The 56,871-nt window shown below is 59.1% G+C and carries 49 protein-coding genes (1 of these 49 only partly in view); 10 read left to right on the top strand and 39 right to left on the bottom strand.

All coding sequences use genetic code 11. The features are described 5' to 3' along the window. The 5 genes from dnaX to ACM6IK_RS27305 all read left to right on the top strand — a co-directional run. On the top strand, positions 1-915 hold the end of the coding sequence (dnaX, locus tag ACM6IK_RS27325) for a DNA polymerase III subunit gamma/tau (protein WP_414876782.1). The gene continues 1,179 nt to the left of window position 1, outside the view; 915 of the gene's 2,094 nt are visible here — the last part of the coding sequence; its start codon lies off the left edge, out of view; it ends in the stop codon at positions 913-915. A gap of 67 nt (positions 916-982) precedes the next feature. After that, positions 983-1,321, top strand: a complete 339-nt coding sequence (locus ACM6IK_RS27320; RefSeq protein ID WP_007971455.1) for a YbaB/EbfC family nucleoid-associated protein — start codon at positions 983-985, stop codon at positions 1,319-1,321. Between the two features lie 268 nt (positions 1,322-1,589). Then, complete coding sequence (locus tag ACM6IK_RS27315; RefSeq protein WP_414876781.1) at positions 1,590-2,624, top strand: NADP-dependent oxidoreductase; 1,035 nt, start codon at positions 1,590-1,592, stop codon at positions 2,622-2,624. A 79-nt stretch (positions 2,625-2,703) separates the two neighbouring features. Then, positions 2,704-3,306 carry a recombination mediator RecR gene (recR, locus tag ACM6IK_RS27310; protein WP_007995809.1) on the top strand — a complete coding sequence of 201 codons (603 nt, stop codon included), beginning with the start codon at positions 2,704-2,706 and terminating at the stop codon, positions 3,304-3,306. 181 nt (positions 3,307-3,487) lie between these two features. Further along, positions 3,488-4,636, top strand: coding sequence for an acyl-CoA dehydrogenase family protein (locus ACM6IK_RS27305; RefSeq protein ID WP_414876780.1), 1,149 nt, complete (start codon positions 3,488-3,490; stop codon positions 4,634-4,636). A 147-nt stretch (positions 4,637-4,783) separates the two neighbouring features. On the opposite strand, the gene ACM6IK_RS27300 is transcribed toward ACM6IK_RS27305, so the two are convergent. The 18 genes from ACM6IK_RS27300 to ccoN (ACM6IK_RS27215) form a co-directional block, all read right to left on the bottom strand. Then, positions 4,784-5,332, bottom strand: a complete 549-nt coding sequence (locus ACM6IK_RS27300) for an adenine phosphoribosyltransferase (protein WP_108218883.1) — start codon at positions 5,330-5,332, stop codon at positions 4,784-4,786. 80 nt (positions 5,333-5,412) lie between these two features. After that, positions 5,413-6,147 (bottom strand): fumarate/nitrate reduction transcriptional regulator Fnr, encoded by a 735-nt coding sequence (fnr, locus tag ACM6IK_RS27295; RefSeq protein ID WP_414876779.1) that lies wholly within the window; start codon positions 6,145-6,147, stop codon positions 5,413-5,415. Positions 6,148-6,237: 90 nt separating this feature from the next. Then, entirely contained in the window at positions 6,238-7,620 is a 1,383-nt protein-coding gene (hemN, locus tag ACM6IK_RS27290; RefSeq protein ID WP_414876897.1) for an oxygen-independent coproporphyrinogen III oxidase, read from the bottom strand. A 216-nt stretch (positions 7,621-7,836) separates the two neighbouring features. Next, positions 7,837-8,520, bottom strand: a complete 684-nt coding sequence (locus tag ACM6IK_RS27285; RefSeq protein ID WP_414876778.1) for a sulfite exporter TauE/SafE family protein — start codon at positions 8,518-8,520, stop codon at positions 7,837-7,839. Further along, entirely contained in the window at positions 8,513-8,731 is a 219-nt protein-coding gene (gene ccoS / locus ACM6IK_RS27280; protein WP_414876777.1) for a cbb3-type cytochrome oxidase assembly protein CcoS, read from the bottom strand. The genes ACM6IK_RS27285 and ccoS overlap by 8 nt, the downstream gene beginning before the upstream one ends. Positions 8,732-8,753: 22 nt before the next feature. Beyond that, on the bottom strand, positions 8,754-11,207 hold the full coding sequence (locus ACM6IK_RS27275) for a heavy metal translocating P-type ATPase (RefSeq protein WP_414876776.1): 2,454 nt from the start codon (positions 11,205-11,207) through the stop codon (positions 8,754-8,756). 155 nt (positions 11,208-11,362) lie between these two features. Further along, positions 11,363-11,902, bottom strand: a complete 540-nt coding sequence (locus ACM6IK_RS27270; protein ID WP_414876775.1) for a FixH family protein — start codon at positions 11,900-11,902, stop codon at positions 11,363-11,365. An 11-nt stretch (positions 11,903-11,913) separates the two neighbouring features. Continuing rightward, positions 11,914-13,329 carry a cytochrome c oxidase accessory protein CcoG gene (gene ccoG / locus ACM6IK_RS27265; protein WP_414876774.1) on the bottom strand — a complete coding sequence of 472 codons (1,416 nt, stop codon included), beginning with the start codon at positions 13,327-13,329 and terminating at the stop codon, positions 11,914-11,916. Between the two features lie 205 nt (positions 13,330-13,534). Next, complete coding sequence (locus ACM6IK_RS27260) at positions 13,535-13,945, bottom strand: type II toxin-antitoxin system VapC family toxin (RefSeq protein ID WP_218431396.1); 411 nt, start codon at positions 13,943-13,945, stop codon at positions 13,535-13,537. Then, positions 13,945-14,199: a type II toxin-antitoxin system Phd/YefM family antitoxin gene (locus ACM6IK_RS27255; RefSeq protein WP_414876896.1), complete on the bottom strand. Its 255-nt coding sequence runs from the start codon at positions 14,197-14,199 to the stop codon at positions 13,945-13,947. The genes ACM6IK_RS27260 and ACM6IK_RS27255 overlap by 1 nt, the downstream gene beginning before the upstream one ends. 178 nt (positions 14,200-14,377) lie before the next feature. Further along, entirely contained in the window at positions 14,378-15,355 is a 978-nt protein-coding gene (gene ccoP / locus ACM6IK_RS27250; protein WP_414876773.1) for a cytochrome-c oxidase, cbb3-type subunit III, read from the bottom strand. Then, positions 15,352-15,537, bottom strand: a complete 186-nt coding sequence (locus tag ACM6IK_RS27245; RefSeq protein WP_003175465.1) for a CcoQ/FixQ family Cbb3-type cytochrome c oxidase assembly chaperone — start codon at positions 15,535-15,537, stop codon at positions 15,352-15,354. The genes ccoP (ACM6IK_RS27250) and ACM6IK_RS27245 overlap by 4 nt, the downstream gene beginning before the upstream one ends. A 5-nt stretch (positions 15,538-15,542) precedes the next feature. Beyond that, the gene (ccoO, locus tag ACM6IK_RS27240; protein WP_018925301.1) at positions 15,543-16,151 is read right to left on the bottom strand and encodes a cytochrome-c oxidase, cbb3-type subunit II; all 609 of its coding nucleotides are present in this window, start codon (positions 16,149-16,151) and stop codon (positions 15,543-15,545) included. Continuing rightward, positions 16,151-17,593, bottom strand: a complete 1,443-nt coding sequence (gene ccoN, locus ACM6IK_RS27235) for a cytochrome-c oxidase, cbb3-type subunit I (protein WP_218431397.1) — start codon at positions 17,591-17,593, stop codon at positions 16,151-16,153. Before ccoN (ACM6IK_RS27235) ends, ccoO (ACM6IK_RS27240) begins: the two co-directional genes overlap by 1 nt. A 482-nt stretch (positions 17,594-18,075) precedes the next feature. Then, on the bottom strand, positions 18,076-19,029 hold the full coding sequence (gene ccoP, locus ACM6IK_RS27230) for a cytochrome-c oxidase, cbb3-type subunit III (RefSeq protein WP_414876772.1): 954 nt from the start codon (positions 19,027-19,029) through the stop codon (positions 18,076-18,078). Then, the gene (locus tag ACM6IK_RS27225) at positions 19,026-19,220 is read right to left on the bottom strand and encodes a cbb3-type cytochrome oxidase subunit 3 (protein ID WP_414876771.1); all 195 of its coding nucleotides are present in this window, start codon (positions 19,218-19,220) and stop codon (positions 19,026-19,028) included. The genes ccoP (ACM6IK_RS27230) and ACM6IK_RS27225 overlap by 4 nt, the downstream gene beginning before the upstream one ends. Positions 19,221-19,223: 3 nt before the next feature. Then, positions 19,224-19,832: a cytochrome-c oxidase, cbb3-type subunit II gene (gene ccoO / locus ACM6IK_RS27220; protein ID WP_008020035.1), complete on the bottom strand. Its 609-nt coding sequence runs from the start codon at positions 19,830-19,832 to the stop codon at positions 19,224-19,226. A gap of 10 nt (positions 19,833-19,842) precedes the next feature. Continuing rightward, complete coding sequence (gene ccoN, locus ACM6IK_RS27215) at positions 19,843-21,267, bottom strand: cytochrome-c oxidase, cbb3-type subunit I (RefSeq protein WP_414876770.1); 1,425 nt, start codon at positions 21,265-21,267, stop codon at positions 19,843-19,845. Positions 21,268-21,363: 96 nt separating this feature from the next. On the opposite strand from ccoN (ACM6IK_RS27215), the gene ACM6IK_RS27210 reads away from it, so the two are divergent. Beyond that, positions 21,364-22,041 (top strand): alpha/beta family hydrolase, encoded by a 678-nt coding sequence (locus ACM6IK_RS27210; protein ID WP_414876769.1) that lies wholly within the window; start codon positions 21,364-21,366, stop codon positions 22,039-22,041. A 101-nt stretch (positions 22,042-22,142) separates the two neighbouring features. Here the strand turns inward: ACM6IK_RS27210 and ACM6IK_RS27205 are convergent, their stop codons facing one another. Beyond that, entirely contained in the window at positions 22,143-23,708 is a 1,566-nt protein-coding gene (locus ACM6IK_RS27205; protein ID WP_414876768.1) for a methyl-accepting chemotaxis protein, read from the bottom strand. 321 nt (positions 23,709-24,029) lie between these two features. Here ACM6IK_RS27205 and ACM6IK_RS27200 point away from each other — a divergent pair, with 321 nt between their 5' ends. Together ACM6IK_RS27200 and ACM6IK_RS27195 are read left to right on the top strand one after the other, a co-directional pair. After that, on the top strand, positions 24,030-31,592 hold the full coding sequence (locus tag ACM6IK_RS27200; protein ID WP_414876767.1) for an SDR family NAD(P)-dependent oxidoreductase: 7,563 nt from the start codon (positions 24,030-24,032) through the stop codon (positions 31,590-31,592). Between the two features lie 8 nt (positions 31,593-31,600). Further along, positions 31,601-32,950, top strand: coding sequence for an aminotransferase class I/II-fold pyridoxal phosphate-dependent enzyme (locus tag ACM6IK_RS27195; protein ID WP_414876766.1), 1,350 nt, complete (start codon positions 31,601-31,603; stop codon positions 32,948-32,950). Positions 32,951-32,963: 13 nt separating this feature from the next. On the opposite strand, the gene ACM6IK_RS27190 is transcribed toward ACM6IK_RS27195, so the two are convergent. From ACM6IK_RS27190 to ACM6IK_RS27160, 7 genes are all read right to left on the bottom strand, one after another. Continuing rightward, entirely contained in the window at positions 32,964-33,422 is a 459-nt protein-coding gene (locus ACM6IK_RS27190; RefSeq protein ID WP_414876765.1) for an REP-associated tyrosine transposase, read from the bottom strand. Positions 33,423-33,660: 238 nt separating this feature from the next. Beyond that, the gene (locus ACM6IK_RS27185; RefSeq protein ID WP_414876764.1) at positions 33,661-35,088 is read right to left on the bottom strand and encodes a capsule biosynthesis protein; all 1,428 of its coding nucleotides are present in this window, start codon (positions 35,086-35,088) and stop codon (positions 33,661-33,663) included. An 11-nt stretch (positions 35,089-35,099) separates the two neighbouring features. Next, complete coding sequence (locus ACM6IK_RS27180; protein ID WP_414876763.1) at positions 35,100-35,711, bottom strand: GNAT family N-acetyltransferase; 612 nt, start codon at positions 35,709-35,711, stop codon at positions 35,100-35,102. After that, a complete protein-coding gene (locus ACM6IK_RS27175; protein ID WP_414876762.1) occupies positions 35,704-37,149 on the bottom strand; it encodes an LTA synthase family protein in 1,446 nt (481 codons plus the stop codon). The genes ACM6IK_RS27180 and ACM6IK_RS27175 overlap by 8 nt, the downstream gene beginning before the upstream one ends. Positions 37,150-37,213: 64 nt before the next feature. Next, positions 37,214-37,990: an SDR family NAD(P)-dependent oxidoreductase gene (locus tag ACM6IK_RS27170; RefSeq protein WP_108219156.1), complete on the bottom strand. Its 777-nt coding sequence runs from the start codon at positions 37,988-37,990 to the stop codon at positions 37,214-37,216. Continuing rightward, positions 37,987-39,309: a capsule biosynthesis protein gene (locus ACM6IK_RS27165; protein WP_414876761.1), complete on the bottom strand. Its 1,323-nt coding sequence runs from the start codon at positions 39,307-39,309 to the stop codon at positions 37,987-37,989. Before ACM6IK_RS27165 ends, ACM6IK_RS27170 begins: the two co-directional genes overlap by 4 nt. Then, complete coding sequence (locus ACM6IK_RS27160) at positions 39,246-41,279, bottom strand: capsular polysaccharide biosynthesis protein (protein ID WP_414876760.1); 2,034 nt, start codon at positions 41,277-41,279, stop codon at positions 39,246-39,248. The genes ACM6IK_RS27165 and ACM6IK_RS27160 overlap by 64 nt, the downstream gene beginning before the upstream one ends. A 425-nt stretch (positions 41,280-41,704) precedes the next feature. Here ACM6IK_RS27160 and ACM6IK_RS27155 point away from each other — a divergent pair, with 425 nt between their 5' ends. Next, a complete protein-coding gene (locus ACM6IK_RS27155; RefSeq protein WP_414876759.1) occupies positions 41,705-42,640 on the top strand; it encodes a KpsF/GutQ family sugar-phosphate isomerase in 936 nt (311 codons plus the stop codon). A gap of 210 nt (positions 42,641-42,850) precedes the next feature. Here ACM6IK_RS27155 and ACM6IK_RS27150 read toward each other — a convergent pair whose 3' ends face one another. The 12 genes from ACM6IK_RS27150 to ACM6IK_RS27095 all read right to left on the bottom strand — a co-directional run bounded on the left by ACM6IK_RS27150 (position 42,851) and on the right by ACM6IK_RS27095 (position 54,698). Then, positions 42,851-44,338: a hypothetical protein gene (locus tag ACM6IK_RS27150; RefSeq protein WP_414876758.1), complete on the bottom strand. Its 1,488-nt coding sequence runs from the start codon at positions 44,336-44,338 to the stop codon at positions 42,851-42,853. Between the two features lie 113 nt (positions 44,339-44,451). Continuing rightward, positions 44,452-46,071 (bottom strand): capsular biosynthesis protein CpsB, encoded by a 1,620-nt coding sequence (locus ACM6IK_RS27145; protein ID WP_414876757.1) that lies wholly within the window; start codon positions 46,069-46,071, stop codon positions 44,452-44,454. After that, a complete protein-coding gene (locus ACM6IK_RS27140; protein ID WP_414876756.1) occupies positions 46,068-47,048 on the bottom strand; it encodes a glycosyltransferase family 4 protein in 981 nt (326 codons plus the stop codon). Before ACM6IK_RS27140 ends, ACM6IK_RS27145 begins: the two co-directional genes overlap by 4 nt. Before the next feature lie 21 nt (positions 47,049-47,069). Continuing rightward, entirely contained in the window at positions 47,070-48,146 is a 1,077-nt protein-coding gene (locus ACM6IK_RS27135; RefSeq protein WP_414876895.1) for a polysaccharide biosynthesis/export family protein, read from the bottom strand. 40 nt (positions 48,147-48,186) lie between these two features. Further along, positions 48,187-49,293 (bottom strand): ABC transporter permease, encoded by a 1,107-nt coding sequence (locus ACM6IK_RS27130; RefSeq protein WP_414876755.1) that lies wholly within the window; start codon positions 49,291-49,293, stop codon positions 48,187-48,189. A 47-nt stretch (positions 49,294-49,340) separates the two neighbouring features. After that, positions 49,341-49,994, bottom strand: coding sequence for an ABC transporter ATP-binding protein (locus ACM6IK_RS27125; protein ID WP_414876754.1), 654 nt, complete (start codon positions 49,992-49,994; stop codon positions 49,341-49,343). 13 nt (positions 49,995-50,007) lie between these two features. Next, positions 50,008-50,802, bottom strand: a complete 795-nt coding sequence (locus ACM6IK_RS27120) for an ABC transporter permease (protein ID WP_414876753.1) — start codon at positions 50,800-50,802, stop codon at positions 50,008-50,010. A 377-nt stretch (positions 50,803-51,179) separates the two neighbouring features. Further along, positions 51,180-51,971, bottom strand: coding sequence for a CPBP family intramembrane glutamic endopeptidase (locus ACM6IK_RS27115; RefSeq protein WP_414876752.1), 792 nt, complete (start codon positions 51,969-51,971; stop codon positions 51,180-51,182). Positions 51,972-52,126: 155 nt separating this feature from the next. Then, positions 52,127-53,452, bottom strand: a complete 1,326-nt coding sequence (yegQ, locus tag ACM6IK_RS27110) for a tRNA 5-hydroxyuridine modification protein YegQ (RefSeq protein WP_414876751.1) — start codon at positions 53,450-53,452, stop codon at positions 52,127-52,129. Between the two features lie 147 nt (positions 53,453-53,599). After that, positions 53,600-53,791, bottom strand: coding sequence for a hypothetical protein (locus ACM6IK_RS27105; protein WP_414876750.1), 192 nt, complete (start codon positions 53,789-53,791; stop codon positions 53,600-53,602). A 115-nt stretch (positions 53,792-53,906) separates the two neighbouring features. Then, positions 53,907-54,101: a hypothetical protein gene (locus ACM6IK_RS27100; protein ID WP_008052996.1), complete on the bottom strand. Its 195-nt coding sequence runs from the start codon at positions 54,099-54,101 to the stop codon at positions 53,907-53,909. Positions 54,102-54,335: 234 nt separating this feature from the next. Continuing rightward, positions 54,336-54,698, bottom strand: a complete 363-nt coding sequence (locus ACM6IK_RS27095) for a hypothetical protein (RefSeq protein ID WP_414876749.1) — start codon at positions 54,696-54,698, stop codon at positions 54,336-54,338. A gap of 246 nt (positions 54,699-54,944) precedes the next feature. Here ACM6IK_RS27095 and ACM6IK_RS27090 point away from each other — a divergent pair, with 246 nt between their 5' ends. After that, positions 54,945-55,763, top strand: coding sequence for a shikimate 5-dehydrogenase (locus ACM6IK_RS27090; protein ID WP_414876748.1), 819 nt, complete (start codon positions 54,945-54,947; stop codon positions 55,761-55,763). Between the two features lie 161 nt (positions 55,764-55,924). On the opposite strand, the gene ACM6IK_RS27085 is transcribed toward ACM6IK_RS27090, so the two are convergent. Then, entirely contained in the window at positions 55,925-56,569 is a 645-nt protein-coding gene (locus tag ACM6IK_RS27085) for a YceH family protein (protein ID WP_414876747.1), read from the bottom strand. Positions 56,570-56,871: the final 302 nt, after the last annotated feature.

The raw sequence follows: 56,871 nt of genomic DNA, 5'->3' as shown, positions 1-56,871 counted from the left end.
GCGCCGGTAGTCGCTGCGGCCGTTGCACCGATAGCGGCGGCGCCAGTGGCGACGCCAGCGCCTGCACCGGAACCGGAACCGGTTGCGCCGGTCGTTGTGCCGGAACCTGCGCCTGCGCCTGCGCCTGTGGTTGAAGCGGTCGTGCTCGAAGAAGTTGTCGACCTGCCGTGGAATGACCCGGTCGAACCCGCGCCCGTTCAGCAAGCGGCGGTGGAGCCTGTACTGGAAACCGTCAGCGATCAACCCGAATTACCGCCGATGCCGATGTCGACACCGGACAGCGTGGTGCCGGACGCCCCGGAGTGGGCCGCCGCGCCGATCCCGGAACCTTCGGTGGCCGACGTCGATGCCGCGACGCCGGGCATGGACCTGGATGACGAGCCGCCGCTGGACGAGGATTACATCGAGCCGGACATGGATTCGGCCTACAGTTACCTCGACGAGCTGGCCAGCGAGCATGCCGCCGACCCGGCTCCTGAGCCCGAGCCTGAGCCCGCGGCAATGCCGGCCACCGGTCTGGCCCTGCAATGGCTGGAACTGTTCCCGAAATTGCCGATCTCCGGCATGACTGGCAGTATCGCCGCCAACTGCACGCTGATCGCGGTGGATGGCGACAATTGGCTGATGCACCTGGCCCCGGCCCACAGTGCCTTGTTCAACGCCACTCAGCAGCGTCGCCTGAACGATGCGCTGAACCAGTATCATCAGCGCACACTGACCCTGAGCATCGAGCTGATCAAGCCCGAACAGGAAACCCCGGCACAAGCGGCTTCGCGCCGCCGCGCCAACCGTCAGCGCGAGGCGGAGGAATCGATCCACGGTGATCCGTTCATCCAGCAAATGATGCAGCAGTTCGGTGCGGTGGTCCGTAACGATACTATTGAACCTGTCGACGCCCTGGTCGCTCAGGGCTAATAACTGAAGGCGCTCGGCCGCTTGGGCCAGGCGCTGTTTTGATCCAAGTACTTTTGAGGTGATTACCATGATGAAAGGTGGCATGGCCGGCCTGATGAAGCAGGCGCAGCAGATGCAGGAAAAAATGGCCAAGATGCAGGAAGAGCTGGCCAACGCCGAAGTCACCGGTAAGGCCGGTGGCGATATGGTCACCGTGGTGATGACCGGTCGTCATGACGTCAAGAGCGTGACCATCGACCCAAGCCTGGTTGAAGGCATGAGCGAAGACGACAAGGAAATGCTGGAAGCCGTCATCGCCTCCGCGGTCAACGATGCCGTGCGCAAGATCGAAGCCAACAGCCAGGACAAGATGGGCAGCATGACTGCCGGCATGCAACTGCCGCCGGGCATGAAACTGCCATTCTGATTCGCCTTCAGACGGCAGATGAGTTACAAAAATGCCAGGCATAGCGCCTGGCATTTTTGTTTCTGGCATTGGAAATGTGGTGTTTGAAATGCCGTCATCGCGAGCAAGCTCGCTCCCACAGGATTCGCGGCGCTCGCAAAACCTGTGGGAGCGAGCTTGCTCGCGATGAAGTCACCTCCGGTGCAACTGAAAACACATCGAACGCCATACCGCCACAAAGGTCTGCTCCCTATATCACCGAGCCCCATCGATCACAGGAGACGCTGCCATGTCCGACCCCATGACCCTCAATCAACGCATTGTCCTGGCTTCACGCCCGATAGGCGCGCCAACGCCGGAAAACTTTCGCATGGAGCGGGTGGCGCTGCCGGACCTGACCGACGGTCAGGTGCTGCTCAAGACCGTTTTTCTGTCGCTGGATCCCTACATGCGCGGACGCATGAGTGACGCACCGTCCTACGCCGCACCGGTGGAAATCGGCGAAGTCATGACGGGCGGCGCTGTCAGCCGGGTCGAGCGCTCGCTCAATCCGAAGTTTCAGGAAGGTGATCTGGTGGTCGGTGCCACCGGTTGGCAAAGCCACAGCATCAATGACGGGCGCAGCATCATCCCGGTGCCGTCGGGGTTGCCAAGTGCGTCGATGGCCCTTGGGGTGCTGGGGATGCCGGGCATGACCGCGTACATGGGCCTGATGGACATCGGCCAGCCCAAGGCCGGAGAAACCCTGGTGGTTGCAGCGGCGTCCGGGGCGGTGGGGTCGGTGGTCGGCCAGGTGGCGAAGATCAAGGGCTTGCGCGTGGTCGGTGTGGCGGGTGGCGCGAAAAAGTGCCGTTATGTCGTTGACGAGTTGGGCTTTGATGCCTGCATCGACCACAGGAGTCCGGATTTTGCTGACGAGCTGGCGCAGGCCTGCCCCAAGGGCATCGACATCTATTATGAAAACGTCGGCGGCAAGGTATTCGACGCCGTGGTGCCGTTGCTCAATCCCAAGGCGCGGATTCCACTCTGCGGCCTGATTGCCTCCTATAACGCCTATGAAACGCCGAGCGGGCCGGATCGCCTGCCACTGTTGCAGCGCACACTGTTGACCAAGCGGGTGCGCATCCAGGGCTTCATCGTGTTCGATGACTATGGTGATCGCCAGCCGGAATTCCTCAGTGCCATGGCGCCCTGGGTGCGCGATGGCAAGGTGAAGTTCCGCGAAGACGTGGTCGATGGCCTGGAGCAGGCTCCAGATGCGTTCATCGGCATGCTGGAAGGGCGCAACTTCGGTAAATTGGTGGTTCGGGTTTCCCGTGACTGAGTAATTGACGCTGCAATTTGACGCTCAACCGAGGCGCGGGTATAAACCGCGTCTCGTTGTTTTGTCGGACTTTTCCACCATGAGCTTCAGCCCTTTGATTCGCCAACTGATCGACGCCCTGCGAATTTTGCCCGGCGTGGGTCAGAAAACCGCCCAGCGCATGGCGTTGCAGTTGCTCGAGCGTGACCGCAGCGGCGGCTCACGACTGGCGCTGGCCCTGAGCCAGGCCATGGAGGGGGTCGGTCACTGCCGCTTGTGCCGAACGCTGACCGAAGATGATCTCTGCCCGCAATGCGCCGATACCCGTCGCGATGACACCTTGCTCTGCGTGGTGGAAGGCCCGATGGACGTCTATGCGGTGGAGCAGACTGGTTTTCGCGGGCGTTATTTCGTGCTCAAGGGTCATCTGTCGCCGCTCGACGGTCTGGGGCCGGAAGCCATCGGCATTCCGCAATTGATGGCGCGGATCGAAGAGGCCGGCACGTTCACCGAAGTCATTCTCGCGACCAACCCGACCGTGGAAGGTGAAGCCACTGCGCACTACATCGCCCAATTGCTCAGCAATAAAGGCCTGATCGCCTCGCGTATCGCCCATGGCGTGCCGCTCGGTGGTGAGCTGGAGCTGGTGGATGGCGGCACGCTGGCGCATTCGTTTGCCGGGCGTAAGCCGATTTCGCTCTGAGTTCATGTGGCGTCCATGCTGACGCCATCGCGAGCAAGCTCGCTCCCACAGGGTATTGCGGCGTACACAAAACCTGTGGGAGCGAGCTTGCTCGCGATGCAGGCGACGCGGTTCAACTATTCTGTTGAAAACCAAGCAAGCGCTCGGTTAACTTCACTGACCCCTTCAGTGGAGCTCGACGATGTCTGCCTTTCAGGAATACTTCGACCCCAGCCACCAATTGGTCCGCGACAGCGTCAGACGTTTCGTCGAGCGCGAGATCCTTCCTGATATCGAGCAGTGGGAAGAAGCCGAAAGCTTCCCTCGCGAGCTCTACCTCAAGGCCGGTGCAGCGGGGATTCTCGGAATCGGTTACCCCGAAGCCTACGGAGGCAGCCACGAAGGGGATCTGTTCGCCAAGGTGGCCGCCAGTGAGGAGTTGATGCGTTGCGGCTCAGGCGGGCTGGTTGCCGGCCTGGGCTCGCTGGATATCGGCTTGCCGCCCATTCTCAAGTGGGCCCGGCCCGAAGTACGTGATCGTGTGCTGCCGCAGGTGCTGTCGGGAGAGAAGATCAGCGCCCTGGCCATTACCGAGCCCGGCGGCGGCTCCGACGTCGCCAACCTGCAAACCCGTGCCGTGCTCGACGGCGATATCTACCGGGTCAGTGGCAGCAAGACCTTTATTACCAGCGGTGTGCGCGCGGATTTCTATACCGTCGCGGTGCGAACGGGCGAGCCAGGTTTTGCGGGCATCAGTCTGTTGTTGATCGAGAAGGGTACGCCCGGTTTCACCGTAGGGCGGCAGCTGAAGAAAATGGGCTGGTGGGCGTCAGACACGGCCGAACTGTTCTTCGATGATTGCCAGGTGCCTGCAGGCAATCTGATCGGCACCCAGAACATGGGCTTTGCCTGCATCATGGGCAATTTCCAGAGTGAGCGTCTGGCCCTGGCATTGATGGCCAACATGACCGCACAACTGGCGCTGGAGGAGAGCTTGAAATGGGCGCGCCAGCGCGAAGCCTTTGGCAAACCGATCGGCAAGTTTCAGGTGATCAAACATCGCCTTGCCGAGATGGCGACCGCGCTGGAAGTGTCCCGTGAGTTCACTTATCGCCAGGCCGCGAAAATGGCGGCGGGGCAGAGCGTGATCAAGGAAATTTCCATGGCCAAGAACTTTGCGACGGATACCGCGGACCGGATCGTCACCGATGCGGTGCAGATACTCGGTGGGCTGGGTTACATGCGCGAGAGCCTGGTGGAGCGGTTGTATCGCGATAACCGGATCCTGTCGATTGGTGGTGGAACGCGGGAAGTGATGAACGAGATCATCTGCAAGCAGATGGGGCTTTGAACCGATCTTGAATTTAGTGGTGCTGCCGCTGACGCCATCGCGAGCAAGCTCGCTCCCACAGGGATCTACAGCGCACACAAATTTTGTGCATGATAAAGAACACTGTGGGAGCGAGCTTGCTCGCGATGGCGGTCTGGACGGCGCCGCTTACTTGTCGCTCAGGGCAAACTGCGTCAGGCAGAACGTAGGAATACCCATGTCTTCCAGACGCTGCGAGCCACCCAGTTCCGGCAGATCGATAATCGCCGCCGCTTCATGCACCCGCGCGCCCATGCGGCGGATCAGGTTGGCGGCAGCAATCAGGGTGCCGCCGGTCGCGATCAGGTCATCGAACATCACCACAGAATCCCCCTCGCACAGGCTGTCGGCGTGCACTTCCAGGAAGGCTTCGCCGTATTCGGTCGCATAGCCCTCGGCCAGCACGTCAGCCGGCAGTTTGCCTTGCTTGCGGAACAGCACCAGCGGCTTGTTCAACTGATAGGCCAGTACCGAACCGATCAGGAAACCACGGGCGTCCATTGCGCCGACGTGGGTGAAGTCAGCCTCGACGTAACGGTGGGCGAAGCTGTCCATCACCAGGCGCAGGGCCGTGGGCGACTGGAACAGCGGGGTGATGTCGCGAAAGATCACTCCCGGTTTCGGGAAGTCGATGACAGGGCGGATGAGGGATTTGATGTCGAAGGAATCGAAGGCCATAGTCGAGGAATCCTGGCAGGGCTGCAAACGACCCAGTATAACGGCGGCTGAACCGTTTCGCGCAGCCGCAATGGTTTGTTTCAGCCTTCCAGCGAGCCGCCGGCCAGGGCGCAAAGCTGGATCGGGTCGATAATCCGGATTTCCTTGCCTTCTGCCGCAATCAGTTCGTTTTGCTGAAAGCGCGTGAAGACGCGGGACACGGTCTCCACCGCCAGGCCCAGATAGTTGCCGATTTCGTTGCGCGACATGCTCAGGCGGAACTGATTGGCGGAAAAACCCCGGGCGCGGAAACGTGCCGAGAGGTTGACCAGGAACGTGGCGATGCGTTCGTCGGCGGTCTTTTTCGACAACAGCAGCATCATCTGCTGATCGTCACGGATTTCACGACTCATCACTCGCATCAACTGACGGCGCAACTGCGGCAATTGCAGGGCCAGTTCGTCTAGGCGTTCGAAAGGAATTTCACACACCGAGGTGGTTTCCAGGGCTTGTGCCGACACCGGGTGCTTTTCGGTGTCCATGCCCGACAGGCCGACCAGTTCGCTGGGCAGGTGGAAGCCGGTGAGTTGTTCCTCACCGGCGTCGCTCAGGCTGAAGGTCTTGAGGGCGCCGGAACGGACGGCATAGACAGAATCGAAGGTATCGCCCTGACGGAACAGAAACTCGCCTTTTTTCAGCGGTCGGCCACGTTTGACGATTTCGTCCAGCGCATCCATGTCTTCCAGATTCAGCGAAAGTGGCAGGCAAAGAGGGGCCAGGCTGCAATCCTTGCAATGGGCTTGATTATGAGCGCGCAGTTTTACTGGCTCGGACATTTCTTCAATCCTTGTGGGAAATCACACATAAGACGTAAGGGTAACTCACCATAGGATATCGAGGCCAGTCTGGGGCGCTTGCTTGCAGAATTAGATTACTCGTGAAAAACGCTGGCGACTGTGTTGTTCCAGATACGCGTCGAACACCATGCACACCGAGCGTACCAACAGTCGCCCGGCGGGCAGGATGGTGATCCTGTCGCAATCGAGTTCGATCAGCCCGTCTTTGGCCATGTCTTGCAACTGGGGCCAGAGATCACCGAAATAGCCCTGGAAATCGATGTTGAAGGCCTGCTCGATGTCGGAAAATTCCAGGCTGAAGGTGCAGATCAATTGCTGGATGACTGCGCGCCGCAAACGGTCATCCGCGTTGCACAGCAGGCCTCGGCTGGTGGCCAGTTGCGACGTGGCAAGGATGTTCTGATACTCGTTCAGGTCGCTGCTGTTCTGGCAGTACAGGTCGCCGATCTGGCTGATTGCCGACACGCCGAGGCCGATCAGGTCGCAATGACCGTGGGTGGTGTAGCCCTGGAAATTGCGTTGCAGGGTCGATTCTTCCTGGGCAATCGCCAGTTCATCGTCGGGCAGGGCGAAGTGGTCCATGCCGATGTAGCGGTAGCCGGCGCTGATCAGTTGCTCGATGGTGCGCTGCAGCATTTCCAGCTTCTGCGCAGGCGTCGGCAGCTCATTGCTGTTGATCCGCCGCTGCGGCATGAAGCGTTCCGGCAAGTGGGCATAGTTGAACACCGATAACCGGTCCGGTTGCAGGTGGATGACCTCTTCGACAGTGCGAGCGAAGTTTTCCGGCGTCTGTTTCGGTAATCCGTAGATCAGGTCGATGTTGATCGAGCGAAACTGCAAGGTGCGGGCGGCGTCAATCACCGCGCGGGTTTCTTCCAGGCTTTGCAGGCGATTGACCGCTCGCTGAACCTCCGGATCGAGGTCTTGCAGGCCGATGCTGACCCGATTGAAACCCAGTTCGCGCAGCAGGCCCATGGTCGACCAGTCGGCCTCGCGCGGGTCGATCTCGATGCCGTAGTCGCCGGAGTCGTCGTCCAGCAAATTGAAGTGTTTGCGCAAATGCGCCATCAACTGGCGCAGTTCGTCGTGGCTGAGAAAGGTCGGCGTACCGCCGCCGAAGTGCAATTGCTCGACTTTCTGCGTGGGGTCGAGGTGGCAGGCGATCAACTGGATTTCCTGTTCCAGGCGTTGCAAATACGGCTGCGCCCGGCCGCGATCCTTGGTGATGACTTTGTTGCAGGCGCAGTAATAGCAAATGTTCGCGCAGAACGGCACGTGCACGTACAGCGACAACGGGCGTTGAGCCTTGCGGCTGTCGCGCAGGGCATGAAGCAGGTCAAAGGTGCCGACCTGGCTGTTGAACTGCGCGGCGGTCGGGTACGAGGTGTAGCGGGGTCCCGCCAAGTCATAACGGCGGATCAGATCAGTGTCCCAACGAATGGCGTCGAGCATCATGCGGGCATTCCCCCGGATAGGCTGGCAGTGTCAGCCACTTTATGCGAGGGCGGGGTGGGGCATCTTGATTTGCATCAAGGGTCAAGAGTAACGGTGGCTATGCGGGCCTCATCGTCGGAACGCCGCCCGGAGCAAGCTCGCTCCCACAGTGGATTTGTGTTCACCGCAGCCCCCTGTGGGAGCGAGCTTGCTCGCGATGGGCGCGCCGCCGATCTAGTGCCCCATCAGCCAATGCTGATGCGGCCCCGGCAAAGTCCAGATGCCGAACAGCATCACCAGCAGTCCGCCCGCCATCCGCACGCTGCGCTTGCGCAACAATGCGGTGATGCGCTCGGCGGCAAGGCCTGTCGCCAGCAGCACCGGCCAGGTGCCGAGCCCGAACGCGAGCATCAACAATGCGCTGTCCAGCGCGTTGCCCTGGCTGGCCGACCACAGCAAGGTGCTATAAACCAGGCCGCACGGCAGCCAGCCCCAGAGTGCGCCCAACAGCAGCGCGCGCGGAACGCTCGATACCGGCAGCAACCGGTTGGCGACTGGCTGGATATGCCGCCACAAACCCCGACCGAGGCTTTCGATACGGGTCAGGCCGCTCCACCAGCCAGCCAGGTACAGGCCCATGGCAACCAGCAGCAAGCCGGCGAGGATACGCAGGAACATCGCCGCGGGACTGCTGGCCACGGCCCATCCGGCCAGGCCGATCAGCAGTCCGGCGCAGGCATAGCTCAGGATCCGGCCCAGGTTATAGGCCAGCAATAAGCGAAAGCGGCGGCTGCGTTGTTCCTTGGGAATCGCCAGGGTCAGCGCGCCCATCAAGCCGCCGCACATGCCCAGGCAATGGCCGCCGCCGAGCAAGCCGAGGATGACCGCAGACACCAGCAGTGGCGCCAATTCAAACATGGGGCGGGGCCTTGTCGTCCGTTTTGGCCGGTTGGCTGCTGGCCTCATCGACGGCAGCGGTGTGGTTCGGGTCCTGGTCGTCGAACAGGATGCTGTGGGCCGGGCCGTCGAGGTCGTCGTACTGGCCGCTGTCGACCGCCCAGAAGAAGATATAGACGGCGATGGCCACGATCAGCAGCGCAGCGGGAATCATCACGTATAGAGCTGGCATCTGGACTCCATGCCCGCGCGGCTCAGGCCGGCAGCGGGCGGGTTTCTGGCGTGGTGCCTGGGGCGGGCGCGCTCGGCATGTGAGTCAGGCGCAGGGCGTTCAACACCACGGTCAACGAACTGATCGACATGCCCACCGCCGCCCAGACCGGAGTGATCCAGCCGAGGGCGGCGAAGGGTAACATGAGGCCATTGTACAGCCCCGCCCACAGCAGGTTCTCGATAATGACCCGGCGGGTACGCCGCGCCAGGCCGAAGGCTTGCACCAGCGCGTCGAGGCGGTTGGACAGCAACACGGCATCGGCACTGGTTTTCGCCAGGTCGGTGGCCGAGCCCATGGCGACGCTGATATCCGCCGCCGCCAGCACCGGCACGTCGTTGACCCCGTCACCCAGCATCAACACCTTGCGACCTTCCTTGTGCAACTGTTGCAGGACCTGCAGTTTGTCGTCCGGGCGCAAACCGCCGCGGGCTTCATCGATGCCCAGTTCCGTCGCCACACTGGCGACCATCGGCGAGCTGTCGCCGGACAACAGCAGCGTGCGCCAGCCACGCGCCTTGCACGCGGCCAGCAGCGCAGACGCGTCGGCACGCAAGCGATCATCGAGGACGAGCCAGGCCAGCGGCCCCTGGCTGTCGCCGAGCAGCAGCCATTGGCCAGCCTCTTCGGGCATCGACGGCACCACGGCACCGCTGAGTTCGCAGACGAAGCGAGGTTGGCCGATGCGCAGGCGTCGCCCGTCAACCAGTCCCTCCAGGCCGAGGCCCGGTGTGCTGTGGACTTCCTCGGCAGCCAACGGCGCGCGTCCGAACGCACGGGCGATCGGGTGTTCGGAGCGATTTTCCAGGGCGGCGGCGAGGCTCAGGCATTGATCGCTGTCGAGCGCTCCGAGCGGGCGGATCGAGCGCAAGGCCAGGCGCCCTTCCGTGAGGGTGCCGGTCTTGTCGAAAATCACCGTGTCGATCTGGTTCAGGCCTTCCAGGACATGGCCGCGGGTCAGCAGCAGGCCAAGTTTGTGCAAGGTGCCGGTGGCGGCGGTGAGAGCGGTGGGTGTCGCCAGCGACAAGGCGCACGGGCAGGTCGCCACGAGCATCGCCAGCACGATCCAGAAGGCCCGCGAGGCGTCCAGCTCCCACCACAGCAGGCCAATCGCGGCGGCGGCGATCAGCGACAACAGCAGGAACCATTGCGCGGCGCGGTCGGCGATTTCCGCCAGTCGCGGCTTTTCGGCCTGGGCACGATCGAGCAGGCGAACGATGGCCGAGAGGCGAGTGTCGTGGCCAAGGGCCTGAACCTCGACGGTCAGTGCGCCTTCGACGTTCAGGGTGCCGGCGGTGACCGCATCGCCGAGGGTGCGGGGTTGCGGCAGGTACTCGCCGGTCAGCAGCGACTCGTCGACACTCGACTGACCGTCGAGGATCTTGCCGTCAGCCGGAAGAATGGCGCCCGGATGAACCAGCACTTGATCGCCGACACGCAGTTCGCTGAGCAGAATGCGTTCGCTCTGGCCGTCGGGTGTCAATCGCAGGCACGAGGCAGGCAGCAGATTCACCAGCTGCGCGGTGGCGGCGGCCGTGCGCTCGCGGGCGCGCCGCTCCAGATAACGCCCGGCCAGCAGGAACAGGGCAAACATGCCGACGGCATCGAAATACAGTTCGCCAACCCCGGTGATCGAGGTCCAGATCCCGGCGATGTAGGCACTGCCGATGGCCAGCGACACTGAAACGTCCATGGTCAGGTGGCGGGTGCGCAGGTCGCGCATGGCGCCCTTGAAGAACGGTGCGCAGCTGTAGAACACAATCGGGGTGGTGAGGAACAGCGCGACCCAGCGCAGGATGGTGTGCAGTTCCGGGCTGAGGTCGATGTTGAATTCAGGCCAGGTAGCCATGGTTGCCATCATCGCCTGGAACCACAGCAGTCCGGCCACACCGAGCTGGCGCAGGGCCAGACGGTTTTCGCTGGCCAGTTGTTCGCAGGCTTGGTCGGCCTGATACGGGTGTGCGGCATAACCGATCTGGCGCAGTTCGCTGAGCATTTGGCTCAGGGGTAACTGCGCGTCGGCCCAGCGTACGTGCAGGCGATGGTTGGACAGGTTAAGGCGCGCTTCGGCCACGGCCGGCAAGGTACGCAGGTGTTTTTCGATCAGCCAGCCGCAGGCCGCGCAGCTGATGCCTTCCATCAACAGTGTGATTTGCGCCATTTCGCCTTCGTGGTGAACAAAGGGCTGCTGCACATCGGCGCGGTCGTACAGCGCCAGTTCGTCCACCAGTTGCACCGGTAGCGCCTCGGGGTTGGCCGAGGCTTCGCTGCGGTGCTGGTAATAGCTTTCCAGGCCGCCAGCGACGATGGCCTCGGCCACGGCCTGGCAACCCGGGCAGCAGAACTCGCGGGACTCCCCGAGTACGACGGCGATGAAGCGGTTGCCGGTCGGGACGGGCAGGGCGCAGTGGTAGCAGGGGTGTGGGGTGGTGGTCATGGAGTATTCACTGGTACTGCTGAATCTCTATCGTCGGATAGGGCCTCATCGCGAGCGAGCTCGCTCCCACATTTGATCGGTGTCGTGCACAAGATTCGGGTACACAGGAGATCCACTGTGGGAGCGAGCTTGCTCGCGATGCGCGAAGCGCGGCTTTACTTCTTCAGGTCTTCGGCGCCTTGCAGTGGTTCGTCGCCGAGCAGCAGATCCTTGTCGTGGCTGACCAGTTCCTCTTCGAACATGCGCCAGATGTGGTCGTCCTGGGTGCCGAGCAACTCGATAAAACGCCGGCCTTCGACCTTGTCGCTCAGTTGGCCGATGTAGCGGCCCTGTTCGGTTTCGCTGCGGGCCAGGGTGATCTTGCGATCCTTTTCCGGCTGGGTCGGCGAGATCAGGTTCAGCTCCAGGGTCTTGGGCTGGCTCTCGCCGCTCAGGCGCAGGTCAACCTCGCCGGTCACGTCATCGAGATGAACGCTGGCGCGCATTTTCAGGGTCTGGGCCAGCAGCTCACGGTCGAGGGAGCGGTTGATGCCTTTGCCAGCTTCGTAGTAGTTGTCGTTGACTAGGTTGTCCGGGTTGTTCACCGCGATGGTCACCATGGACAAGGTCAAGGCCACCGAGCAGGCGAGGATCCCGATGATGATCCACGGCCAAAGGTGCTTGTACCAGGGGCTTGCGGCAGTTGCTGCGGGCATGTTCAGTTCTCTCAACGAATTTGTGGGCCGATGAACCGGCTCTTGGCTTCAATGTGGACGCTGTCGTCATCGGCATCCTTGAGGATGAATTTCACCTCGTTGGTGCTCGACGGCAGTTTTTCCGGCGCAACGGACAACTCGGCAGGCTGGCTGACGATCTCGCCGGCCGCGACCTTGATCTCGCGCCGGCCCTGCAATTTGAGATCCGGCAGGCCAGAGGCTTCGAGCACGTAGGTATGGTCGCGCTGGTCCTTGTTCATGATTTTCAGGCTGTAGACGTTTTCGATCCGGCCTTCGGCGTTCTCGCGGTACAGCACGCGGTCCTTGCTGACATCGAAACCCACCAGCGCACGCATGAAGAATGCCGTCGCCAGCAAGCTGATCATCGCCAGCAGCACCACGGCATAGCCGATCAGGCGCGGGCGCAGTTTATGGGTTTTCTGCCCGGACAGGTTGTGCTCGGTGGTGTAGCTGATCAGCCCGCGCGGGTATTCCATCTTGTCCATGATGGCGTCGCAGGCATCGATGCAGGCGGCGCAACCGATGCATTCGATTTGCAGGCCGTCACGGATGTCGATACCGGTCGGACAGACCTGGACGCACATGGTGCAGTCGATACAGTCACCCAGGCCCTGAGCCTTGTAGTCGATGCCTTTTTTACGCGGGCCACGGCTTTCGCCACGGCGCGGATCGTAGGAAACGATCAGGGTGTCCTTGTCGAACATCACGCTCTGGAAGCGCGCGTACGGGCACATGTAGATGCACACCTGTTCGCGCAACCAGCCGGCATTGCCGTAAGTGGCGAGGGTGAAGAAGCCGACCCAGAAGTACGACCAGCCATCCGCCTGGCCGGTGAAGAAGTCGAACACCAGTTCGCGGATCGGCGAGAAGTAGCCGACGAAAGTCATGCCGGTGACGAAACCGATCAACAGCCACAGGGTGTGCTTGCTTAATTTGCGCAGGAACTTGTTGGCGCTCATCGGCGCCTTGTCGAGCTTGATGCGTTGGTTGCGGTCACCTTCGGTGACTTTTTCGCACCACATGAAGATCCAGGTCCAGACGCTTTGCGGGCAGGTATAACCGCACCAGACCCGGCCGGCGTACACGGTGATGAAGAACAGGCCGAAGGCGGCGATGATCAGCATGCCGGACAGCAGAATGAAGTCCTGGGGCCAGAAGGTGGCGCCGAAAATGAAGAACTTGCGCTCCGGCAGGTTCCACCAGACGGCCTGATGACCGCCCCAGTTCAGCCACACCGTGCCGAAGTACAGCAGGAACAACAGGGCGCCGCCGGTCATCCGCAGATTGCGGAACAGGCCGGTGAAGGCGCGGGTGTAGATTTTTTCCCTGGAGGCGTAGAGGTCGACGCTGTTGTTCGCGTTCTTGGCAGGTGGCGTGACATCGTGTACCGGAATCTGGTTGCTCATCATTGCATCCCACGGCAGTGGAAAAGTGCCTCGGTCAGTACGTGCCGACCGCGGTCAAAAAGGGGTGTTGCAGTGGCTCAATGATACGCCTGTCGCTCTAGACTACGGGTGCGACCTTTGGTCACGTTTGGCAAAATCATTTGATGGTGTAATGACTTGAATCAATTGACTTGGAAATTATGGCCGGTTTTGCGTATGTCGCCGGTCATTCGGCCCATGGGTTGATCAGTTGTACACCGCTGGACTGAAAGTCTGCGACATTGCGTGTGACCACCGTCAAACCATGAACCAGCGCCGTGGCCGCAATCAAGGCATCGCTTTCATTGGCTCTGTCGGGGACATGCAGACTGGCGCAGCGAATCGCTACGGCGGCATCGACCGGAAGGATTCGGGCGTCGAAGGCCGGCATGACGTGATGCTTCAACCAAGTGCGCAAGACTTTCCCTTGGACGGGGTCCCGACGCTCCATTCGTAGAACGCCTGTCTCCAGTTCCTTCAAGGTAATAGCCGAAATGAACATGCGTGGAGCGATGACACTTTTGGCCCACGCAACGACGTTCGCGTCAGCCTGGGGTTTGCGTAGTTCAGAAATTACGTTGGTGTCGAGTAGAAACATCAGGACAGATCCACAGGGCGATGTTTGATCACGGCACGCTCGGTTTCGAATTCGATATCGGCTGCTTCTGGCATGACCAGTAGTTCGGCGATGTCGGCGTTAGTGCCAGTCAGTTTTTGGTAGTCCTCAATGCTTAGCAGCACATGGGCCGGTTTGCCCCGGTCAGTGATGAAAACAGGCCCCTGGCGTGTGGCTTTTTTGGCACCGCTTGTGTCTTGGTTGAATTCGCGGCTGGAAATCGTGGTGATGGTCATCATGGTTGGCCCTCCTGAAATAGCTTTGTAGAAACGTTACTACTATGTGCGGCATCCGACAACCTCGCAGAAGGTGTTGGGCATTACCATCGGTCGAATCCCAATAGACTGTTTTAAACAAAACGGCCCCGCCAATTCACATTGGCAGGGCCGATTTTTGTTGCTTCAAGCGTTTGCCTTACTGGGCGTCCGCTGCCTTCTCGCCATGAGACAGGCTGTAGACGTAAGCGGCCAGCAGGTGAACCTTGTCGTTACCCTGCATCGCCTCTTGCGCAGGCATCTGGCCCTGACGGCCGTAACGGATGGTCTGCTGCAGTTGAGCGAAGCTCGAACCGTAGATGAACGCGGCCGGGTGAGTCAGGTCAGGCGCGCCCATCGCTGGCGTGCCTTTGCCTTCCGGACCGTGGCACGCCACGCAGTTGGTGGCGAACAGTTTCTGCCCGGCAACCGGGTCGGCCTTGGTGCCTTCCGGCAGCTTGCGGCCATCGAGGTTGGTCAGGACAAACGCGGCCACGTCGGCCACACCTTGCTCGCCGATCACTTCAGCCCACGCAGGCATCACGGCATGACGGCCGCCCATGATGGTGGTCTTGATGGTTTGCGGCTCGCCGCCCCAGCGCCAGTCGGCGTCGGTCAGGTTAGGGAAACCATAGGCGCCCTTGGCGTCGGAACCATGGCAAACCGAGCAGTTGGAGGCGAACAGGCGGCCACCCATCTTCAGCGCTTGCGGGTCCTTGGCCACTTCTTCGATTGGCATGGCCGCGAACTTGGCAAAGATAGGACCGAACTTGGCGTCCGACCTGGCCATTTCCTTTTCCCACTCGTGTACGCCGGTCCAGCCGGTCTGGCCGTTGGCGAACGGGGTCTGCTTCTCGTTGTCGAGGTAGCCGTAACCTGGCAGCAGGCCTTTCCAGTTACCCAGGCCCGGATACAGCGCCAGGTAGCCCAGTGCGAAGATGATGGTGCCCACGAACAGCATGAACCACCATTTCGGCAGCGGGTTGTCGTACTCCGCGATCCCGTCGAAAGAGTGCCCGACTGTCTCGTCTGTCTGCTCGGTGCGCTGGCCCTTGCGGGTCGACAGCAGCAGCCAGGTCAGGGAAAAGATCGTACCGAGACTGAGGACTGTGACGTACAGACTCCAGAATGTAGTCATTCTTTGTTACTCCTAGAAGCTTGCTCGACGTGCTTGATGGCTTCGGGATCATCCGCAAAAGGCAGCAAGGTCGCGTCTTCAAACTCCGACTTGCGCTTGGGACTGAACACCCACAGTGCCAGTCCGATGAAGGCCACCATCACGACAACGGTGCCCAGGCCACGAATCATCCCGATATCCATCCAATTCACCGTTTGCTTTTGATGATGGTGCCCAGGCCTTGCAGATAGGCCACCAGCGCGTCCATTTCGGTTTTGCCCTTCACAGCATCCTTGGCACCGGCGATGTCTTCGTCGGTGTAAGGGACGCCGAGCGTGCGCAAGACCTCCATTTTTTTGGCGGTATCTTTGCCGTCGAGCTTGTTTTCCACGAGGAACGGGTAGGCCGGCATTTTCGACTCAGGCACGACGTTGCGCGGGTTGTACAAGTGCGCACGCTGCCAGTCATCGGAGTAACGACCGCCGACACGGGCCAGGTCCGGACCGGTACGCTTGGAACCCCACAGGAACGGGTGGTCCCAGACGCTTTCACCGGCGACCGAGTAATGGCCGTAGCGTTCGGTTTCAGCACGGAACGGACGGATCATCTGCGAGTGGCAGCCGACACAACCGTTGGCGATATAAATGTCCCGGCCTTCCAGTTCCAGGGCGGTGCGGGGCTTCATGCCCTCGACCGGCTTGTTGGTCACGTCCTGGAAAAACAGCGGAACGATCTGGGTCAGGCCGCCGATGCTGACGGCAATGACCATGAAGAAGGCCAGCAGGCCAATATTCTTCTCGACTGCTTCATGCTTCATCAGTGAGCTCCAACTACGGCAATCTTGGCGGCGGCTTCGGCTTCAGCCGGGTTCGAGGCGCGTACGGTACGCCATACGTTGTAGGCCATGAACAGCATGCCGGTGGCGAAGAACGCACCGCCCAGGGCACGGACGATGAAGCCCGGGTGGCTGGCTTGCAGCGCTTCGACGAACGAGTAGGTGAGGGTGCCGTCGTCGTTGATGGCACGCCACATCAGGCCCTGGGTGATGCCGTTGACCCACATCGAGGCGATGTACAGAACGGTACCGATGGTCGCGAGCCAGAAATGGGTGTTGATCAGGGCAGTGCTGTGCATCTGCGCACGACCGAACAGTTTCGGGATCATGTGGTAGATGGCGCCGATCGAGATCATCGCCACCCAGCCCAAGGCGCCTGCGTGTACGTGGCCGATGGTCCAGTCGGTGTAGTGCGACAGCGAGTTGACGGTCTTGATGGCCATCATCGGGCCTTCGAACGTCGACATGCCGTAGAACGCCAGGGAGACGACCAGGAAGCGCAGGATCGGGTCGGTGCGCAGCTTATGCCAGGCGCCCGACAGGGTCATCATGCCGTTGATCATGCCGCCCCAGCTCGGCGCGAGCAGGATGATCGACATCGCCATGCCCAGGGACTGAGCCCAGTCCGGCAGCGCGGTGTAGTGCAGGTGGTGGGGACCTGCCCAGATGTACAGGGTGATCAGCGCCCAGAAGTGCACGATCGACAGGCGATAGGAGTAGATCGGACGCTCGGCCTGTTTCGGCACGAAGTAGTACATCATGCCCAGGAAGCCGGTGGTCAGGAAGAAACCCACGGCGTTATGGCCGTACCACCACTGGATCATCGCGTCCGTCGCGCCCGAGTAGGCCGAGTACGACTTGAACAGGCTGACCGGCAGCGACATGTGGTTGACGATATGCAGCATCGCCGTCACGACGATGAAGGCACCGTAGAACCAGTTACCGACATAGATGTGCTTGGTCTTGCGCTTGGTGATGGTGCCGAAGAACACCAGACCGTAAGTAACCCAGACGATGGCCAGCAGGATAGCCAGGGGCCATTCCAGTTCCGCGTATTCCTTGGTGGTGGTGTAACCCAGCGGCAAGGTCACGATCGCGCCGACGATCACCGCTTGCCATCCCCAGAAGGTGAAGGCGGCGAGGCTGTCGGAAATCAGTCGCGTTTGGCAGGTTCGCTGCACGACGTAATAAGAAGTGGCAAACAGTGCACATCCACCGAAGGCGAAAATCACCAGGTTGGTGTGCAACGGGCGCAGGCGTCCAAAGCTCGTCCATGGCAGACCGAAGTTCAACTCCGGCCAGACCAGTTGCGAGGCGATGAAGACACCGAGCCCCATGCCAAGGATCCCCCAGACCACCGTCATGATGGCGAACTGGCGGACTACCTTATAGTTATAAGCAGTCGGACTGATTGCTGTGCTCATTCTAAGGTTCCACGGTTTGGGTGTTTTATTAGGATTAAAAATCGGCCGCAAGTATGGAGAAAGCAAGGGGTCATTGCAACGCGCCATGACCTGGGTCAATGCTTTCAAAAGCTGATTCTGCGGCCTTTCCATGCGCCGCGTAAGGACAAAATTGCCCGCGGGCAAAACGTCCTGGCGGACTGATCAGGCGAGGGGGTCAGGTCGGATGTAACGGGGTGTGTTCAAACGCAACGTTTGGCTGACCGAAGGCAATTGGTGCGACAGCCGGTATCTACCAGCCTTTGCGGCCTGTCATCGGGCAGATTCGTCGAACACATCGTTCAGGGTCGACCTGGAACCGGCACCGGCCAGTCCGCATCGGGGGAAGCTTAGACCCGAATCCAGGGATCCGAAAGGAAGCGTCAAAGAGGGTGCGACAATGCGTCGCAAAGGGGCAGGGAACTGCCGCATCCGGGAGAATGCGGCAGCAGAGCGGTCGGGATTTATTTGCGGTTGTCTTCAGCCTGTAAGCGCTCGGTATTCAAACCGTGGGACAGGCTGTACACATACGCGGCCAGCAATTGCACCTTATCGTTGCCGAGCAGCTCGGCCTGCGCCGGCATATGGCCCTGGCGGCCGTGCCGAATCGTCTGTTCAAGCTGCGTCAGGCTCGTCCCGTAGATGAAGCCGGTCGGGTGCGTCAGGTTAGGGGCGCCCATGGCTTCAGTGCCCTGGCCGTTTGCCCCATGACAGGCGACGCAGGTGGTGCTGAACGCTTGCTGTCCGGCCTGCAGGTCGGCTTTGCTGCCTTCCGGCAATGGCAGCTTGGCCAGGCCATGGCGCACATACGCGGCGACGTTCTTCACACCGTCTTCCCCCAGGACTTCACCCCAGGCCGGCATCATCGCCATCCGGCCACCCATGATGGTGGTCTTGATGGTTTCTGCATTGCCGCCCCAGCGCCAGTCGCTGTCGGTCAGGTTGGGGAAACCGTATGCACCCTTGGCATCCGAGCCGTGGCACACCGAGCAGTTGGAGGCAAACAGGCGGCCGCCCATTTTCAGCGCTTGCGGGTCCTTGGCCACTTCTTCCACGGGCATCGCTGCGAATTTGGCGAAGATCGGCCCGAACTTCGTGTCGGCCTTGGCCATTTCCTTTTCCCATTCGTGCACCCCGGTCCAGCCGTTTTCGTAGCCGGGGAGGATGCCTTTCCAGTTCCCCAGGCCCGGATACAGGATCAGGTAGCCGATGGCAAACACCAGCGTGCCGGCGAACAGCATGAACCACCATTGCGGTAATGGGTTGTCGTATTCCTCGATGCCGTCGAAGCTGTGCCCCATGGTCTGGTCGACACTGCCCTTGGTTTCCCCCTTGCGCGTGCCGATCAGCAGCCAGGTCAGGCCGATCAGGCTGCCGATGGTCAGTACGCAGATCCACGTACTCCAGAAGGTGGTCATGGGCGGGTACTCCTTGTGACAGGTTCTTCAGTGATGTCGGGTTGTGGTTCGTCGGCGAACGGCAGCAGGCGTGCTTCGGCGAATTCCGGGCTGCGCTTGCCGTTGAACACCCATAGCGTCAGGCCGACGAAGGCCACGAACACCACGACAGTGCCCAGGCCACGGATCATTGCAGTGCTCAATTCAAACATTGCTCACCTCTTGCTCTTGATCGCAGTGCCGAGCACTTGCAGGTAGGCGACCAGCGCATCCATCTCGCTCTTGCCCTTGAGCGAAGCGACGGCGCCGGTGATGTCTTCGTCGGTGTACGGCACGCCCAGGGTGCGCATGGCCTTGATCTTGGTTTCGGTGTGGCTGCTGTCGAGCTGATTGGCCACCAGCCACGGGTAGGCGGGCATCTTTGACTCGGGCACGACGTTGCGCGGGTTGTACAAGTGCGCGCGGTGCCAGTCATCCGAGTAACGCGCACCGACTCGCGCCAGGTCTGGCCCGGTGCGTTTCGAACCCCAGAGGAACGGGTGATCCCAGACGCTTTCGCCGGCCACCGAGTAATGCCCGTAACGTTCGGTCTCGGCGCGGAACGGACGGATCATCTGCGAGTGACAACCGACGCAGCCTTCGCGGATGTAGATGTCGCGACCTTCCAGTTGCAGCGCGGTGTAGGGTTTCATGCCTTCCACCGGTTTGTTGGTCACGTCCTGGAAGAACAGCGGGACGATCTGGGTCAGGCCGCCGATGCTCACGGCCAGGATCATCAGCAGCAGCAACAGGCCGACGTTTTTCTCGATAGTTTCGTGTTTCATGGCGGACTCCTCAGGCCATCTGCGCGGCAGCGGCGGCTTCGGCAGGCTGCGAGGCCCGCACGGTGCGCCAGGTGTTGTAGGCCATCAGGAACATGCCGCTGAGGAAGATCGCGCCACCCACCAGCCGCACGACGAAGCCAGGGTGGCTGGCCACCAGGGTTTCGACGAAGGAGTAAGTCAGCGTGCCGTCCTCGTTCACCGCACGCCACATCAGGCCCTGGGCGATGCCGTTGACCCACATCGAGGCGATGTACAGAACCGTGCCGATGGTGGCGAGCCAGAAATGCGCGTTGATCAGGCCGATGCTGTGCATCTGCTCGCGTCCGAAGACTTTCGGGATCATGTGGTACAGCGCGCCGATGGAGATCATCGCCACCCAGCCCAGGGCGCCGGCGTGTACGTGGCCGATGGTCCAGTCGGTGTAGTGGGAGAGGGCGTTGACTGTCTTGATCGCCATCATCGGCCCTTCGAAGGTCGACATGCCGTAAAACGCCAGCGACACCACCAGGAAGCGCAGGATCGGGTCGCTGCGCAACTTATGCCAGGCGCCCGACAGGGTCATCATGCCGTTGATCATCCCGCCCCAGCTCGGTGCCAGCAGGATCAGTGACATCACCATGCCCAGCGACTGCGCCCAGTCCGGTAGCGCGGTGTAGTGCAAGTGGTGGGGACCTGCCCAGATGTACAAGGTGATCAGCGCCCAGAAGTGCACGATCGACAAGCGATAGGAATACACCGGGCGCTCGGCCTGTTTCGGCACGAAGTAGTACATCATCCCGAGGAAACCGGCGGTCAGGAAAAAGCCCACGGCATTGTGCCCGTACCACCATTGCACCATCGCATCGGTGGCGCCGGAGTACAGCGAGTAGGACTTGGTGAAGCTGACCGGCAATTCCATGTTGTTGACGATATGCAGGATCGCCACGGTGACGATGAACGCACCGAAGAACCAGTTACCGACATAAATGTGTTTGGTCTTGCGCTGCATGATCGTGCCGAAGAACACGATGGCGTAGGCGACCCAGACGATGGTGATCAGGATGTCGATCGGCCATTCCAGCTCGGCGTATTCCTTGGAACTGGTGTAGCCCAGCGGCAGGCTGATGGCCGCGAGCAGAATCACAAGCTGCCAGCCCCAGAAGCAGAAAGCGGCGATTTTCGGTGCAAACAGCCGTGTCTGGCAGGTGCGTTGCACCGAGTACAACGAACTGGCGAACAACGCACAGCCGCCGAAGGCGAAGATCACCGCGTTGGTGTGCAGCGGGCGCAGGCGGCCGAAGCTGGTCCATGGCAAATTGAAGTTGAGTTCGGGCCAGACCAATTGGGCCGCGAGAAAAACCCCGAGCCCCATGCCGACGATGCCCCACACCACCGTCATAATGGCGAATTGGCGGACCACCTTGTAGTTGTAGGCGGTACTGATAGAAGTGTTCATGGTTCCCCATCCACGGTTCAGCCGAAGTGAGCGCACGCAGCGCTTGGCAGCGCACCCTTCGGCCGGAGTTATAGGCAGACTGAAAGCGAGGCAAGCATGGACAAAGGGCACAAGGCCGGTATTGACGGGGATCAATGGGCGCAGTGCGTGCGTGATCATGGATGGTTGTGGAGTGCCGCCGCTGGCAAGGCTGCGACGACGCTGATCCTCGCCCATGGCGCCGGCGCACCGATGGACAGCGACTGGATGAGCGACATGGCTGCACGCCTCGCCGCGCAAGGCGTCAACGTGTTGCGCTTCGAGTTTCCCTACATGGCGCAGCGGCGCCTCGACGGCGGTAAACGCCCGCCGAACCCGGCGCCGAAATTGCTGCAATGCTGGCGCGAGGTGTATGCCCAGGTGCGACGCCATGTCACTGGTCCGCTGGCCATTGGCGGCAAATCCATGGGCGGTCGCATGGCTAGCCTGCTGGCGGATGAATTGGGCGCGGATGCGCTGGTGTGCCTGGGCTATCCGTTCTATGCGGTGGGCAAGCCGGAAAAACCACGGGTCGAACATCTGGCCGGGCTGAAGACACGGACCTTGATCGTGCAGGGCGAGCGCGATGCACTGGGCAATCGCGAGGCGGTCGAGGGGTATGCGCTATCGCCGGGTATCGAAGTGTTCTGGCTGGTGGCGGGGGATCATGACTTGAAACCGTTGAAGGCTTCGGGGTTTAGCCATGAGCAGCATTTGGCGGCTGCGGCGCAGAAGGTGGCTTCATTCATTCATTGATGGGGGGGGATGAAGAAGGCCTCTTCGCTGGCAAGCCAGCTCCTACAGGATATTGCGATCCCATGTAGGAGCTGGCTTGCCAGCGAAGGCGGTCTGAAGCCTTACCGGTTAAACCGCTCCACCAACGAATACTGGGTATTGGCCGTCTTGGTCAGCTCTTCACTCAGCAACGCCGAGTTCTGCGCCTGTTCCGAGGTCTGGTCCGCCAGGTCGGAAATATTACTGATGTTGCGGCTGATTTCTTCGGCCACGGCACTTTGCTCTTCGGTCGCGGCGGCGATCTGGGTGGTCATGTCGGTGATGTTGGCCACCGCTTCGCTGATTCCTACCAGTGCCTGGTCCGCTTCCAGTACCCGCGCCACGCCTTCTTCCGCCTGACGGTGCCCGGCTTCCATGGTCTGCACGGCAGTACTGGCGGTTTGCTGGAGCTTGGCGATCAGCGCATGAATCTGCCCGGTGGACTCGCTGGTGCGTTGCGCCAACTGACGGACTTCGTCGGCCACCACCGCAAAGCCGCGACCCATCTCGCCGGCCCGGGCAGCTTCGATGGCGGCGTTCAGGGCCAGCAGGTTGGTCTGGTCGGCGATGCCTTTGATCACGTCGACCACACCACCGATTTCGTTGCTGTCCTTGGCCAGTTGGGTCACGGTCACGCCGGTTTCACCGACCACCACTGACAGGCGCTGGATGGCTTCGCGGGTTTCCCCGGCGATATCACGACCACGACCGGTCAGACGATTGGCTTCCTGGGTGGCGTCGGCGGTGCGTTGTACGTGGCTGGCGACTTCCTGGGTGGTAGCGGCCATCTGGTTGACCGCGGTGGCCACTTGTTCGGTCTCGACCCGTTGGCGTTCCAGGCCGCTGGAGCTGTTGTGCGCCAGGGCATCGGATTGCCTGGCCTGATCGGTCAGGTGTTCGGCCGTGTCCTGCAGGCGGGTCAGGCAGGTTTTCAGGCGTGCCTCCTGACTGAGGATGGACATTTCCAGACGCGCCTGGGCGCCGCGAGTGTCGGTGTACATCTGTGCGATCAACGGATCGGAGGTGGTTTGCTCGGCCAGACGCAGCAAGCGCTTGAGACCACGCTGCTGCCACTGAAGGCCCATCAGGCCCAGCGGCACCGAGAGTCCTGCTGCCAGGGCAAACCCCCAATGGGAGTTCAGCGACGCACCGATCATGAAGCTCAATTGGCTGACCAGAATGAACGGCAGCCAGTCCTGCAGGATCGGCAACCATTTATCCGAGGAGGGAACGGCCGACTTGCCCTGGTTGATGCGTTGGTAGAGCGCTTCGGCGCGGCGGATCTGTTCGGCAGTGGGCTTGATCCGCACCGACTCGTAACCGATCACCTGATTGCCTTCGAAGATCGGTGTCACATAGGCGTTCACCCAGTAATGATCACCGCTCTTGCAACGATTCTTGACAATGCCCATCCATGGCAAGCCTTGTTTGAGTGTGCCCCACATGTGCGCGAACACCGCGGCCGGGACGTCGGGGTGGCGGACCAGGTTGTGCGGTGCACGGATCAGCTCCTCCCGGGAAAACCCGCTGATTTCGACGAAAGCGTCGTTGCAGTAGGTGATCATGCCCTTGGCATCGGTGGTGGAAATCAACCGTTGCTGAGCCGGGAAGGTCCGCTCGCGCTGTGTAATTGGCTGGTTGTTACGCATGGCTTTTTCAATCCGCAAGGCTTTCAAGAGTTGTCGGCTGCGTCGCGGATTTATTGAATGTTTTTTAAGAGCCTGACGTGTGTCTCAATTTCGCCCTGCGTTGAAAGGATTGACCTGCCCAACGGTTGAACTTTTCAGGTTTCCCTTAATGAACCCGGCGCGTATGATTCGCGGCTATTTTGCGCGCGACGTTATTTTTGGTCAGGCAGGAAGCTGTACATAACATTCAGGGTGTCGTCGGGTTTACTGCATTTACATTAATGGAATTTGATTGTTGTTCAGCTTTTGGAAAAGGGCTGGGGATGAATAGGGCGAGTAGCAATGCGTAAGAAAGTTGCAATCATAGGGACGTCGTTCCGTTTTCCAGGCTCTACTTCTGCAACTTTTTGGCCGCACCTGCTGGACAGGCAGAGCTTTATTACCCAAGCGGACTTTTCTCGCTGGTCCAAGGACGAGTTCCTGCACCCGGACAAGGCAAACCCTGCGACGTCGTACACGTTTGCTTCCGGTTCCCTGGGCGATATTTCTACTTTCGATGCCGGATTCTTCAATATTTCTCCTCGTGAAGCGGCGGTCATGGACCCTCAGCAACGTTTATTGCTGGAGCTTGGCTGGGAAGTGTTCGAGAACGCCGGTGTCAAACCGTCGAGCCTGCGTGGCAGCGATTGCGGTGTTTACCTGGGGATCGCCAGTGTCGACTACGGCTATCGTCTGACGCATGACATGTCGACGATCGATGCGTCAACCGCCACCGGTAATACCTTCAGTATCGCGGCCAACCGGCTATCTTTTTTTTATGACCTTCAAGGCCCGAGCATGGCCATCGACACGGCGTGCTCTTCTTCCCTGATGGCCTTTCACCAGGCTTGCCAGGCCATTCAGAACGGCGATATCGAACAGGCGATCACCGGTGGTGTCAGCCTGCATCTTCACCCTTTTGGCTTCTTGATCTTTTCCAAGGCTTCGATGTTGTCGCGCACGGGGCAATGTCATGTGTTCGATGAGTCTGCAGATGGCTATGTCCGTTCTGAAGGCGCGGGGCTTTTCTATCTGAAGGATTACGACAAGGCGATCGAGGATGGAAACCAGATCCTCGCGGTCGTTGCCGGCAGTGCGGCTAATACCGATGGGCGAAAGTCGAGTTTGACCGTCCCGAGCGCGGATGCGCAGATAGCCCTGATGAAACAGGCCTACGACAGTGCCGGCATCAGTGCGGCAGACATTGACTACCTGGAAGCTCACGGTACGGGCACGCCAGTGGGCGATCCTATCGAGAGCCGGGCTATCGGTGAGGCGCTGGGGCAGCAGCGCCCGGCGGATCAGCCACTGCTGATCGGTTCGATCAAAAGCAACATCGGGCACCTTGAGGCAGCCTCGGGTGTCGCCGGTTTGATGAAGGCGCTGTATTGCGTGATCGAACGCAAGGTGCCCGCCACCATCGGCATCAAGAAGCTCAATCCGAACATTCCTTTCGCTGACCTCAACCTGAGTGTGGTCACTGAAACCCAAGCGCTCAAACCCAGCGGAAAACTGGTGGTCGGTGTCAACTCTTTCGGTTTCGGCGGGGCCAATGCCCACGTCATCCTGGAAAGTCCGCCGCAGGCGCCGCAGGCCCCGCGCCAGATGGGTCAGTCAGTGCCGCTGATTGTTTCTGCCAAGGACAACGCAGCCTTGGCGGCCCAGTCCGAACAGCTCGCGCAATTTTTGTCCGGGCCGGACGCGGCAAACCTTTACGACGTGGCCTACCAGTCGATGTTTCGCCGCGAGTTGCTCCCGCAACGGGTGGTGGTGTTCGGTGCGGATGCTCAACGCAGCGCTCAGACGCTACTGGATTTCGTCACGGAACCGGGCGTTCCGGCGTTGTCGGCGATACTGGAAAGTGGCCGTGTCCTGGATCAGGCAAAAGGGCCCGTGTTCGTCTTCTCCGGTAATGGATCGCAGTGGCAGGGCATGGGCAAGTCGTTGCTGGTCGATCCGGTTTTCCGTCAGGCGGTTGCCGAGGTGGACGCGATTTTCCATGCGCTATCCGGCTATTCGTTGATCGCCGAACTGGCGGTCGAGCTGGGCGATGACCGCTATCGGTTGACTGAGTTTGCGCAACCGGCGTTGTTTGCATTGCAAGTGGGTGTCACCCGCATGCTGGCCGAAAAAGGCGTAGTACCGGTGGCCGTCATTGGCCACAGCGTGGGTGAAGTCGCTGCCGCCTGGGCATGCGGAGCACTGACGCTGAACGACGCCACTCGTGTGATCTACCATCGCAGTCGCCTGCAAGGCTTGACCAAGGGCTGCGGCAACATGTCGGCGGTAGGGTTGTCGGGGGCGGACACTGCGAGCCTGTTGAAGACGCTCGACCTGGACTGTGAGTTGGTCGTCGCCGGCGAGAACAGTTTCAAGGGGGCGACCGTCGCCGGCCAGGTGGCTGCGCTGGAAACCCTGGAGCACGCGCTGACCGAGCGTCAGGTATTCGTTCGCCGCCTGGGTCTCGATTATGCGTTCCACTCGCCGGCCATGGATGTGATCGCCGATCAAGTCATCGACGTGCTGAGCGACATCGTCCCGGGGCACGCCAGAATTCCAATGTATTCGACCGTGACCGGCGACGTGCTCGCCGGTGAATATCTGGACGCCGGGTACTGGTGGAAAAACATTCGTTATCCGGTGCTGTTCAAGTCCGCCAGTGAGGCGCTCGCCAAGCAGGGCTACAACGTATTCGTGGAGGTCGGCCCGCACCCGATCCTGCGTGCCTATGTGGCCGATGCGATGGCCAGCCAGGAACTGGAAGGGGTGGTGATCCCGACGGTGCTGCGTGGTGAAGAAAACCCGCAGATGATTGATCGTACGCTGGCGAAGGTATTGATTGCCGGTGTCGACATCGATCTGCAATGCCTGTTTCCTCAGCCCGGCCGTTTCGTGCAATTACCCAATTACGCCTGGCAGCGCGAACGTCACTGGCACACGGACACGCCCGAGTCTTCCGGCCACCTGAGCCGTGAGCGCGTCCATCCGCTGTTGGGTTATCTGCTGCCGGAGCATGAGTTCACCTGGGACAATCGCCTGGATACGCAATTGTTCCCGTCACTGGGCGACCACATGGTGGGCGACTCGGTGTTGTTCCCGGGCGCGGGTTTCACCGAAGTCGCACTCGCTGCTGCATTGCAGTATCAACCCGGTGAGTATGTGGAAATCGAAGAGCTGGAAATTCACAGCCCGCTCTTGCTTCACTCGGATTTCAGCAAAAAGGTCCGTGTGATGATCGACACCACCGACGGTGCCATTTCCATCGTGTCGCGCAGCACTGCCCAGGCTGAGCCGTGGGTACAGCATGTGATTGCCAGGCTTGTGGGTGAAGCGCGCGGCGGGTTGCTGGCCAGCATCGCCCCAGTCGTTCCAGCGCGCGCTCCTGATTTCACCTCGTCCGGGCATCTGGCGCTGACCCGTGCGGTTGGTCTCAATTATGGCCCGGCTTATCAAGCCGTCGAGGCAGGCTGGATCGACGGCAACCAGGTGTTGGCGCGGTTGACGGTCCCGGCCCCGATCGAGGCTGAACTCGCAACGTTGAATGTGCACCCGGCACTGCTGGACAGTGCCTTCCAGTTGATCACCCAACTGTTGGACCAGGAGGCCGACGGCCGCAAAGACCTGGCCTTTATCCCGGTGAAACTTGGGCGTATCGCCTTCGCTGCTGGCAGCCTGCCGCCTTGTCTGGCCCAGGTCACTCTGGTACGACGTTCAGCACATTCCCTGTTGGCGGACTTCACGTTGTACGACGTCCATGGCCGCGCGGTCATCTGCATCAAGGACGTCCGTTTTCGTGGGGTCCGGCTGCACAAGGATCGCAGTGGCGACATCAAACTGGTGGACTATGTCGGGGTTGCCAAACCCTATCCTGCGAATGAACGCGCATTGCCATTGGCGGACTCACGGTTGGAGGCGCAGCTGCAGCAGCACCTTTGCGCTATCGCGGATGATCCCGGATTGCGCCGCTATGCCGATGAAGTCGACCCTTTGCTCGACGCTCTGTGTGGCAGTTTCGTGCTGGAAGCCATCGAGAAGCTGGGCGGTGAGCTGACGCTGCAGCAGCGCTCCACCTGGGAAACAGGCGGTTATCTTGACCATCTTCTTGAGCAAGCGCTGGAGGATGGCAGCCTGGTTGCGGCAGGCAATGACGGCTGGCAGCTTGCCGATCAAGGCGAGCGAGCGAGTGCGCAAGACATCTGGCAGGAACTGTTCAGCAGCTATCCCGAACACTTCCAGATCATTCATTCGGTCGGCCGGATCGGCATGCATCTGCTGGAGCTGATCAGCGGTCAGGTGAAGATTGCGCAACTGTTGCCACGGGAAACCACGCCCGCCGTATTGACCCGCCTGGTGCTCGGCGCGTCCGGTCACCAAGCGTTGCTGGGCGGTCTGCGAGAACATATCGCCCAACGGTTGAGCGCTCTGCCTGAAGGGCAGCGCCTGCGTATTCTCGAACTCGGTTTCGAGGGGGCACCCCTGGCGGCAGACCTGTGTGTCGGCCTGGATTTTGACCGGATCGATTATCAGTACTCTGCGCAGAACATTGACATTGCGTCGATGCTTCAGGCTGAGCTCCCGGATCTTCAGATACTGAGTCTGGAGGCGTCGGAAAAAATCGCTCGGGTGCCGGCGAACGACTTCGATCTGGTCCTTGTCGCCACCGACCTGGCACCGCTGGAAGCCGTCAGTCAAGGCTTGCAACATGGCGTCGCAAGGCTGTGTGCCAACGGTGAAGTGCTGCTGTTGGCGCAACACCCTGCGCGTTGGGCGGGCTTCACATTTGGCGCCGAACCTTCCTGGTGGCTGGCCCGACAGGGGCAACAGGCGTTAGCGGTGCAACAGCCCCCGGGATTCTGGCAACAGGAATTACGGCGTCATGGCCTGAAGGTGTCCGAGCCGCTGGAGTTCATTGCGGGCTCGGCGTCTGGCTGCTATCTGTTGGTAGCCGCCGAAAACTCCGCGAAGACCCTCGCGGTTGCACGTGAGTATCCGCGCCAGAGCTGGTTGCTGGTAGCCGATGGGCAAGGTCCTGAAGCACCGTTTGCCCAGGCACTCGCCTCGATGTTGCGCGAGCAAGGTCAAGAGGCCGCGCTGCTCGCGCCTGGCTCGGCATCGGATCTGGCGCAACAGTTACGTGAACGTCCAGCGCTGCCTCAACATGTGGTAATGCTGGCCGGCCTGTTCGCACCCCAAGGGCTTGATGCCCAGGCTGACCGCTGCATGCATGCCGCAGCCATCACGCAAGCCTGTGAATCGGCCGGCGTCGCTGCGGATTGCTGGTTGCTGACCTCCGGCGCCGCCATCCATTTGTTACCGCAAGGCACCCGCCTGGATACGACTGTGCAAGGCATTGCCGATGCTGCCTTGTGGGGCTTCGGTCGGACGTTGACGAACGAAGCAGCCGGTTGTCGAGTTCGTCTGCTCGATCTGGCGATTGGCGCTGGCGTCGAGGCCCTGGTGCCGGCACTGCTCAATGCGGATGAAGAGACCGAACTGGCGATCAGCGCGGCGGGCGATCGGTATGTCGCACGGCTGCGAATCCAGCCCGATCAGTTGCCAGGCAGTGCGCTGCTGGATGCGCCGACGCAGGTCAGGCTCGGCTTCGATTTGCCGGGGCAGCTGCGCAATTTGCGCTGGGAAGCACGAGCGCCGTTGGTGCCGGCAGACGACGAACTGGATATCGAGGTTCGGGCCACGGGTTTGAACTTCCGCGATGTTATGTACGCGTTGGGTCTGCTGTCTGATGAAGCGATCGAAAATGGCTTCTCGGGCCCGACGCTGGGCTTCGAGTTTGCCGGTGTGGTGCGCGGTAAAGGGGCGATGGTCGAGGGTGATTTCCAGCCGGGCGACCGTGTCGTCGGTTTTGGTCCGTCGAGCTTCGCCAATCGCCTGATCACCAACGCCAATGCTGTGGCGCGCATTCCTGAAGGCATGTCGTTTGAAGCGGCGGCGACCATTCCGAGTACTTTCTTCACCGTGTATTACGCCTTGCATCACCTGGCGCGGCTTGAACCGGGAGAGAAAATCCTGATTCACGGTGCAGCGGGCGGCGTCGGCATTGCCGCGATCCAGATTGCAAAATGGTGCGGCGCCGAAATCTACGCCACGGCGGGTAGCGACGAGAAGCGCGATTTCCTGCGCCTGTTGGGCGTCGAGCATATCTTCGACTCGCGTTCGCTGGCGTTTGCCGATGACATCCTGGCCATTACCGATGGCCGCGGCGTGGACGTAGTACTCAACTCCCTGGCGGGCGAGGCCATCAATCGCAACCTGCGGGTACTCAAGCCGTTTGGTCGCTTCCTCGAACTGGGCAAGCGCGACTTTTACCAGAACACCAAGATCGGCCTGCGGCCGTTCCGCAATAACATCAGCTACTTTGGCATCGATGCCGACCAGCTCATGAGCGAACGTCCGCAGCTGACCCGTCGGCTGTTTGGTGAAATGATGGCGTTGTTCCGCGACGGCATTTTGAGTCCGCTGCCTTATCGCGCCTTCGATGCCAATGAAGTCGTCGAAGCATTCCGCTACATGCAGCAGGCGCGGCAGATCGGCAAGATCGTCGTGACCTACCGCACACCGATCCAGCAGGTTTTCCACGCGCCGGTGGCGCAGGCTCAGGCCTTGCAACTGGCCGCCGACGGCACCTACCTGGTGACGGGCGGGCTCAGCGGTTTCGGTCTGCGTACCGCGCAATGGCTGGTGGAGAAGGGCGCGCGTCACCTGGTGCTGCTCGGTCGTCGCGGTGCTGCTACCGAAGAAGCGCAGCCGGCGCTGGCGGCGTGGCGCGAGCAAGGTATCGAGGTGCAGGCGCTGGCTTGCGATATCACCGATAGCGCTCAATTGCGCAGCGTGCTGGCGAGCATCGAAGCCTCCAGGGCACCGTTGCGGGGCATCGTGCATGCGGCCACCGTGTTTGATGATGGGCTGATCCGCAACCTCAGCCAGGAGCAGTTGCAGCGGGTGCTTGACCCCAAAGCCAAAGGCGCGCAATACCTGCATGAATTGACGGCCCATTTGCCGTTGGACTTCTTCGTGCTGTTCTCCTCGGCCACGACCCTGTTCGGCAACCCGGGGCAGGCCAACTACGTGGCGGCCAACCATTGGCTCGAAGCACTGGCGCGTCATCGCTTGTTGCAAGGGCTGCCGGCGACCGCCGTGCTGTGGGGCGCGATTGATGACGCCGGTTTCCTCGCGCGCAACCAGGACATCAAGGACGCCCTGCAAAGCCGTATGGGCGGCGCGGCCCTGCAGTCGCAAGCGGCCCTCGATACCCTGGAGAAGCTGTTGCTGCAACGGCGTTCCGGGCTGGGGGTGTTGGAACTCGACTGGAAGGCCTTGTCGCGATTCTTGCCGGCGGCCGGTACACCGAAATTCACTGAACTGGCCAGGCTGCACAGCGGCGAGCAGGACGAAGAGAGCGATGTCGATGACATTCAGCGCCTGTTGGCGCAAATGAATGATCAGGAACTCACCGAACTGTTCGCCGAAATGCTCAAGCAGGAAATCAGTGAGATTTTGCGCATTCCTGCCAGCAAGCTCGACAGCAGCCGTCCGCTACAGGAGCTGGGGCTCGACTCGCTGATGAGTGTGGAGTTGGTGGTCGCGGTCGAAGAGCGCTTCGGCATTCGCTTGCCGGTGATGGAGCTGAGTGAAACTTCAAGCATCGCCAAACTCACTGTGCGTATCCTCGAACTGCTGCGCAGCCACCAGGACGCCGAGGCGGATTCCCGTAGCGAAGACAATTTGCAGGTACTGACCGCCGATGCTTTGGCGCGCCATGGCGTCGATCTGTCCAAAGCCGAACTGGCCCTGGTCAGCGAAGGCGTGCGCAACCAGGGCTCCGACCTTTCCCGCTTGATCGACTGACACTGACTATGACCACTAAACCTTCATCCGGGCTTGGCGCTTCAATGAAAGACAAGCTGATCCAGCAAGCCCTGGAACGGCGCCAGCGACAGAGCAGCGAGGGGGCGCAACCCGCCTCGCTGGCGCAGGTCGGGCGCAATGCCCGGGCAGTACCGGAGCAGTTCTATCGTTTCGATCAGCACCCCGGTTACCAGCAACTGCGGATCATGCGCGACGGCGCGGCGCGCATCGGCCTGGCCAATCCGTTCTTCAAGTTGCACGAAAGCCTGGCGGGTGCCGAGACAACGATTCAGGGCCGACACTTCGTCAACTTTGCCAGTTACAACTACCTGGGTTACTCCGGGCATCCGGCGGTTGCCGAGGCTGCCAAAGCTGCCATCGATCATTACGGCACGTCGGTATCGGCTAGTCGCCTGGTCTCCGGAGACCGACCGATCCATCGTGAACTGGAAGCCGAACTGGCCAGCCTGTATGAGGTCGATGACGCCATCACCTTCGTCAGCGGTCATGCCACCAATGTCACGACCATTGGCTACCTGTTCGGCCCCCGTGATCTGGTGGTGCATGACGAACTGATCCACAACAGTGTGCTGCAAGGGATTCAACTGTCCGGTGCGCGCCGGCTCAGCTTTGCCCACAACGATTGGGAAGCGCTCGACCGCCTGCTCGGCGATCAGCGCCAGCATTTCGAGCGGGTCCTGGTGGTGCTTGAAGGGATCTACAGCATGGACGGTGATTACCCGGACCTGCCGCGATTCGTCGAGCTGAAAAACCGGCACCGGGTGTTCCTCATGGTCGACGAAGCGCATTCCCTGGGTGTGATGGGCGCCAACGGCAAGGGCATTCGTGAGCACTTCGGCCTGGCCGGCCGGGACGTGGACATCTGGATGGGCACCCTGAGCAAGTCGCTGGCCAGTTGTGGGGGCTACATTGCCGGTGAATCGGCACTGGTGGAACACTTGAAATTCATGGCTCCGGGGTTTCTCTACAGCGTCGGCATGCCAGCCTCGGTGGCTGCCGCTGCCCTGGCTGCCGTGCGCTGCATGGCCACGGATGCCGAGCGCGTGGCGACCTTGCAGGCACGCGGCCAACAGTTTCTGGCCCTGGCCCGCGAGGCGGGACTGGACACCGGCACCAGCACCGGGCTGGCGGTAATTCCGGTGATTACCGGCAGCTCGCTCAAGGCCACGCAACTGTCCGGCGCCCTGGCCCAACGCGGAATCAATGCCCAGCCGATCCTGCACCCGGCGGTACCGGAAAAGTCCGCCCGCGTACGCTTCTTCGTGTCATGCCTGCACACTCCCGAGCAAATCGCCGAGACCGTCGCCGTCGTCGCGCAGGAGCTGAAAAAGCTATAACGCAAGCCGGCTCCTACAGCCAGATGGCGTCCCACAGTGAGTAGTCATGCACCCGTTTGCCCAACCCTGCGCGTAATGGGTTGGCAACGATGTAGCGGGCTACTGCCTGCAACTCTTCTTCGCGACGAATCGCTCGGTCGTGGAAGCCTTTCTGCCACAGCTGCCCCTTGCGTGCCAGACAGGCATTCACTGCTCTCGCGCTACGGGATTTGGTGGCGAGCATCAACCCTGGCAACGTGCTGTTCCTGAGTTCAAGCAACCAGTGAAAGTGGTCGGGCATCACTACCCAGGCAAGGGAGTTGGCCCGTTCGTCTGTCTGGGCCTGACGAAATTGATCCACCACCAAGCGCCCCACACGCCAGTCACTGAAGAGCGGTTCACGCAGATGGGTGACTGTGGTGAGCAGGTAGATCTGCCCGGATTGAGAGTGACGCCCTGTGCGCAGGTGGCTGGCGTGTAGACGAGTGAGCAATCCGTTGCCCTCCTTTGTCGGTCGGAAAGGGTAAGGCTAGTGCGCAGATGAATTTACGTCGTACAGGTTTGGGGCCGGATGTGACAGGACTACCGCCTTCGCCGGCAAGCCGGCTCCTACAGGGAGTGTGTGGACACAAAAAATGACGGTGTGTACGCGTTTTTGTAGGAGCTGGCTTGCCAGCGAAGACGGCCGTGGGGCATGCAGCGCCATCAAAAACGCCTTCGCCGGCAAGGGATCAGAACATGCGTCTGAGGTAGCGGTGAATTTGTCGATAACGTGCGCAGCGGTCGAGCAGGCCGGCTTTAGAATGGGAGTTGTACTCCCGGGCTTGATGGGGACTGCACGGCAGGCCGCGAATCTGAACCAGTGGTTGCTCATCGCCACCCGGTGATTGCAGCATGCCCGGGCTGATGCGCCATAGCGGTACGCTGTGGGCCTCGGCACGGGACTGCAGATCGCCGGGTTCGCTGGCTCGCCACACCAACAGCTTGCCGGATTCGCCGACGATGGATTGCATCAGCTCGGCACTATCGCTGGCGAACGTCAACCGGCCCCACCGGCTTTTGAGCAGGGTCCGGATCGCCGGCCGCTGTCGGTGTGGCACGCCCAGCACGGTCAATGTCCCCGCGAACTGGCTGTCCTGGTGTTTTTGCCGGGCCAGTTGACGGGCCACAGTCATGACATCGCAACGCTGATCGGTCAGCGGGTCGACGTAGCGGCAATAGCGGATGTACGCCGCCGCCACCAATTGCTCAAGGTTCGGTCGGGCCTGGCGACGGGGGATTGCCAGGCGATCATCGGTCAGGCCCCAGCCGGCGTAGAACGGCAAGCCGAAGCAGGTGACCGGGATGCCTTGAATCAAAGCCTCGAGCCCGGCCTGACTGGTACCTACATAGACCCGCTGCGCCCGGCGCGCCAGCGAGGCCCAGGACACATGGCGACTTTCCAGCGTCACGCCGCGGGCAAGAGCGGCGTCAAGCAGGCAACTTTTTTTGTGGCCGTTGATGCAGTCCGGGTGAATCCGCACCCGCACGTCCGCCTCGGGGTGTTGCGCCAGGGCTTCGTCGAGCATGCGGATAAAATCGGCTTCGCACAGCCCGCCGCCAGGGATGGAGAAGTCGCCATACGTCTGGTCGACCACCAGAATCAGCGGCTTGTCACGGCCCAGCGGGTCGTCCTCGCTCAGGTCCGGTGCGTTATTGTATTTGCCGATGCCACTGCTGCGCATCAGGGCAATCAGCTCCCGTGCGGTCGCCTGCTCCGAAGCGCTCAGGGTCTGCGGGGCTTGCAGGATGTTTTCCAGCCGTGACGGGCGATCGGCCAGGTAGTGAATGCCAATGGGGTCGACCACCATCGACATCGGCGTATCGCCTTCGACGCCCAGCGAAGATGAGCGCAGGAAGCCATCCTCCAGTGCGACGTAGGGAATGCCCCAGCGCTTGCACAAGACCCGCGCATGGTCAGAGGAATTTTTGTAGCCGATTCCGGCAATCGCCTTCAAGCCTGCGGGGCGCTGCCGACCGCGTCGCCACAGCCAATGAGGCTGACCTTCAGGGTCGAGAAACTCCTCCAGATGATGGACTTTCCACATCACCCACTGCGACATGATGCCCACCCGGCCGGGACCATCCACCAGCGATTCAAGGGGTACGGATCGATTCATTTGCGGGCTGCTCATGGATGGGGCGATAGTCTGCGGCGCAGGTTGATGACCGTCGGGAAGGGCATCACGCGGCTCAGCCAGTTCGTTGGAAAGGTGTGTATCGGCATAAAGGCGTGGCGGGCATAGAACGCCCTGGCTGCGAGGTTCTTCACCTGCACTTCCAGCTCGATTTTGGTATGGCCAAGGCTCAGTGCCTGATCAAAGGCGACCTGCATCAAGGCGCTGGCCACTCCCTGGCGCCGTGCGGCTTTGCGTACATGCAGGCCGTACAGATAAAAACCGTAGTACCACTCGCGACATTCGCTGATCACGAACAGGCCATAACGCAGCGAGCCGCCCAGTCGCCCAAATTCATGAATGAATGGCCGGATACCTGGCGAAAATGGCCCGCGGCGCTGGTGTTTGAACGAGGCGTAACCTACCGGCGTGCCGTCCTGACAGGCCAGCAGGACGCGGTCCCAGTTGATCGACTGCGCGAGCAGGCGATGGCGGCAGTCTTCATCGCCGAGGATGAACGCCAACGAGCCGCGCCCCGCGGTGATCCAGCGCGCAACCGCAGGGTCGCGCTGCGCAAGGCTGGACGCGAGAACCACCTGCACCGGCTCACCTCGGGTTTCAGTCATCGGCAATAGGGGCCAGATGGTCGATAAAGGCCTTGGCCAGATGCTCGACTCCGAGGTTTGCGCAGGCATTGGCATGCGACGAAGTATTGGACCAGATGAAGTACTCGGTATCGCCATCCGGTGCCTCCAGGGCGCCATAGACGTCCGGCAGGATCGGCACATGGTCACCGAAAAAGCACAGCCCGGTTGGCGTGCTGCGGCTCAGAAAATGGTCACGCAGCTGACCGAGCATGCGGTCGGCATTGTTCAAGTGGCGCACGTACGGGGCCAGATCACGCAGGCTTTCCGGTAGCGGCCGGTCGAACCATTGCGGCAGGTCGTCGGCTTCGACATTTTCCAGGTGCAGCGGGCCGTGGTTTTCCATGGTGATGGCATGAATGAACAACGGCTGGGTACGGGACGGATCATCAAGCAACGCGCTGATCTTGTCCGCCACCGCGCAGTCACCGATGAACGGGCCGGCCTTTTGCTGTTCGGTGAAACTGCGAACGTCGATGAATTCGTCGAAGCCCAGTGCAGGCAACACCTTGTCCCGACCATAAAAACTGCCGACATAAGGATGCACGCAGACCGTGCGATAACCCTGGCGTTTGAGCGCCTTGGCGATGCTCGCAACGCCCTGGCGCGCCAGGTGGCGATAAGGGTTGAATCGATGGACGCCCAGTTGGTCGGCCTTGATCCCGGTGAGGAAGGCAAACTCGCTGCGGACCGTGTTGGCGCCCCACGCGGCGACTTGCAGACGACCCTGGGCCAGCGCCTCGGCCCGCAAGGTGTCGAAGTGGCCGAGCACCTGTGGACGGATGCCGGGCCACAGCCTGCGCGCATCGAAGAACGATTCGCTTTGTACCGATACCAGGTCCGGCAGCACGGTGTCGGACGCCGGGCGTGGCAGCTCATCGGCAAACGCCGAGTGCAGTCGATTGAGGTCCACCGGGCGTCGGGCCGCGAAAAAGTACGTCCACAAACTGGCCGCCAATCCCCAGCGACCGAGGTCGAGGCTGGCGTCGAACGTCGGGCGCAGTGGCTTCAAGCCGCCGAGCATCAGCAGCACCAAACCGCCCAGCAGCGTGCCCGTAGCCACGACACGAGCATTGCCGCCCACCGGTTCGAAATACAACCCGCACGCCAGGTAGGCGATAAACAGAAGGGCCAGGCCGATGGCTTTGCCAATGCCGAAGAACGGCAAGTACAGGCGTGGAAAGCGTACGGCGTCGCTGAAGTATTCGAAATCGGCGCAGACAAATGGCTCGCGCAGCGAATGGTATTTGGCGTTGCTCACCAGCACGATCAGCAGCCACAGCGCCAGCACGTTGACCGCACTGAAATACGCGCGACCGCTGATCAGGTACAGCAGGCCAACGGCGAATGCCCAGACACCGCCATGCAACAGCCAGGCGCGAAGCGGACGGGACCAGCCGGTACGCGGCACCAGGAGCATTTCGATTGCGCAAGACAGAAGAAAACCTGGCACTACAACCGAGTAAAAAACGTTATTCAGAAAATCAGGCACCGTAATCCAGCCACCGCAAAATGATCGACGACAGTCGTGGCGGGATGACCCCCAGAGCCCAGCACCCAAGGTTCAGCGGGAACGGAAAGCTGATGCGCGCCTGGTTCGCCGCCAGCCCGCGCTGAATCCGTCGCGCGGCCTTGTCCGGGGTCCAGAGCAGCGGTTTTGGCCCGGGCATTTCAAAGCACATTTTCGATTCGACGTAGCCCGGCATGATCACGTTGATCTTCACACCATCGGTTGCCACCAGGTCACGCATGGCTTCGCCATAGGCTTTGATCGCGGCCTTGCTGGCGCTGTAACTTGGTGTGGCCGGCAATCCGCGCCAACCGGCCAGCGAGCTGAACAGGGCGATCTGCCCGGACTTGCGGGCACGCATGGCCGGCAATGCGGCCTGCACCGTGGCAAGGGCTGCCAGCACGTTGATTTCGATCAGCGCCTGGGACAGCTCCCAGACTTCGCCTTCGCCGTTGTCGCCGGTGGATGTATTGACCCCGGCACCGACAATGATCAGGTCCGGCTGCTCGGTGACACTGATCTCGCCGATCCAGCTGCGCAAGGCCTGCAGATCCTGAACATCCAGCGGTTGCAGCAGTACGCGGGCGCCGGCGGCACGGCACTGGGCGGCCATTTCTTCCAGGCGGTCCAGGCGTCGGCCCTGCAGGATCAGCGTAACCCCCGGTTTCGCGTAGGCGGGTGCCAGCGCGCCACCGATGCCGCCTGTGGCACCGGTGATGAGAATGCAGCGTGGAGACTGTCGTGACGTCATAGGTACTGTTCGATTTTCGAGGTTTTGGCCATCAGCACTTCCAGGGAATTGTTCACCGCCATGTCGATGCCGCAGCGGGTGTAAAAGCCGCCGTTGACTTGCGTGGTGTGAATGACCGTGCTGCGAAAACGCTGAAACAGGGTGGCGTCGGGAGGCTCCGGGTTGTCCCAGAAATCATCGAGACCGCCGTGGTGGGTGAGGCCCTTGAGGTTGTAGATCGGGTCGCTGAGGGCAATGGTCGGCACGTTGTGCATCAGTGACGAACCGCCTACGGTGCTATTGACCGTGACCACGCCGGCGACATGCGACAGCAGCGTCGGCATGTGGCCGCTTTCGAGGAAATCCACGCGATCGGCAATGCCGAATTTGTCGGCAATCCGCCGGGTGATGCGGTGGTAGTTGACGATACCCGGCGTCAGCGGGTGGTTCTTGACCACCAGCCGCGCATCGCTACCGGCATGGCGGGCAAACGAGCCCAATACGTGTTTCAACACATCCTTCATATGCTTGAAGGGCGAGTGGTCGCGGATCTGCGCATCACTGTCGAGTTGCAGCGGCAACAGGAAAGTTCGGTGACGGTTGCGCGCCACTTCACTGATGACTTCGGAGTCACGGCCCCTGGCACTGACCAGGCGCAGGCCCTGGCGAATGTAACCGGCATACTCCACGGCCGCGTTGAACGGGGCGTGGGTTTTATAGTGGGGGAACACCACTTTGTTCAGTGCGCCGCCGACGTGATACATCACATCGTGGAAGGCCCTGGAGGCAAAGGACAGGCGGAATGAATTACCGTTGTGATAGCGCGGGATGTACTTGCCCACTTCCCGATACCACTGCGGATCGCGGGGCAGTAGCGAGTGATTGTTCACGCCATTGCGCTCAAGGGTGATCCAGTACGGGCGGAAGTAACCCTCTTCGAACACGTGTACGCGAATCCCCAGAGACTTGGCCAGTTCCACCGCCGGTTGATGCACGGGGCGGCAGTCACCGAAGAGCACCACATCGGTAATCTGGTCGGCGCTGAAACACTGGCTGTAGAAGTCTTTCAACTGCTCGGGGCGCGCCGAACAAAACACGCGCGCGCCGCTGCCGTACAGGGTGTCGCCCATATTGAAGTTGATGGACTTGACCCGTTGCCCCTCGGCCCGCAGCGCTCGCACCAGGCGCGCGAAAAACGGCGAACTGACGCCCTGCAAAAACAGGAACGAGTTGCGTGGTTTCACCGATACCAGGCGTCTGGAGCGCTGCTTGGGAACTAAAATTTCCTTGGCGACGGTCTCAAGACGGTAAGGAGCAAACGCTGAATCATCTCTCGCCATGTTGGCGTTCTTCCTTGCGCAGGTACTTCATCCCAGTTCTGAATCTCGATTAACGTACGTTCGGGGGTGGTGAATCTTCGGGTAATGCGGCTGACATACGTCGGGTAGCGAATCAGGGTCGCGGCCACCAGTTCGTCCAGGCTCAGGCGCCGGGTACGACGCGCCTGGACCTGCGGGCTGAGATCCTGATCGTGGGTCAAGCCCCAGCCGGCATAAAACGGCTGGCCGTAAGTGGTCACCGGCACGCCGCGCAACAAGGCTTCGAAGCCCGATTGCGAGGTCAGCACATGCACCTCATCGACTTCGGACAACAGCTCGTGGAAGGGCACATCGCCCACCACCTGGTTGCACCATTGACTGGTGTGTTCTTCGTCCTCGCCAGCCTCGCGTGTGCCGGCCAGCACTTCAGGGTGCGGCTTGTACAACAGCCATGCCATCGGGTGGCGGGCGCGCACTGCCTTGAGCAAATCAAGATTGCGCCGGATGCGGTGCGCGCCGTAACGGATCGAGGCGTCGGACTCCACTTGCCCCGGCACCAGAATCACCTGCTCGACACCCGGCGGACGTTTCCACGTGGCACCGGGCAAGTTGTATTTGGTCACTCCGCCGGCGCAGATCGCTTCGCGCAGCGCCGCCGCCCGCCGCAACAACTCAGGCGGGCACGATTCGTTTTGCAAGAGCTGTTCCAGGCGCGAAGGGCGAGTGGCGTCGTAGTAGATGCCCAGGTCGTCGAACACCCAGGACAGCGGCCGGGTTTTCTTCGCGCCCAGGCCGACCGAACGGAGGAAGCCATCTTCGACCCGGCCCAGGTGGTTGGCAGTGTTCTGTTGCGCCAACGCCGAGTCGTGCTGGCAACCCCAACTCACCACCATTGCAGGGGGCTTCGAACGTCTGGAAGGTGCGGCAAATCGGGTGGATGAACCATTGAAAAAGTCCAGCACCAACGGCCGTTTCCACTTGCTGAAACCAACCATCTGCAAGTCCTGCGGCAAGCGACTGCGCATCCGTCGCTGCAACCCCAGCCACGCCAGCACGGTCTCGGGCTGGCACGGCGCGCCCGTCTCCGGGTCGACATAACGCGGGTACTCCACCAGCGCCGCATGCACCAATTGCTCAAGACTGACCGGCTGGCGCCGCTCGGGAGCGGGCAGGGCATCCACGGTCAAACCCCAGCCGGCATAAAACGGCATGCCGAAACTGTGCACCGGCACGTCCCACAACAGCGCATCGAAGCCCAGTTGCGAGGTCATCACATACACGGCCTGAACTTCGCTCAGTAACTCGGCAGGATGAACATTACGGCTGATCACATGGACGCGCGGCCGTTTGCTCAGCGCTTCAAGATCAAAGTGACCTTGCTTGCGGCCTGCCACGACATCCGGGTGGACCTTCACCACGACAATGCTCTGAGGATGCTCATCGAGTGCAGCCTGGAGCATGCGCTCGAAATCAGCCTCGCCGGCGCCCTGAAGCGAGGCATCGCCCTTGGTTTGGTCAGCGACCAAAACGCAAGGTTGCGGTAAATGGCATTGTTCGATGCGGGCGCTGTTGTACTTGGAAACGCGCTCTTCCCGCCAGCTCGCCTGCAAGGCCCGGGCGCGGAGAGTCTGAGATTCACCCAGGGATGTCGGGATCAATACTTCCAGGCGCGACGGATTATCGGCATCGTGATAAATGCCCAGGTCATCGACGATCAGCGACAGCGGCGGCTCGTCCGCGCCAAGGCCTATCGAACGCAAAAAACCATCCTCTACCGACAGCACAGGCAGACCGGCTTTTTGCGCTTCCCGTTGGGCAAGCAGGGCGCTTGGCTTGCGACCCCACGCCAGCAACACATCGGCCTGAGTGACGTCTCGAGTCGAACCAGGCAGTAATCGATAGTCGGGCAACAGGGCGGGAAGCGTGGCAACTTGCCGGGCGCCTTTAGACAGCACCAGCAAGCACGGCCGATTCGGGAGGTTTTTGTCCATAAAAAACAGCAGGTATCCCTAGGTGACGCACTCGCTTGCGAGACGCGCAAAAAATCCAAAGCGTCTCAGGCAACGCTCTTCCAAAAGTGGAGCGGATGATAATACAAAGCCGACAATTTATAACGATAAAAAGTAGGAAATGACCTACAAACATTGGGTGTTGCTCAAGGGAGGGGCACTGCCGGCGCTGAGTAGTGCGGTATGACTATTGGCACCTGAAAGGCGAGGAATCCTTGCGTACCCTCTGTAACAGTCAATCAAAAGGGGGGCGGCATAAAAAATTTCCAACCGGCAACTGCCCTGTTCGAGGTCTCGGTGACACAGAAAAGTGACTATTTTCCCTGGGTTGATAGAACGTTAGTTTCCGTCAGGCTATTGAGTCGTTAACATACGCGCCACTTAAATCAAGGATCGATCGATTTCCCATGAATCACCTTCCAATTGCCAAAGAAGCGCTCAGTGCCCAGGCGCAAGCCATCAGCCAACTGGCAGAACGCCTGGATGGCGAATTCCAGCGTGCCGTTGAATTGATTCTCGGTTGCAAAGGCCGCGCAGCGGTCTGCGGCATGGGGAAATCGGGCTTGATCGGTCAGAAAATGGTCGCTACCTTCGCCTCCACCGGCACCCCGAGCCTGTTCCTGCACCCGGCTGAAGCGTTCCACGGCGACCTGGGCATGCTCAAGCCAATCGACGTATTGATCCTGATTTCCTACAGCGGCGAAACCGAAGAAGTCATCAAGCTGATACCGAGCCTGAAGTCCTTCGGCAACAAGATCATCGCCATGACCGGCAACGGCCAATCCACGCTGGCCAAGCATGCCGATATCTGGCTCGACATCTCGGTCGAGCGCGAGGTGTGCCCGAACAACCTGGCGCCGACCACCTCCACCCTGGCCACCATGGCCATGGGCGATGCCCTCGCGGTGGCCCTGATTGCCGCACTCGACTTCAAGCCAATGGACTTCGCCCGCTACCACCCCGGCGGCAGCCTCGGCCGCAAACTGCTCACCCGCGTCAGCGACGTGATGCACACCAACATCCCCAAAGTCACCCGCGACACCTCGTTCCACGACTGCTTGCTGGTCATGACCTCCAGCCGCCTGGGCCTCGCCCTGGTCATGGACAACGACAAACTGGTCGGCATCGTCACCGACGGCGACCTGCGCCGCGCGCTGTTGAATAGCCCGGGCGTGATCAACGAAAGCGTCGCCAGCTTCATGACCGCCAAACCGCATACCGTGAAAGCCACGGCGCAGTTGTGTGAGGCAGAAGCCTATATGCAGGATCACAAGATTCGGGCGTTGCCGGTGACGGCAGAGGGGAGTGATGAGGTGGTGGGGGTTGTGGAGATTTTTGATTGACAGAGTTGGACTTTCGTTTGTTGGATAGTCGCTGGATCTAAAAATAGCCCAATTTAGTCGGAAGGTAATCGTTTCTGATTTTATTGGGTTTTTTAGTTGCAAGGAAAGGCAAGCGGCAGGTTTGGGGGACAGTCCTTTGTCCAGTGCTCTAAAGAGACAGTTGATTTCAGTGGGGCTTTATTCATGCCTATTGAGAATGCATCGAAGGTACTAAGCAATTCCCATTGGAAAATATCCAATCTGCAAGCTCAAGTTTTTTATCAGTATGGTTTTTGCCTTTCCATCCGCGGCCAGATTGATTCTAGAAAAAATAGAATCTTTGTGGGTCGAGTTGATGGATAGGAACTGTTCCGTAACACTGATGTTTTTCCAGGTTCCGGGTGTGTTTTTTATAGAATTTTTGTGGTGATATCCAGAGTCGCCAACGCCACCTAGTGTTAAGTACACATCGCCATCACTAGTAAATACATCAGCGGAAAAGGTTATGTATTTTCCTAGCATGGCATGATGCTGTTTTGCATCGGCTTGCACGGTTGAGCTCAAATAAATATTTTTTGTGTTTACTGGCTTCAGGTAGATTTCCATGCAGTTGAAGTCACTATTGATGATGACTTCAGACTCTCCCTCATTTCGAATCCACCAATGCTCATTGATGTATTGATTGTTTTGAGGTGCGCTAATGGTTTTCGGTGTTTTTAGGTGGTTTCCGGAAATTAGGTTGTCGTTGATGGAAGGTTGTGGGGTGCAAAGCCTCCAACGCTCTCCATCAAAGTAGCAGGTTCCGCCAGTAAGTTGGCCGTTAGAATAAAATCCAATGTTTGAGAAAAAAACTTCCTTGCCGATCTGCTGGTATAAATAGCGATTTTGCCATGAGATGCTATTGTCTGAGTGGTCAATAACGCGAAACGGATCTTGGATTTTTGCCAGCTTTCTTTCTGCTCGGAGTTGGCGTTTGTTTGTTTTGTCTTCCGGAATGAGTTGGGAAAGTATTTTCTTAAGGTCAAGTTCTGTTCGGAATTTGGATAATAAGTCCATAACTGTATAGATATAGCTGACTTCTTTTCCAAAAAACATGACGTGTGAGTCTATGTCTAGTGTTTGGATGATCAGCTTTTTATTTGGTGGTGTTGCCTTTGTCAAAAGCTCGACATTGATTGTGTCGATTTCATCATGGCCATGAATAATATAAATCGCTGAATCGTTCCAGTCGGAATTTGCAATTTCATCAAGATTGGTGTGCTCTCCGCCAATCTCGTTGATGTGCTCAATCAGTTCAGGCCATGCGTAGTCCTTAGTGATATCGAGGTTTACTTGTGGGTTTGAAGCGATGGCGTTGGCGTTTAATTTAAAGGCGTGGAATATTGCACCATACCCGGACATGGAAGAACCGAATAGAAATGTTGACTGTGGTGCGTAGTGCTTTGTAAAGATCTGTAATGTATTTAGAAAGGTTTCTCCATTGTCGGTATCAAGATACCAAGAGTTCTTTGGGTCGGAAATAAACAAAAGGTCACATGTTTGATTTTCAAGGAAGGAGCGCAGAGCCATGTATTTGTTGCCCTGGTTGTGGGCGCTCATCACTATCAATAGTTTTTCAGAATGTGACTCGTTTGCGAGTGGCACGAAGAGAACTTTTTTTCCAAAGATAGACTTTTCGTTTTTCTCGACAATGCTTGTTATATCAACGGCTTGATCCATAAACTTCTGCTCTATTTCTTGTTGATTGCCAGTGTCAGAAAGAGGTCGTCGTTGGTGCAACAATCTGACCCGATTCTGACGCTGGAGAAGTACTTGGCTGAATTGGTCTGAGCCTACTTTGCAGTGCTTTTTGGAAAGAAGATATGAAGCCATCTAACTCTTGGGTTTTTTGAGTCCAAGAAGAATTTTTTTGGCGTTTTAAGAAATTTTTCCATTTTTTTTCCGCGCTTGCGCTGATCCACTTTTTTAGTGGGTGGCAAGGACGATGGCGTTTCCACCGCTGAGGTAGAAGTAGTGGTGGTTTGTACCTGTGCTTTTACCGAGGCGGCGGGTTTTTCATCTTTTTGCGTAGCGGGTTGGTTTGCTGCACTCTTATTTACTAAGGATATAGGCGGGGTGATATGGAATATCGTTCGCAGCATAGCCTTCCCGGACGGGAAGGCGGAGACCAGTGAGAACTGAAGAGCCTTGGTAATGAACTCCTCATAGGCCCTGTATTGTACAAGGCCAAGTTTGTTGGGGATTTTTCCAGTTTTTATGTCTGTGACAAACTGCTCCAGATTTTCGGGGCGATAGTCAGACGTGAAACCCCGATTTCCGTAAAATGCATTTGCAAATTGGATAGGCTGGAAGCCTTCGAATGCCGCCTCCAGCAGTGCTTGAGAGTTTAGACCTAATACATATTCTGTCTGTTTGAATATGGATTTGATGTTGTAGTCTTCCAGGAGTAGTAGGCGCTCACTACTATCGTAGTACTTGTCGTTGACCATAAAGTGGGACGCAAGTGCGTCAAGGGTCAAGGAGGTTGTAATGTTTTTCTTTTTTCTCTCCCACGGATGGGCTTTGAAGATAATATTGAACTCGGTTTGGTCCAGGATTTTCTGGATCAGTTCTTTGTAGAAATTTAGCGAGTTTAGGCCGTGGTCTTTATATTCCAGCAGAGAGAAGTCGTTTAGTACTTGCCCTGTGATAAGCAGGGTTTTTTTGCTGTTATTGAAAAGCTTTTTTGCGTCTTCGGGTGGTTGAGTGACATTTTTATTAATGCCACTCAAAATTTTGTTGATCGCTTTGTTTCTACTGCGATCCCGCTCAAAAGGCGTCTCATCCGCGCCTAGCGAACGGTAGTAGGCTTTGAATTTGAGGTTAGAGTTGTTAGCAATCGGTTCGTATTTTTCTTCTATATAGTTATCACTGCCGGTGAAAAAGCTCTCTAGTACAAAAGCGCGTGGTGCTCTGTTTTTCAGTAATTCAAGCAGTGTTCGTGCGTATATCAGGCTTCCCGAAAAGACCAAGACAAATTTAGGATTATGCTGTTTTATAACTGGAGACCAATGGTTTATCCATTGAATGGCTGCTGCCATGTTCCAGAGCAATATATTTGGCGCATTTTCGAAGATGAAATCAAATAGCTCCCTGCGCGAGGCGGGAAGAGGGGCGCTATTGAAGTTTTCCCTTGTGATCAATAGGGATAGTATTTCTGCTCTGGCTACCTTGAAAATATTTACTTCAAGTACGGATAGCTCAAAAAGCTCGTCCTGGCTGAGCGAGCGCAAATGGCTGTATTCTTCAATAAGAAGTTGTTCGTGCGAGGAGTAATCGCCGAATAAGCTCAGCCAGTCCTGTCGTTCTTCGTTAAAGATGGCGTTGGCTTTTGACTCTTCGAGGTATTCGTAGAGGCTTCCAAAATTTCTTTTGTTGATATGTAGCGGGTCAGCAATAAAAAATTTGCTCATGCGAATAGCTCGAGTACTTTATTGATTGAGGCTTGGCTGCCCTTGATGAGATCAAGATACTCTTTCATGTTGAAATTAATCGAGTCCTGCCAAGTAATCAGGTTTTCGCTTGGGTGCTGGCTAGATGCAAATAGTTTCTTGTATCGCGGGCTCTCTGGCTCGGCGAGTTCATTCAACATTATTGCATCAGTCTCGGGTTCCATTTCTAGGTAGACCCCGTGCACATCGTGCTTAATCAGGTCTGGTACCATTCCGATTGGGTTCGCCAGAATCGGCACGCCCATGGCGGCAGCTTCCGGAATATTTGCTGGTCCACCTTCAAAATAGCTGGTCATAAGTAGTGCATTGACGCCTCTATATGCGTCAATCAGGGCCGGGTAAGGAAGACGTTCAAACACTTCAACATCAAAGCCAAGTGCTCGAAGAATTCTGCCTTCTTCAGATCTTCCATCACCGACCAATAAAAATTCGATATTGTCCGCATCGAGTCGTTTGGCCAGTTCAAATAAATAGGCTTCACCTTTTACTTTTCGCGCATAACGCTTCGATACAATAGCGATTTTGAATTTTTTTTGCTCATGTCGACCTAGCTGCCGTGCATGATCGATCAATTGATGGTTATAGCCATGCGGAACTACAACGGTGTTGAAGATGCCGCATTCTGCAAGTTTTTTTTGCTGAAAAGTGTTCAGGCAAATAACGACGTCTGCCTCTTTGTAGCGATCAATAAATGCCTGTAAGGATAGCCAGCCATCGGGGTCGTTCAAGTCGTGGTGGACTGTTACTACGCATGGCTTGATCAATCGTTCTTCGAGGTGCGGTCTATGATAGTGACGCACATGTGCCCCGATGATCGGTTTTTCGCTCGGTATATGAGTTGCGTATTGCTCGGTATAGTGAGAGAAATAAGCGAAGATATCTTCGAAAATCCCGCTATGAACGTTATTTGACAATACGTGATTAACTATGATGGTCATCGCTTTGCCTATATCCGGTGGCTAGTTTTGAAGGCTATCGATAGTTCTTCCCAGAACTAATGTTTGTACGATAGGTGCAATGATTTTTTGCCATTCATGAACAGCAGCATTGGTCACATAGATAGTGTCGTCAGGTTGTAGCATGACTTGGCGAGCATAAAAAATTGCTGCAGGGTCTCGCATATCTATGCGCATGACGACGGGCTTTGCGGCGGCGGTTGTTTCGTTAATGCGGAATACGAAAACACCGCTTGGATTAGCGTTGGCTTCCTTCAGGCCCCCTACAGAACCTAGTGCATCAAGGAGGCTGGTATTTTGAGCGGGTAGATCATGCAAGCCTGGATCACCCACTGCACCCATAGCGACAAAGCGTTTGCGGGCACGTTCCAGAATCACTTCTGAATTCGGCTTCAGAACAAAATTGTCCCCCGCCAAAATTTCTTCATAGTTGAGACTACGGACCTGATTGCCATTACGCACGGTGACATTAACCAAATGCGGTTCCATCACCGGACCGCCAGCCTGGTTGACGGCATCAAGCAATGTCAGCGGACCTTGCAGGGTGGAGAAACGTCCCGGGGCCTTTACCGCACCCGCCACCAACACCGAGCCAGACAGATCGCCAACCAGGTCAACATGCGCTTGCACGTCAGTGGTCACGCCTTTGAGTTTCTGGCGAATCATGTCTTCGACCTGGATCAGGGTCATGCCGGCAACGAACTGATGGCCAACGTACGGCAGGGAGATCATTCCATTGTCGTCGATGCGCACTTTGAGTTGAGTTCCGCCCGTAGAAAGCGGGGCGAACAGGCCACTGCCTTCTGGAGCGTTGTCGGTGATCAGCACGTTGATCACGTCACCGCCCATCAAGCGCACGCTTTGCGCCAGGGGCGTGGTGATTGTGGCTTTGACCGGTTTGGCGGCTGGACGCATAAACGGTGCGATGGTGTTGGCGTTGATGTCCACCAGGTCATACGCAGTGTTTTGGCTTTTGTTTTCGATATCGCCTTTGTAAGGGCCTGCACCGGACATGACGCCGCTGCAACCAGACAAAGTGAGGGTCACCAGCATCAAACCCGCAACAGCGCTGTTTCGCATGTTCAAGTTCAGGGGGCGAAGGGGCAGGCCGGAAATGGATTTAATCACGATGATCCTCGATCGATGCAATTAGGAAGCGGGTAATGCCGTAGAGCAGAAGCAGGGCCAGGAAGATGGTTGCCAGGTTGTAGATGCGCTCTGGGTAGAGGGCCATTTGCGGTGTGTTCGGGCTGACCACGGTGACCAGGGTGCGGATCTTCTTGCTGGCTTCGATACGGGCGTTGTCCAGCGCGGCAACGGCGGTCTTGTAGGTTTCTTCGGCGATGCCGGCGTCCAGGGTCAATTGCTGGAAGCGTGAAGCGACGACGTTCAATTGGTCGCCATCGGGGGCGGACACCAGCAGGCGTTTTTCGGCATTGAGCTGTTCGCGAATGGCGTTGACGCGTTGCTGTTGCTGCGCGACTTGAGGTGAATCCGGGCGAAGCTTGTAGCTCATTTGCGTGAGTACGGCGCGCTCTTTGGAGTGCTCGCCTTCGAGGGTGTCGATGATGCTTGCACGGCCTTGAGCCGAGCTTTTACCGTCCAGTACCTTGTTTACGTTCTGGAAGCGCAGCAACTCTTCCTTGCGCTTGGTGTAGTTCTTTTTCGCGCCTTCCAGCTCGCCCTGGGCGAAGCGCATCTGCTCGCGGGCAATGCTGTGGGAGACTTCGTTCACGAAGTGTTCGCTGGCTTCCAGAATGGTCTTGACCATTTGCTCGGCCAGTTCCGGGCTGAAGGCTTGCACTTCAACTTTCAGCAGGCCGGTGGTTTCGTCGTAATGCGCCGAGACCATGCGCTGGTAGTACTCGAGCAGGTCTTCGCGTTCGGTGTCGGTGGCCAGCCAGAAGAACGGGTCGCTGCGTTGCTTGCTGTATTGCTCGACCCAGTGCAGGCGATCTTCCAGCAGTTGCATCATGTCCATCGACACAATGTATTCGCGCAGGTAAAGGGTTTCTTCGCGGGAAGCCGGGTTGGCACCGCTGAGCAGCATGCTCAGGCCAGGCATCTGCGCCGCCGGGTTGTTGCCGTCCTGGCGTACAACCACTTGCGCGGAGCTGACATAGCGATCCACAGCGAAAAAGCTGTAGTAAACGGCGGCCAATACCATTGGCAGCACGATCAGCCCCAGTGTCAGGCGCCAGCCCTTGAATTTACCCGTACTGCTCATATGCTCACGCATCCTTGAAATGAAACTGTCACGCCACGGTCAGGCGATCAGGTGTTGTAGGCCTTGATGCCTTCATCGACATCGTCGTAGATCTGCACCCCGCCATCGCGCACCAGCAGCACGACGTCACAGAGCTTTTTGATTTCGGGCATGCTGTGGGATACCAGCACTACCTTGGATTGCTGCAGGCGAGTTTCGAACACGTCCGCGCACTTGCGCTTGAAATGCGCGTCCCCCACCGACATCACTTCATCGATCAGGTAATAGTCGAAGTCGAAGGCCATGCTCAGGCCGAAGGCCAGGCGCGAGCGCATGCCGGAGGAGTAGGTCTTGACCGGCTCGTCGATCCAGCTGCCGATTTCCGCGAAGTCTTCGACGTAGCTGACTTTCTGGCGCATGGCATCGCCTTCTGCGCCGTATACCCGGCTGACGAACTTGATGTTTTCGCGCCCGGTCATGGTGCCGTGCAGACCTCCGGACAGACCCACGGGCCAGGAAATGCTCTTGTTGGTGACCACCGTGCCGGAGTCCGGTACGTCGGCACCGCCCAACAGGCGCATCAGGGTCGATTTGCCCGAGCCATTGCGACCGATCAGGCCGATGTTTTTGCCCGGCGGAATCTGCAGTGACAGGTCGCGGAACACATGCCGGCGACCTTTGGGGGTCAGGTAAGACTTGGTGATATTTCTGAGCTCGAACACGGGAAGCCTGCGGTTAGCCGTTCTTGGTAGAGATCAAATGCAGTCGACGAACCCGATAGGTGCCCAGGGAGACGAATAGCAAGACCAGGGTGACCGCGATGACGTAGTGGGCCGAAATGCCATCGACCGGAACGTAGTGCGGGAAGATTTCGGCGCGGATCAGTTCCAGCAGATGCAGGAATGGATTGAGCAGCAGCACTGGCAGCATGGCGTGCGGCAGGTAGGAGGCGGGAATGAGCACGCCCGAAAGGAAGTACAGCGGGAAGAACATCATCCGCAGAAACAGCACGCTGCTGGGTATGGCGTGGGCAATCAGCGACAGCAACATGCCCAGGCCAAGGGAAAACAGGACGCCCAGGAGGATGGTCAGCATCCATTCGATGGGGGACTTGATGGACATGTCGAAGCCGTACCAGGCAAAGCCGAAGACCAGGATGGCGTATGCACTCGCGGAAATGCTGAACTCCACCAGAACCCGGGCGATGTAGGTGTCCAGCGGCTTGATCTGTTTGTAGGCAAACAGTGAGCGGTTTTCCTTGGGGCTGTTCATCAAGCGCAAAGCGGTGTTGCGAAACAGCAGGAACGGTGCAAGTCCGACCAGGACAAACACCGGGAAATCGATGCCGGCGACGGTGCTGCCGCGAATCAGGGTGAACGCTACGCTCAGAATCAACAGGTGGACGATCGGCTCGATCAGTGTCCAGCTCGCGCCCATGCGCCGGTCGCCAAAACGCGAACGCGCTTCACGCAGCACCAGGGCAAAAATGACGGATTTTTTGATCTGCAGGGGGGAGCGAGGCTTCAGCATGATTTACCGCACGGCACAACGGCGCGCTAAACGCGTTGTTAGAATTCATTTTCAGAGGACGCCGTCGTGTAGAACGGTTCGCTTCCATTCGTGGGGCGGGAGGTTAAACGCAGCGCAAGACAGTAGTCAAGGCGATTGGTTCCCCAGCATAGCCTGACGAAAGATAACCGTAGGCGCGGACAGCTCAGGCGCAAAAAAAACGGTTTTGCTCAGTATTTATTGGATGTTGTCAATGGTGGCGCCAGAATCGCGTCGGCATTTGAATGATTTATAACATTCGATGCGCAGTTATCGGGGGGCCGTCTGCGGATGCGAAAATCAGCGCCCGAAGCAGGTGATGGCACCTGCTCCGGTCAGTGTTTTCAGTTGATGGTCAGCTACCTGGCCAGCATTGGATAAGTGAACAATCCGAAGTGCAGCAGATTCAAACCGAAGTGGGTGGCAATGGCTGCACCCAACCCGCCGAAACGGTAGGCCAGGCCATAACCGACCCCCGCCAGGCTCGCCAGCAACACCCATTGCCAGCCTGCGCCCACATGCGCCAGGCCGAACAATAGCGATGCCAGTAGAAGGGCCAGGTTTTCGCCGTAGGGCAGGTCTTTGAAGCACCGGCTCAGACCGCCCTGGATGTAGCCGCGAAACAGCGCTTCCTCCACCAGCGTCACCAGCAGCAGATTATTAAGCACCCACAGCCATGCGTGGTCCGGCCATTTCGGTGCCCAACTGATGACACCCAGCAAGAGCGCGCCACCCAGGGCCAGCACGGCGCTCAGGGGCAGCGCCATAGCGGTGGCATAGATGGAAAGGCGCAACGAACGCCGGCCGACAATCCACGGGCAGACCAGTAACAGCCAGAAGCCAATCAGGGGTTTGTCCTGATTCAGGTACATGGAAAACGGCACGCCATCGTCGGTGAGTCGCTGAGGATCGATGCCGCGACCATTGTAGAAACCGGGGAGCCAATGCATTGCCAGCGCCAGGGCCATGAAGATGAACAAGCCGTGGCCAAGGTAGCGAGCGATGGGGAGTTTTTGCTGGCGGACTGCGAAACCGGCGAACAGCAACAACCCGACGGAGATCGCGGCCAGCCAACCGGGTTGGCCGTAGGTTAAAGCGAGGCCGTAGCCGAGGGAGAGGAGGGCCAGGTTGATCCATGGCAGGGCAAGCATGTTGAGTCCTTGTGCATGAGATTCTGCAAAGTGGCTCGGCCCCTTGTGGGAGCGAGCTTGTTCGCGATAGCGGTCGATCAGTCACAGCAATGTTAACTGGTAGACCGTAATCGCGAGCAAGTTCGCTCCCACAGGGTTATGTGTGTATTTGACGATCAGTTCACGCCCACATCCCGCATCAACAACCCAAACTCCAGATCCACCGCATCCGGTATCGGCAAATACACCGTATGCCCATCGCCCGGTGCAACCTCGATCGCTTCACCCTTGGCGTTTTGCAACTGATGCAGATCGAAGTGGAAGTTGCCCTTGGGCGTCATCAGTTCCATGTGATCGCCCAGGCCGAAGCGGTTCTTCACCTTGATCTCGGCCAGTCGATCCCGGCGCTGGCCCGTCAGTTCACCGACAAACTGCTGGCGCTCAGAGACCGAGCTGCCGTTCTGGTAGTTCTGGTACTCGTCATGCACATGCCGGCGTAGAAAACCTTCGGTGTAGCCGCGCTGGGCGAGGGATTCCAGGTCGGTCATCAGGTCGCGGTCGAAGGTCCGGCCCGCCACCGCGTCGTCGATGGCGCGGCGATAGACTTGGGTGGTGCGCGCGCAATAAAAGTGCGATTTGGTCCGGCCTTCGATTTTCAGAGAGTGCACGCCCATGTGCGTCAGGCGTTCGACGTGCTGCACGGCGCGCAGGTCCTTGGCGTTCATGATGTAAGTGCCGTGCTCGTCTTCGAAGGCGGGCATCTGTTCGCCGGGACGATTGGCTTCCTGTAACAGGAACACCTGGTCGGTAGGCGCGCCGATGCCCAGGGTCGGCTCGGGATCGAATGTCTGGACGATCTCGCCGAGCTGGTTTTCGGTGGCCGGTTGCGCTGAATATTTCCAGCGACAGGCATTGGTGCAACTGCCCTGGTTGGCATCGCGCCTGTTCAGGTAGCCCGACAGCAGGCAGCGCCCGGAATAGGCCATGCACAACGCGCCGTGCACGAACACTTCCAGTTCCATGGCGGGCACTTGCTCGCGGATCTCGGCGATTTCTTCCAGCGACAGCTCCCGGGACAGGATGATCCGGCTCAGGCCTTGTTGCTGCCAGAACTCGACACTCGCCCAGTTCACCGTATTGGCCTGCACCGAAAGGTGGATCGGCATCTGCGGGTAGTGCCGGCGCACCAGCATGATCAGGCCGGGGTCGGACATGATCAGTGCATCCGGGGCCATGGCGATCACCGGCTCAAGGTCCTTGAGGAAGGTCTTGAGCTTGGCGTTGTGCGGCGCGATGTTCACCACCACGTAGAAGCGCTTGCCCTGAGCCTGTGCCTCGCGAATGCCCAGAGCCAGGTTGGTGTGATCGAATTCGTTGTTGCGCACCCGCAGGCTGTAGCGCGGCTGGCCGGCGTACACGGCATCGGCGCCGTAGGCGAAGGCGTAACGCATGTTTTTCAGGGTGCCGGCGGGGGCGAGCAGTTCTGGTGCACAGAGGTTCATGGCGGTGTCGGTCGCAAAAGCCGCACAGGGTAACTGCCCTGTGGCGAGGGTTTATTGACCTGGATCTATGCCTGATCAACCAACCGATGGCATTCGCGCGAACCGTGGCGGACTAAACGTCATCGTCAGCTTCTTCATCCAGCTGCCTCAGGCGCTGAGCCTGCCGGACTGGTCGGTACCGATGCGTTGCGACAGCTCCCGGGCGGCGGGCAGCGAAGTGAGCGGGCCGCTGATCTGCACGCCGTCCTGCACCAGATACCAGCAGGCGAGCATGCCCAGCTCTCTGAGCTGTGGGGGAACCGCGCTGCCGATAACGGACATGATCTGAACTTTGGACATGACAAGTACCTCCATTAATCTGTGGAGTTACTTTAAGGTCCGGGTGCCTTGAGGGGTAATCAACGCTTTCGATAGTGGTCATTGATGCCAGCGGGGGCAAACAACCGTCGGTCGGTCAGCTGACCACCTGATCGAGCATATGAACCACTTCCTGCTCATTGAGCAGGCCCTTGCGCACCAGGCTTTGCGTCAGCAGCGAGAGAAACTTGGCGCTGCGATGGCCTTCCAGGTGCTTGAGTTCGGTCAGTGCGTTGTAGACCTTGCTGGAGGTGCACAGTCCGACGATGCGGTGCGGGTTTTGCGTTGGCATGTGGTCGTCCTTGTTGTTATCAACCTGTTATCGACGGACAGCACCGAGCTTGCGCAGCTGTCATGACAAAAATATGACCGTTTTTTGCCGCACGGCAGAAAACGGGTCGTGTCCATCTTGCCTGGTTCCACCACGGGCATTGTCCCGATAGCGACCTTGGCGAGATTTATCCAGACCTGCACCGACAAAAGGGATAAAAAAGCCCCGCTGTTTCAGCGGGGCCTGATGAGTCCGTTACCAGCGGCCGTAGTGATGGCCGTAGCCGCGAGGCGAGCCGTAGTAACCACGGGGTGGTCCGTAGTACATCGGCGCCGGGCGGTAGTAGATCGGTTGTTGCACGTAGACCGGGGCCGGTTGGTAGTAAACCGGAGGCGGTGGTGCGTAATAAACTGGCGCGGGCTGGTAGTAGACCGGTTGCGGTGCGACATAAACCGGGCGGTTGGCGTTGATCAGGGCAGAGCCGACAATGGCAGTACCGACGATCGCGCCAAACACCGCCGGGCCTTGCCAGTAATTGCCTCCACCATGGGCTTGCGCCTGTCCTGCGATAGCGAGGGCGCCGATCAGTAAGGCAGCTGCGGGGACTTTACGGATCATGATAGTTCCTCGGTTCTTCAGCCCGGCGCTTGTGTCTGCAATAGACTCAAGGATTGTCGCGGGGATACTTCTAAGACAGCGTATTTCTGAAAAACAGCACGGCCGTTGAGTAAATTTTGTGTAAGGTCTGTAGCGACTTTCTTACCGACCTGTGTAAGCCCGTGTAATCACGCTTATATGATCGATCAGAACCCGATGGAGGGCTAATCCCGTCCATCCGAAAAGCGCATTTGAAGGAGCTTTCCCATGCAGATGAACCCCAACAAAGACACCCAGCTGTGCATGTCCCTTTCAGGGCGCCCCGGGAACTTTGGTCTGCGTTTTCATAATCATCTGTATGAACAGCTGGGCCTGAATTTTTACTACAAGGCCTTTGCCAGTCAGGACCTGCCGGGTGCCGTTGCCGGCATTCGCGCCCTGCGGATTCGGGGCTGTGGCGTGTCGATGCCGTTCAAGGAAGCCTGCATTGCCCTGGTGGATGAACTCGACGCGTCGGCCGCCGCCATTCAATCGATCAACACCATCGTCAACACCGACGGTCATCTCAAGGCCTACAACACCGACTACATCGCTGTGGCCCAGTTGCTGGAAAAACACCAGGTGCCCAAGGACTCGACCTTTGCCTTGCGCGGCAGCGGCGGCATGGCCAAGGCCGTGGCGAGCGCCTTGCGCGATGGCGGCTATGAAAACGGCCTGATCGTGGCCCGCAATGAGCGCGCCGGCCAGGCGCTGGCGCAGTCGTTGGGGTATGAGTGGCAGGCAGAGCTGGGCAATCGTCGCCCGCAAATGCTGGTCAACGTCACCCCGATCGGCATGGCGGGAGGGCCGGAGGCCGATCAACTGGCCTTTGAGGCAGACGTGATCGAAAAAGCGGAAACTGTCTTCGATGTGGTGGCGATTCCCTCGGAAACACCGTTGATCGTGCGTGCTCGTGCCGCAGGCAAGCGGGTCATCACCGGCCTGGAAGTGATCGCGATCCAGGCACTGGAGCAATTTGTGCTCTATACCGGCGTACGGCCGACGGACGAGCAATTCCACAAGGCCGTGGCGTTTGCCCGCAGCTAGGCGATGTAACCTCTGTAGGAGCTGGCTTGCCAGCGAAGAGGCTGGCCCATCCAACATCGAAGTTGCCTGACAGACCGCCTTCGCTGGCAAGCCAGCTCCTACAAGGGGTTGAAGGTGATTGCTGGTTTTGTGCCAGACACCAATCAATGCGGGGGCTGCGTTTACTCGAGGCGGGCCAGTCGTTCTTCCAACACCGCAATCCGCGCTTCCAGTTCTTCGATCCGTTCAATCGAAACCCCGCTGCTGCCACGTTCGGCCGGGTTTTGCCGTGCCGCCATGATCACCTCAATATCCACCGGATCGCCCAGGGCGTGCGTGTAACGGTCTTCGCGCTGGCCGGCCTGACGCGGAATCAACACGGCCAGGCCCCGGGCAATCAGGCGTTCGAGTTGATGCACCACCTGTTCGGCATCTTCGAATTCATGCATGCGACCGCTGCGGGTCAGCAGTTCATTGACGGTCTGCGGGCCGCGCAGGAACATCAGCCCGGTCAGGATGACCTGCGCCGGCACCAGTTCCAGGGCCTTGTCGACCCGGTGCTCCCAGCGATCGGCGCGGCTGCCCATCACCAGTCTGGTGAAACCGCGTCCTTCGAGGACGCGCAAGCTATGGCCGACCTGGCCTGGTGTGAGGTTCATCACCGGCTCGCGACTGGTTTTCTGGTTGCAGGCAATCACCAGGGCATTGAGGGTCAGGGGATAGGTTTCCGGGCTGGTGGCCTTTTTCTCGATCAACGAGCCCAGAATGCGGATTTCCGTACTGTCGAGTCGCGGCTCGTCTAAAGTCGTTTCTTGCTCAGTGCTCATGGTTCTGCGTCCTTACCCGATTCATGTTTTCACTCGCGTGGATGCACTTTAGATGGGCCGGCGCCAATGGCAACCGAATTCGTTGCGTCATCAAGTGAATGATGACAAAAAGTGTATGAATTATTAACGCCATTTTTACAATTGGCCGGGCACCGTATGCGGGGTCGCGCGCGAGTGCGTCCACAGGGTGGGATATTGTTGGCGTCATCGCCCCAAATAGCTGAACCCTGCATCGAGTCGGCCGGTGTACGACACCTAAATTCGCCTCTGATAAAAGAAATCCAATAAAGGCGAGAGTGACT

This window comes from Pseudomonas sp. IT-196MI5 (assembly GCF_949767415.1).
In the GTDB taxonomy this organism is placed as follows: Bacteria; Pseudomonadota; Gammaproteobacteria; order Pseudomonadales; family Pseudomonadaceae; genus Aquipseudomonas.
The sequence above is the reverse complement of the archived record's forward strand: the minus strand, read 5'-3'. Positions and strand labels throughout refer to the sequence as shown.

What these genes read in the sequence shown, in the direction of transcription:
- ACM6IK_RS27095 (WP_414876749.1), bottom strand. Translation starts at nt 54,698, where the DNA reads ATGATCCGTAAAGTCCCCGCAGCTGCCTTACTGATCGGCGCCCTCGCT.
- ccoN (WP_218431397.1), bottom strand. Translation starts at nt 17,593, where the DNA reads ATGAGCACAGCAATCAGTCCGACTGCTTATAACTATAAGGTAGTCCGC.
- ccoP (WP_414876772.1), bottom strand. Translation starts at nt 19,029, where the DNA reads ATGACCACCTTCTGGAGTACGTGGATCTGCGTACTGACCATCGGCAGC.
- ACM6IK_RS27115 (WP_414876752.1), bottom strand. Translation starts at nt 51,971, where the DNA reads ATGCTTGCCCTGCCATGGATCAACCTGGCCCTCCTCTCCCTCGGCTAC.
- yegQ (WP_414876751.1), bottom strand. Translation starts at nt 53,452, where the DNA reads ATGAACCTCTGTGCACCAGAACTGCTCGCCCCCGCCGGCACCCTGAAA.
- ACM6IK_RS27270 (WP_414876775.1), bottom strand. Translation starts at nt 11,902, where the DNA reads ATGCCCGCAGCAACTGCCGCAAGCCCCTGGTACAAGCACCTTTGGCCG.
- ACM6IK_RS27165 (WP_414876761.1), bottom strand. Translation starts at nt 39,309, where the DNA reads ATGGCGAGAGATGATTCAGCGTTTGCTCCTTACCGTCTTGAGACCGTC.
- ccoN (WP_414876770.1), bottom strand. Translation starts at nt 21,267, where the DNA reads ATGAACACTTCTATCAGTACCGCCTACAACTACAAGGTGGTCCGCCAA.
- ACM6IK_RS27260 (WP_218431396.1), bottom strand. Translation starts at nt 13,945, where the DNA reads ATGTTTCTACTCGACACCAACGTAATTTCTGAACTACGCAAACCCCAG.
- ACM6IK_RS27150 (WP_414876758.1), bottom strand. Translation starts at nt 44,338, where the DNA reads ATGGATCAAGCCGTTGATATAACAAGCATTGTCGAGAAAAACGAAAAG.
- ccoP (WP_414876773.1), bottom strand. Translation starts at nt 15,355, where the DNA reads ATGACTACATTCTGGAGTCTGTACGTCACAGTCCTCAGTCTCGGTACG.
- ACM6IK_RS27105 (WP_414876750.1), bottom strand. Translation starts at nt 53,791, where the DNA reads ATGTCCAAAGTTCAGATCATGTCCGTTATCGGCAGCGCGGTTCCCCCA.
- ACM6IK_RS27140 (WP_414876756.1), bottom strand. Translation starts at nt 47,048, where the DNA reads ATGACCATCATAGTTAATCACGTATTGTCAAATAACGTTCATAGCGGG.
- ccoG (WP_414876774.1), bottom strand. Translation starts at nt 13,329, where the DNA reads ATGAGCAACCAGATTCCGGTACACGATGTCACGCCACCTGCCAAGAAC.
- ccoO (WP_008020035.1), bottom strand. Translation starts at nt 19,832, where the DNA reads ATGAAACACGAAACTATCGAGAAAAACGTCGGCCTGTTGCTGCTGCTG.
- fnr (WP_414876779.1), bottom strand. Translation starts at nt 6,147, where the DNA reads ATGTCCGAGCCAGTAAAACTGCGCGCTCATAATCAAGCCCATTGCAAG.
- ACM6IK_RS27305 (WP_414876780.1), top strand. Translation starts at nt 3,488, where the DNA reads ATGTCTGCCTTTCAGGAATACTTCGACCCCAGCCACCAATTGGTCCGC.
- ACM6IK_RS27085 (WP_414876747.1), bottom strand. Translation starts at nt 56,569, where the DNA reads ATGAGCACTGAGCAAGAAACGACTTTAGACGAGCCGCGACTCGACAGT.
- ACM6IK_RS27185 (WP_414876764.1), bottom strand. Translation starts at nt 35,088, where the DNA reads ATGAATCGATCCGTACCCCTTGAATCGCTGGTGGATGGTCCCGGCCGG.
- ACM6IK_RS27245 (WP_003175465.1), bottom strand. Translation starts at nt 15,537, where the DNA reads ATGGATATCGGGATGATTCGTGGCCTGGGCACCGTTGTCGTGATGGTG.
- ACM6IK_RS27180 (WP_414876763.1), bottom strand. Translation starts at nt 35,711, where the DNA reads ATGACTGAAACCCGAGGTGAGCCGGTGCAGGTGGTTCTCGCGTCCAGC.
- ACM6IK_RS27100 (WP_008052996.1), bottom strand. Translation starts at nt 54,101, where the DNA reads ATGCCAACGCAAAACCCGCACCGCATCGTCGGACTGTGCACCTCCAGC.
- ACM6IK_RS27205 (WP_414876768.1), bottom strand. Translation starts at nt 23,708, where the DNA reads ATGCGTAACAACCAGCCAATTACACAGCGCGAGCGGACCTTCCCGGCT.
- ACM6IK_RS27120 (WP_414876753.1), bottom strand. Translation starts at nt 50,802, where the DNA reads ATGCTGAAGCCTCGCTCCCCCCTGCAGATCAAAAAATCCGTCATTTTT.
- ACM6IK_RS27275 (WP_414876776.1), bottom strand. Translation starts at nt 11,207, where the DNA reads ATGACCACCACCCCACACCCCTGCTACCACTGCGCCCTGCCCGTCCCG.
- ACM6IK_RS27130 (WP_414876755.1), bottom strand. Translation starts at nt 49,293, where the DNA reads ATGAGCAGTACGGGTAAATTCAAGGGCTGGCGCCTGACACTGGGGCTG.
- ACM6IK_RS27315 (WP_414876781.1), top strand. Translation starts at nt 1,590, where the DNA reads ATGTCCGACCCCATGACCCTCAATCAACGCATTGTCCTGGCTTCACGC.
- ccoO (WP_018925301.1), bottom strand. Translation starts at nt 16,151, where the DNA reads ATGAAGCATGAAGCAGTCGAGAAGAATATTGGCCTGCTGGCCTTCTTC.
- ACM6IK_RS27320 (WP_007971455.1), top strand. Translation starts at nt 983, where the DNA reads ATGATGAAAGGTGGCATGGCCGGCCTGATGAAGCAGGCGCAGCAGATG.
- ACM6IK_RS27175 (WP_414876762.1), bottom strand. Translation starts at nt 37,149, where the DNA reads ATGCTCCTGGTGCCGCGTACCGGCTGGTCCCGTCCGCTTCGCGCCTGG.
- ccoS (WP_414876777.1), bottom strand. Translation starts at nt 8,731, where the DNA reads ATGCCAGCTCTATACGTGATGATTCCCGCTGCGCTGCTGATCGTGGCC.
- ACM6IK_RS27225 (WP_414876771.1), bottom strand. Translation starts at nt 19,220, where the DNA reads ATGTTTGAATTGAGCACTGCAATGATCCGTGGCCTGGGCACTGTCGTG.
- ACM6IK_RS27195 (WP_414876766.1), top strand. Translation starts at nt 31,601, where the DNA reads ATGACCACTAAACCTTCATCCGGGCTTGGCGCTTCAATGAAAGACAAG.
- ACM6IK_RS27160 (WP_414876760.1), bottom strand. Translation starts at nt 41,279, where the DNA reads ATGGACAAAAACCTCCCGAATCGGCCGTGCTTGCTGGTGCTGTCTAAA.
- recR (WP_007995809.1), top strand. Translation starts at nt 2,704, where the DNA reads ATGAGCTTCAGCCCTTTGATTCGCCAACTGATCGACGCCCTGCGAATT.
- ACM6IK_RS27155 (WP_414876759.1), top strand. Translation starts at nt 41,705, where the DNA reads ATGAATCACCTTCCAATTGCCAAAGAAGCGCTCAGTGCCCAGGCGCAA.
- ACM6IK_RS27170 (WP_108219156.1), bottom strand. Translation starts at nt 37,990, where the DNA reads ATGACGTCACGACAGTCTCCACGCTGCATTCTCATCACCGGTGCCACA.
- ACM6IK_RS27300 (WP_108218883.1), bottom strand. Translation starts at nt 5,332, where the DNA reads ATGGCCTTCGATTCCTTCGACATCAAATCCCTCATCCGCCCTGTCATC.
- ACM6IK_RS27090 (WP_414876748.1), top strand. Translation starts at nt 54,945, where the DNA reads ATGCAGATGAACCCCAACAAAGACACCCAGCTGTGCATGTCCCTTTCA.
- ACM6IK_RS27210 (WP_414876769.1), top strand. Translation starts at nt 21,364, where the DNA reads ATGGACAAAGGGCACAAGGCCGGTATTGACGGGGATCAATGGGCGCAG.
- ACM6IK_RS27200 (WP_414876767.1), top strand. Translation starts at nt 24,030, where the DNA reads ATGCGTAAGAAAGTTGCAATCATAGGGACGTCGTTCCGTTTTCCAGGC.
- ACM6IK_RS27255 (WP_414876896.1), bottom strand. Translation starts at nt 14,199, where the DNA reads ATGACCATCACCACGATTTCCAGCCGCGAATTCAACCAAGACACAAGC.
- hemN (WP_414876897.1), bottom strand. Translation starts at nt 7,620, where the DNA reads ATGCTCGACGCCATTCGTTGGGACACTGATCTGATCCGCCGTTATGAC.
- ACM6IK_RS27285 (WP_414876778.1), bottom strand. Translation starts at nt 8,520, where the DNA reads ATGTTTGAATTGGCGCCACTGCTGGTGTCTGCGGTCATCCTCGGCTTG.
- ACM6IK_RS27135 (WP_414876895.1), bottom strand. Translation starts at nt 48,146, where the DNA reads ATGCGAAACAGCGCTGTTGCGGGTTTGATGCTGGTGACCCTCACTTTG.
- ACM6IK_RS27145 (WP_414876757.1), bottom strand. Translation starts at nt 46,071, where the DNA reads ATGAGCAAATTTTTTATTGCTGACCCGCTACATATCAACAAAAGAAAT.